Here is a 57,671-nt window from a genome sequence, read left to right as displayed (position 1 = left end):
AATAATCCACTTTCAATTCGTTTAGGTCAGCAAGTAGTTAACTGGGGTGAAAGTACATTAATATCTCACGGTATTAACGTCAATCCAGTTGATATTGACAGATTAAAAGCGCCTGGTGCGGACTTGAAAGAAGCATTTATTCCTGTTGGTATGCTTTGGGCTTCGCTTGGTATTACAGAAAATATCTCTTTTGAAGCTTTCTATCAATATGAATGGCAAGAAACACGTTTACCTGTCGCTGGTACGTATTTTTCAACCAATGATTTCGCTTCTGAAAATGGCTATCAAAATAATGTTCAATTAGGTTTTACATCTAATCCAGATATGGATTTAGCACATGTTACTTCAAGCCTTAATAACTTATATAGTGATTGGGGTTCAGCGCTTCAAGCGCAAGGTGTAGATCCTTCAAGTGCTGAAGCATCAGCAATGCTTGCAAATATGTACCTTGCATACCCTACAAAAGTTGCTTTAAAAGGTAAAGGCTCTAAGGGCATGACTAAACCAAAAGATTCAGGCCAATATGGTATGAAATTTTCTTGGTATGTGCCTGAGCTAAACGAAACAGAGTTTGGTTTTTATCATGTAAACTACCATAGCCGCCGACCATTAATCTCTGCAGTTGCATCTGATTTTACAGCAGCAAGCATAGGCCAAGATCTGGCGTATATTGCTCAGAATGAAATAACTGAAGATAATGTAACTGATTTAGCTGCATTTAGCAGTGGTGCGCTAGTATATCCTGAAGATATTAAACTATATGGTTTAAGTTTTAATACTGTATTAGGCGAAACATCTTTTGCTGGTGAGTTTACTTATCGCGAAGATGAACCATTGCAGATTGATGATGTTGAAATATTATATTCTGTAATGCCAGAGCAATTAGCCGTAGCGGGTATTCGTGAAGACTTTGCTGAAATCTCTCAGTTGGAAACAGTTGCACCAGGTGAAGATGTTCAAGGTTATGTTACCAGCGATACAATGCAATTACAGTTTACTGCGACACATTTGTTCGGTCCTTCTTTAGGTGCGGATAGTTGGGTATTATTAGGTGAAGTAGGTGGTGTAACGATTAATGATATGCCTGATCCTAATGAAGTTAGACTCAATGTTTCTGGTACTGGTCGAACTGGTAAGATGTATGGTGTTGAAGGTAAAGATTACACCTTACTTCATCAAGCACTATCTAATGGACCTGAAACTAATCCATTCCCGTCAGCTTCTGCCTGGGGTTATCGATTAGTCGCTAAAGGTGAATACAATAACCTATTCTCTGGTGTAAATGTTTCACCTCGTATGGTCTTTTCACATGATGTAAATGGTATCACACCAGATCCTATGTACTTATTCATTGAAGATAGAAAATCGTTAGGATTAAACCTTAACTTTAACTATCAAAATGCATGGTCACTTGATATGAGCTACAACAAGTTCTGGGGTGGCGGTCAAACGAACAACTTCTCCGACCGTGATTATGTTTCTCTAAATGTTAAATACTCGATTTAAGGGTAAAATTATGATTAAAAAGCCTACCCTAATAGCAGTTGCACTTTGTGGTGTATTTGCTACAGGCAGTACTTTAGCTAAGACTTCAGCAGAAAATGTTGCTAAGTTAGGTGCTGAGCTGACTCCAATTGGAGCAGAAAAAGCAGGTAATGCAGATGGGTCTATTCCAGCTTGGGACGGTGGTATCACATCAGCTCCTGCAGGATATACACCTGGAATGCATCATCCAGACCCTTTTGCTGCAGATGCAGTAAAATATACCATTGATAAAAGTAACCTAGATAAATACAAAGCGAGCTTATCACCAGGTCAAGTAGCACTGTTTGATACTTATCCTGAGACTTTTAAAATGAATATCTATCCGACACGCAGAAGTGCTTCGTATCCTGATTTTATTTATGACGCGACTAAAAAATATGCTTCTTCTGCTGAATTAATTAAAGATGGTAACGGTATTAAAAATACAGCCATAGGTATTCCATTTCCTGTACCAGAAACAGGTTTGGAAGTTATTTGGAACCATATTTTAAGATATCGTGGATTATCAATATCACGGTTTGGCGGCCAAGCTGCACCTACGGCGGGTGGTTCATTCAATGTTGTTGGCTTTGATGAAAAATTATTAGTTAAATATTCAGAAAAAGATGCTACGCCAGAATCTTTACAAGAATCTAATATCTTGTTTAAATTCAAGCAAAAAGTAACTCAACCTGCGCGTTTAGCTGGTACTGCGTTATTAGTACATGAAACAATGGATCAAATCTTAACGCCACGCCAAGCATGGACATATAACACAGGTCAACGCCGTGTTCGTCGTGCACCTAATGTTGCATATGATGCACCAGGTACAGCGTCTGATAGTTTACGTACAACTGATGATTTCGATATGTTTAACGGTTCTCCGAATCGTTATACTTGGGAATTAAAAGGGAAAACTGAGCTTTATATACCATACAACAGCTACAAGCTACACAGCGATAGCTTAAAGTATGATGATATTTTAAAGGCGGGTCATATTAACCCTGATCATGTTCGCTACGAAAAGCACCGTGTTTGGGTAGTTGAAGCGAATCTAAAAGAAGGTACACGTCATATTTATAAAAAACGTGTTTTCTATATCGATGAAGATAGTTGGCAGATCCATGTAGCCGATATTTACGATAATCGTGATCAACTATATCGCGTTGCAATGGCTCATGGTTTGAACTATTACGATGTTAAAACACATTGGAGTACTTTAGATGTTTATCATGACTTAAACTCACGTCGTTATTTAGCGATTGGCTTAGATAACGAAGAGAAAATGTATGATTTCTCGAAAGCATTCAAAAATGTGGAATTTACCTCAAATGCGCTAAAGCGCGATGGACGTAGATAAACACATATTTATAAGGCCCTTAACGGGCCTTTTTTAACTAACTAATTAACGAAGTCTCTCATGAAATTTTTTATTAATTGCTTGCTATTTACGTGCATTGTTTTATTTACGAATAAGCTCAAAGCTGAGATGAATACACATGCTTTAAAATCACTCAAGCCAGCTGTTATGGCAAAAAAAGCACAAAAAACATTATTAACTGATATTGTTGATAATGGCCAATATCAGGTTGCTGTAGGAAAAAGAGGGATTATTTTATACAGTCAAGATGGCATTCAATGGCAACAATCAAATGTCCCAATGCAAATATTATTAACCAGTGTTTTTTTTATAAATGAAAATATAGGATGGGCAGTAGGGCATGACGCTACCATTATAAATACTAAAGACGGTGGTAAAAATTGGAAAATACAAAACTACCAACCAGAACTCGATAAACCTTTTTTAGATATTTCGTTTACTGACAAATTAAATGGGGTTGCAATCGGGGCATACGGTTTATTTTACCGTACACAAGATGGTGGTAAAACATGGAATAGCGAATTCTTAAGCAGTTTATTGTTTGAAGAGGATGCTGATTACTTGGCTGAGCTAAAATCGGAAGATCCACAAGGTTATGAAATTGAAACCCAATCAATTTTACCGCATTTTAATCAAATTCATTTTTCACAAAATCAAATCATTATGGTTGGTGAACAAGGTTTTCTGGCAACTAGTAATGATAATGGAAAAACTTTTCAAAGGTTAGACGAATTTTACCTTGGTTCTTTCTTTGATATAGCAGTATTAAATGATGGTACTTGGCTCATTGCAGGTTTAAGAGGTAACGCGTTTACTTCAAATAATAATGGCAAACAATGGCATAAATTAAACACAGATACTCAAGCGACGATCAACCATATTTTGAAAACACCAAGTGGTGCTATTTTATCTGCTAATAACGGTGTTGTGCTTACTTACAAGTCAGGAGAAGTAACAAAACAACAACAATCTGATGGGAAGGCTAATTTAGCGTCGGTGATCAGCAATAATAAATTAATATTTGCTTCAGAAGTGGGTATAAAAAGTCAGGAGTTAAATTAGAACAATGAGCAGTATATTAACGCAATTTGAATTAATTATTTTTAGACATCGTCTTGCGGTTATTATCGCATTTTTTGCAACAACGGTATTTTTAGCACTTAGCGCAACAAATATTAAATTAGACGCTTCATTTAATAAAAACATTCCACTAAATCATGATTACATGAAGTTGTACTTAAAACATGAAAAACAATTTGGTGGTGCAAATAGTATTTTAATATCAGTGTGTGATGAAAGTGGTGATATTTTTAATGAAGAGTTTTTTACACAATTAAAGTCAGTTCATGATCAACTTTATTTTATACCTGGTGTAAATCGTTCATTAGTGCAATCAATCTTTTCGCCTAGTGCACGTTTTGTTGAAGTCGTAGAAGATGGTTTTGCGGGCGGTCCAATTATACCTGCCGATTTTAAGCCAGATGAAAGAGGGCTTAATAAAGTAAAAGAAAACATAGAAAAAGCAAATATTGTTGGCCGTCAAATAGCTAACGATTATTCATGTGCTATGGTATCAGCTCAATTGATGGAAATTGATCCGACAACACATGAAAAATTAGATACATTAGCATTTGCTTCAAAATTAGAATCAGAAGTTAGAAAGCCTTTTACCACTGACAATGTATCAATCCATATTATTGGATTTGCAAAAATGGCGGGAGATATTGCAGATGGTGCAAAAGGGGTTGTATTATTTTTCTTAATAGCCATTATTTTTACATTCATTATGGTCTGGCTATTTTGTAAAAGCCTTAAGCTTACTTTACTGCCTATTATATGTTCTTTAATTGCGGTTGTATGGCAACTAGGTTTGTTATCGCAGCTAGGTTTTGGCTTAGATCCTATGTCGATATTGATCCCTTTTCTGGTATTTGCAATAGGTGTAAGCCATGGTATTCAAATGGTCAATGCAATTGGTAAAAAAACTTCAGAAGGACTCAGTTGTAAAATGGCAGCTGAAACATGTTTTAGAAGCTTATTGATCCCAGGTGGCATTGCATTATTATCTGATACTGTAGGCTTTTTAACATTACTTTCTATTGATATTGGTATTATTCGTGAATTGGCTATTACAGCGAGTTTAGGTGTGGCTGTTATCATTTTCACAAATTTGATTCTATTACCAATCGTAGCTTCATACTTAGGCAGTATCCCTACTAAAAACCATCATAAACAAGAAAGTTCATCACGGGTATTTGAAAGATTAATCGATATGTTAGTCAGTGCGACAGATCCTAAAATAGCTAAAAAAATTATGTTTGTAGTCGCTATATTATTTGGATTGAGCTTTTGGCAATCTCAACAAATGCAAATAGGTGATTTGCATCCCGGGGCACCTTCTTTACATGGTGATGCAACCTATAACCAAGATACATTCTTGATTACCGATAAATATAGTATTTCTGTTGATATTCTAAAAGTAATTGTAGAAGGTCCAGCAGAAGCATGTACTTTTCATGATGTGATGTCTCGTATAGATAGATTTCAATGGAACGTAGAAAATGTTACAGGTGTGCAATCGGTTATTTCTTTAACTTCAGTGTCTCAAGCTGTTAATGCGGGATACAACGAAGGTAATTTAAAATGGCAAACTATTCCACGTAATACATCAAGTTTAGTTCAAGCAACGGCACGAGTAGAAACTAGTACTGGCTTGTTAAATGGTAATTGTAGTGTGATGCCTATCATAGTATTTATGGAAGATCATAAAGCACAAACAATAGAACGTGTAATTGCAGCTGTTGAAAAGTTTGCTCAAGCCGAACAAACAGATGAGCTGAAGTTTCATTTAGCGACGGGTCCAGTGGGTGTCATGGCTGCGACTAATCAGACTGTTGATGAAGCGCAATTACCTATGATGCTTTATGTGTATGGCGCAGTAACATTATTATGTCTTATTAGTTTTCGTTCGGTTAGGGCAACAATTGCTGTTGTTTTACCTTTATACATAGTATCAACCATGGCACAAGCGTTAATGGTTTCTCTTGAAATAGGTTTAACGGTATCTACATTACCTGTTATTGCGTTAGGTGTCGGTATAGGTGTCGATTATGGTATTTATATACTATCCTCAATGAGTTCACAGCTTAAAGAAGGCATACAGTTATCACAAGCATATCGTAATGCTTTAATTGAACGAGGTAGTGCTGTTTTATTCACTGGGATCACTTTGGCACTAGGGGTCAGTACTTGGGTATTTTCAGATCTTAAATTCCAAGTAGACATGGGCATATTATTAACCTTCATGTTTTTAGTAAATATGCTTGGTGCAGTTTTATTACTCCCCGCTATCGGTACAATCCTTTGGCCTCAAAAGGAAAAAAATAAAAAAAGTTAAAATAAATGTGAATAATTGTTCTTAAAAATGGCCATAAATGGCCATTTATATCTATATTTTGTGAATAGATGTCCAACCGGTTGAAATTTATACTGCATTGGCATAAAAAAACGGTTCATTTACTAGCTAAAAGAGTTAGAATTCACCTCGACTCCACGCTAATAAAAAGCTGTGCAATAACTACTCGTTCAAAGTAGTAATAGATTAAGGAACACACAATGACACAAAACGATGGTCACACTTCAGTTCTGTTGGATAATGTTTGTAAGTTAATACATCAGAAAGTACATGCAGATAATGTGTCGCTCGTAGAAAAATTTGCCAAAACCTTGTACAGCAATATGTCTAAAGAGGATTTGGCTAATCGTAACGACAGTGATTTATATGGTGCTGCACTGAGTTTATGGAATTCACTTGAAAGTCATATGTCAGATGACATAATGGTTAGAGTTGTAAATCCTGAACTTGCGAAACATGGTTGGCAATCCTCTCACACAATTGTAGAAATAATTGTTAAAGATATGCCTTTCTTAGTTGACTCTGTTCGTATGGCACTTACTCGCGAAAATATCGCATCTCATCTTTTATTACATTCCCCACTTAAAATTCAAAGAAATGATGATAATAAAATATCGGCACTTTCTAATTTAAAGGGTGAACAAGCATCTTCTTCTACTAAAACAGTTTTCTTTATTGAAATTGATCGCCAAACAGATGTTAAAGTAATCGAATCTTTAAAATTAGAGCTTATTTCTGTTTTAAGTGATGTTTCAGTTTCAGTACAAGATTGGTTACCAATAAAAGATAAGCTTAAAGAAATCACAAAATCACTACCTAGTCGCGAAGGCGTAAAAAATAAATCAGAGATCCAAGAAACAGTTGAGTTCTTAGATTGGTTAGGTACTGATAATTTTACACTTATGGGTTACCGTCAGTATGAATTAACTGCTGTTAAAGGTGACTATGAATTAAGAGGTGTTCAAGGCTCTAGTTTAGGTATGATGAAAAATTCAGAAGAAGAGAAAATTAGACTTCTTTCTGACTTACCTGAAATCGCGAGAAAAGAAGCACAAAACGAACATTTATTGATCTTAACAAAAACGAATTCAGTTTCCCGCGTTCACCGTCCAGCGTATATCGATTACATTGGTATTAAACGTTTTGATAAAGATGGAAAGGTAATTGGTGAAGATAGATTTATTGGTTTGTTTTCTTCTAATTTCTACAATAACAGTGCATCTGATATCCCTGTTTTACGTAGTAAAATAGCTAGGATTATGGGTAAATGTGATTTTGCACAAGGCACTCATGCTTATAAAGCAGTGCTAAATGTATTAGAAACGTATCCACGTGATGAATTGTTACAAGCACAAGATAACGAATTACTTGAAGTTGCAATGGGCGTATTACAAATGCAAGAGCGTGATATGTGTCGCTCTTTTGTTCGTAAAGATATTTACGGTCGTTTCTTCTCTTGTATGGTATATGTACCACGTGAACGTTATAACACGGCACTTCGTCGTGAAACGCAGCAAATTCTTGCGAAAGAGTTTGGCTCACAAGATAAAGTTGAATTTACAACTTTCTTCTCAGAATCTATCCTGGCTAGAACACACTATACAGTGCGTGTAGCCGACAACAATATTGAATTTAATGTGAAAGATATAGAAAGAAATCTAATTGAAGCGGCTCGTACATGGGAAGATAAGTTGCAGTCTGTTTTACTAGAACGCGCAGGCGAAGCTACTGGAAATGATTTAAATCGTAAATATAGCCATGCATTTGCTCGTGCATATAAAGATCAAGTTTTACCGAGTGCTGCAGTAGTTGATATTGAAAAACTTGAATTGTTAACTGATGAAAACCAACTTGAGATGTTATTCTATCGTCCTCAAGAAGCAGCTAAAAATGAAGTAAGCTTAAGTTTATATCACAAAGATGAGCCAATTCATTTATCGGCAATTATGCCAATGCTTGAAAACTTTGGTTTACGCGTAATAGGTGAAACACCTTATTCAGTTAAAACATCTGATGGCCAAGTTAATTGGATCATGGATTTCACTATGCTGCTAGGTAATACAGCTGAAGGTGATTTTAGTGCCAGTTCAGAAAGATTCCAAAATGCGTTAACTGATGTATGGTATAACCGTTTAGAAAATGATGGTTTTAACAGATTGATACTGTCAGCGGGTCTTGGTGGCCGTGAAGCATCTATCTTACGTGCTTATGCTAAGTATATCCGTCAAATTGGTGTTACTTTTTCGCAAAGTTACATTGAAAGCACTTTTGAACGTTACCCAGAGCTTGCACAACAGCTAGTTGCTTTATTTGATAAAAAATTCAATCCTAAAGCAAAATACACAGAAAAAGCTTTTGAAAAATTAGTCTCTCAAATTCATGCTGATCTAGATAACGTAGCTAACCTTGATGATGATCGTATTATCCGTATCTACTTAGATATGATCAATGCAACATTAAGAACAAATTACTTCCAGCTTACAGCTGAAAATAAACATAAATCATCTATTTCATTTAAAGTTCAGCCAACGCTTATTCCTGATATGCCGTTACCACGTCCTGCATTTGAAATTTTTGTTTATTCACCAAGAGTAGAAGGTGTTCACCTTCGTTTTGGTAAAGTCGCACGTGGTGGTCTACGTTGGTCTGACCGTCGTGAAGATTTCAGAACTGAAGTACTTGGCTTAGTTAAAGCACAACAAGTTAAAAATACTGTAATTGTACCTGTAGGTTCAAAAGGTGGTTTTGTTTGTAAACAACTACCTAGTGGTAGAGATGAATTTTTTGCAGAAGGCCAAGAGTGTTACCGTATCTTTATCCGCGGTTTACTGGACATTACAGATAACATTGTTTCTGGTGAAGTAGTACCACCGCAAAATGTTGTTCGTCATGATGCTGATGATGCTTACCTTGTTGTTGCAGCTGATAAAGGCACAGCAACATTCTCTGATATCTCAAATGGTATTTCTGAAGAATATGGCTTTTGGTTAGGTGATGCATTTGCATCAGGTGGCTCAGTAGGTTATGACCACAAGAAAATGGGCATAACAGCAAAGGGTGCATGGGAATCTGTTAAACGTCACTTCCGTGAAACAGGCATTGATTGTCAATCTACCGACTTTACGTGTGTTGCAGTTGGCGACATGGCGGGTGATGTATTTGGTAATGGCATGCTTTTATCTAAGCATATCCGTTTACAAGTTGCATTTAACCACATGCATATCTTCATTGATCCAACACCTGATTCAGCTAAAACTTACCCTGAAAGAGCGCGCTTGTTTGAATTGCCACGTTCTAGTTGGGAAGATTATGATAAGTCATTAATCTCTCAAGGTGGTGGCATTTTCTCTCGTGCTGCAAAATCAATTTCTCTTACACCAGAAATCAAAAAAATGCTTGGCACTAAAAAAGCAAGCATGACACCAAATGAATTAATTCGTGCTGTGCTTAAAATGCCTGTAGATTTAATTTGGAATGGTGGTATCGGTACCTACGTTAAAGCTGCAAGTGAAACTGATGCAGATGTAGGTGATCGTGCAAATGATGCTTTACGTATCAATGGTTCAGAATTAAACGCTAAAATATTCGGTGAAGGTGGTAACTTAGGTTGTACACAACTTGGCAGAATTGAGTTTTCTGAAAAAGGCGGCCGTATTAATACCGACTTTATTGATAATGTAGGTGGTGTTGCGTGTTCTGATACTGAAGTAAATATCAAAATTTTACTTAATAGCTTAGTTGCTGAAGGCGACTTAACTAAAAAGCAACGTGATGAATTACTTTACTCTATGACTGATGAAGTGTCAGTTGATGTATTAAATGATTGTTACCGTCAAACGCATACAATCTCAGTAACTCAGTTAAAAGGTACTTCTACTCTTAAAGAGCAGATCCGCTTTATTCATGCGCTTGAAAAAGAAGGTAAGTTAGATCGCGAAATCGAATTTTTACCAAGTGATGAAGAATTAGCTGAAAGACTTGCTGCTGGTCAAGGCCTAACAAGACCTGAACTATCAGTATTAGTTTCATATGCAAAAATGGTATTAAAAGAGTCATTAGTAACGCCAGAGTTAACTGATAACCCTTACTACCGTCAACTATTAGTTAATGCATTCCCTGTACCATTAAGAGAAAGATTTAATGATGCTATGGATAATCATCCGCTAAGAGCTGAAATCATCGCCACTAAATTAGCAAATAACATCATCAATGATATGGGCTTTAATTTTGTAGCGCGTATGATGGAAGAGACAGGTGCACAAGTTGCTGAAGTCGCATTATGTTATTCAATGGCTGCTGAAGTATTTAAAATGTCAGAGACTTGGTCTCAGATTGAAGAATTAGATAATAAAGTACCAGCGATTGTTCAAACAGAGATGTTATACCAATTACGCCGCACAATTCGTCGTGCAACGCGTTGGTTCTTACGTCATCGCAATAAAGCATTAAACATTGAGCAAACTATTGCGTTCTTTGCACCTGCATTTGCTGACTTAAGTGAAAACTTAACAACGTACATGAATGAAGAAGAAGCTAAGACATTAATACTTGAAGCACAATCACTTGAAGCTGAAGGTATAGATGCAAAACTAGCTGCTCGTATTGCACAATTATCAAGTTTATTCTCTGTAATGGATTTAGCACAAGTTGCAGATCACGCACAACGTGATATGGAAATTGTAGCAAATACATACTTTAAACTTGGCGCAAGAATGGGTCTTCATTGGTTCTTAGATCAAATCACTAACCAACCAGTTGCTAACCATTGGCAAGCACTTGCTCGTGCATCATTTAGAGAAGAGCTTGATTGGCAGCAACGTTCAATCTCAGCAGTTGTATTAAATAGTTGTCCAGATACAGAATGTAATGTTGATGCAATTGTTGATACATGGATGGAAGATCATGAAGTGATTTTAGAGCGTTGGTTACATATGCTAGCTGAATTTAAAACTTCACAAAGTCATGATTTTGCAAAATTCTCTGTTGCATTAAGAGAACTGATGCTACTAAGTCATACATGTGATACTTCAAAATAAATAATATAGTCTCATGTTCATAATGAGCATGTGTTTATAGATTATTTGTTATAAAATACCCCAGTTTGGTCAGCATGACCACTGGGGTATTTTTTTAGGAGTAATATATGTTTTATGATTTAGCACGCCGTTTTATGTTTACACAAGATGCAGAATGGGCGCATAATTTTGCATTAAATAATTTAAGACGTTTTGCTCATACCCCGTTGAATACTATGTGGGCACAATCAATAGAAGATAAACCAGTTGAATTTTTGGGTCTTGAGTTTAAAAACCTATTGGGTTTAGCGGCAGGCCTTGATAAAAATGCTGAGTGTATTGATGCATTTTCTCAAATGGGATTTGGTTTTGTAGAAGTAGGAACTGTCACACCAAGGCCACAAGCAGGAAACGACAAGCCAAGAATATTCAGACTCCCAGAATCAAATGCTATTATCAATCGCATGGGTTTCAATAATAAAGGTGTCGATAATTTACTAACAAATGTTAAAGCCTCAAAATATGATGGTATTTTAGGTATTAATATTGGTAAAAATAAAGATACACCAAACGAGCAAGGTAAAGACGATTACATACATTGTATGAGAAAAGTATTTACAAGTGCTTCATATATCACAGTAAATATTTCTTCACCCAATACACCTGGTCTTAGAGATTTACAATATGGTGCCGCACTTGATGACTTATTATCAAGTTTAAAAAATGAACAACTAGATTTAGCATCAAAGCATGGTAAACACGTACCTATGCTTGTTAAAATTGCACCAGATTTAGATCAAGTACAAGTTGAACAAGTAGCGGGATCTTTATTAAGTAATAAAATAGATGGTGTGATCGCAACCAATACCACTTTAGATCGTTCTTTAGTTCAAGGTCAGAAATACTGTGATGAAGCTGGTGGTTTATCAGGTCAACCAGTGAGAGAAAAATCGACACATGTTGTCAGTGAACTAAAGCGTTTAACCGATGGAAAGTTACCTATTATAGGTGTTGGCGGAATAGATAGTGCTGAATCCGCAAAAGAAAAACTGCAAGCGGGAGCTGATTTATTACAAGTTTACACTGGATTTATTTACCAAGGTCCACCGTTAGTTAAAAAGATCTTAACTGGACTTTAGGGATCATTATTTCCTATATAAGGATCGGAAATTAAAAATAATGATCCGTTCAAAAATAATATTAAAAAAAATTCAAATATGAGTTGAATTTATCTATAATCCCCGGAATCAATAGGTTTAGGGGATTTTTTAATGTTACAAGCTTCGCAAAAATGGAATTGGATTGCTTGTGCTAAATCAAATGCGCTTTTGCTCGATATGGGCAATGAGATGATTTTTTGCACCCCATATAAAATTCGAAACCTAACAAATGATGTATTAGGAAATCCTGCCTTTAGTTTAACTGATGCTAATTTCTATGAGCAAGTATCATCTTACTTAGATAGCTTTAATCTTTGGAATGAGGCACAAATCTGCCAAATGGCATTAAACGCTACTGCCGTTAAACATTATTTAAAACCTATGCTAACAAAAAGTTGGTTTTTTGAATTATATCAAGGCACTGAACCAAGTGTAGATGCGATTATTCAATTAAAATCTAAAAAGGAGATGGGACAATTTTTGATAGTCGATCATACAAATGAAGGCTCAGTATGTATCTGTTTAGAAGAATGTTATTCATTAGATGATAATTTTGAATTAAAGCAATTTGAAGTTATAAAAGTTTTAAATGATAGGATTTATCCACTTATTATTAAGTCTGAGCTACAAAAACGTGCGTAAAATTAAACAAGGAGTCCCTTCCTTTGTTTAGCTACTATTCTATTCTATTCTATTCTATTCTATTCTATTCTATTCTTTCTTTCGCATCTTCAGCTAAATGAGCTGATAATTTTGCAATATCAGCTAAGTTTGCTTTTACTGTTTTCTTGGGTAATTTACCAATTAAAAACTCTCCTGTATCCAATGATTTATGCTCTGCTGCAAAGATAAGTAAGTTTTTACCATTACACTGAACTTTATCGAAAATAGTTCTTACTTTTAACTTTTTGTTTTTTAAAAAAGAGCGTAAGCGTGTTTTGTCATTAACAGATACATATTCACATACTCGCATTGAAATATCATCTGCACTGGCTGTTGGTACATTTAAAGTCGCAACTGCAAGTAAGCTAGTTATGATTAAAGTTTTTTTCATTTTTTACCCTTATAAAATTTAAAAATTTTACTCTTTGAACTGTTTCGTACATAAAGCACATATTCAGTGTAGTGTTATGTAACTGAGATTCAACAAATAGTTACCCAAAAACCACTTTTAATTATCAATTGATTAAATTTCATTACAATCTTGTTTGTTTTTTGAGTTGTCACTTTAATTTATATAAAGTCTGCTGTTTTTTAATTAAACATAGCGTATTATTTTTAATCATATATTAGTTGGTTAACTTATGAGTGATTTAGTCAATGGTTGAATATCAGCATATTTGTATACCTCAAGATGGGTCAAAAATTATTGTAGAAGAAGATGGAACTCTAAATGTACCCGATAATCCTATCATTTCATTTATTGAAGGGGATGGAGTTGGTGTCGATATTACACCCGTAATGCTAGCTGTTGTAAACGCATGTGTTAAAAAAGCATATCTAGGTAAACGCCAAATTAAATGGATGGAAGTATTTAATGGTGAAAAAGCGGCACAGATGTATGATGGAGATTGGTTCCCACAAGAAACGCTTGAGGCTATTAGAGAGTTTGCCGTCGCAATAAAGGGACCATTAACAACACCTATCGGGGGCGGGTTTAGATCATTAAATGTTGCTTTAAGACAAGAAATGGATCTTTATGTCAATATGCGACCTATCAAATGGTTCTCAGGTGTGCCATCTCCGCTTAAAGAACCGCATAAAACAAATATGGTTGTATTTAGAGATAATAGCGAAGACATATATTCAGGCATTGAATTTAAAGCAGGATCTAATGATTCAGATAGAGTACTAGAGTTTTTACAATCAGAAATGGGCGTTAGTCGCATTCGTTTCACTGACAATTGTGGAATTGGTATTAAACATATATCGGAACAAGGGTCTAAAAGGTTAATTAGAAAAGCGATTGAATTTGCTTTAAAGAATGATAGAGAGTCAGTCACGCTAGTTCATAAAGGTAATGTTATGAAATTTACCGAAGGCGCATTCAAGCAATGGGGTTATCAAGTTGCCAAAGAGGAATTTTTTGCAACAAAACACGATAATGGTCGATGGATGCAGATTAAAAATCCAAAAACGAATAATACATTAACTATAAAAGATGTCATTGCTGATAGTATGCTTCAACAAATTATACTTTGCCCCGAAGAGTATGATGTTATAGCAACGATGAATCAAAATGGGGACTTTCTATCTGATGCGTTAGCAGCACAAGTTGGCGGTGTTGGGATTGCACCTGCCGCTAATTTAAATGATGAAGTCGCATTTTTTGAACCTACTCATGGTACAGCATCCAGACTCGCAGCTATGGATAAGGTAAACCCAAGTTCAATAATATTATGTGCTCAAATGATGCTTAAACATATTGGGTGGATTGAAGCAGAAAGATTGATTTCAAAGGGGTTAGAAGGGGCGATAAAATCTAAACATGTCACTTACGATTTTGCTTCAAAAATAATAGGTGCGACAGAGGTCAGTTGTTCTCGATTTGGTGAGTTAGTAATAGAAAATATGTAAATAAGAAGCTAATCCATACCCCATATTTTGAGGTATGGATGTTAACAATCAATTTAAGCAACCTGGGCGTGCGGTAAATCAGATTGATTTATTAATCTAATCTTATTACCTAATGTTGGTAATAGTACATTTATGCGCTCTATGAGCTTTTCGTGACACTTACATTGCGGTTCTACAAAAGAAGTATCGTTTGTTAACATTAAAATAAGTGTTGTTACAATCACATGAGGCACTTCACAGCAATGTTCATCTAAAATGATAGTTTCGATTGGTTTATCATTGTATTTAAAAGTGTGTATTTGTAAGTCTTCAGTATCAAGTTTGCGGCAATTTGCGCCAAATTCAATCACTAAAATTGACAGCGTGTCATAAAATGTTTCATTACTAATAGACGATTTAGGAAGTAATTCATCTTCAATAAAATGGCGTAATGGGCTGTCAACGTAAACTTTTGCTCTTAGTTTATAACCTTGATCTGCATTAATTTGTGGTTTCATAATCATTTCTCTCATTGCATTATTTATTTTATTGATTTCGGTTTTAATAAATAAATATTTATAAAACAACTCCTCAACGCTCACTTTCAAATTAGCGTGATTAGTTACATAAATGAAATGGTTGTTTTCAATGTTTGAAATTGATTAAATCAATAAAGGTTCAATTTTACCTATCTTTGATAGTTTTAGAGAATTCTGCTAAGGATCTTCTAAGCCACTGATGGGCTTTAGAATGGTGTAATAAAGGGCTCCAAATCATTTTTATTTCAATTGGCACAATTTGAAAGGGGACTTTGAGTGATACTAAATTTATATTATCTTTATATAGCATTGCATGTCTTCTTGGGATTGTTGCTATGAGATCTGATTGTGCTAATAATAATGGCGTTAGCATATAATGACGTGTAAATACTCTGATATTTCTTGTTTTATCAAACTGCCATAATGCCTCATCCACCCAGCCTAGTTTATGAGAGCCTGATTTATTGGTGACAGCACTCTCTGCTCCCCATCCTGAGCGATTGATCCAAATATGCTCACTGTCAAGGTAAGTATCAAAGTCAGTTTTATTATTATACATACTGTCTTTATGGGTTAAGCAGCAAAAGTTATCGCTCCAAACGCGAGACTGATGAAATGATTTAGGTAAAAAAGTAAAGCGATTGATTGCAAGATCAATTAAACCTTTTTCCATATCCTGTAAGTCGATATCACCGGGAGTTAGGATATCAAAATTGATTTGTGGTGCTTTTTTTAATAAAGATGTGATGAAAGGAGCAAGTAAAGTTGCTTCGACGTAATCATTTGTCATGATCCGAAATGTAATTTGGCTGTGCTCTGGAGAAAAGTCTTTATCTGGCTGTGTGATCTGTTCAGCCATAGATAAAAAGATAACGATCTCAGGTTTTAATTTAATAGCCTTTTCTGTAGGAGTCATGCCTTGAGCTGTTCTAACGAGTAATGGATCATCAAATAATACCCGTAAACGACTTAAAGCATTGCTCATCGCAGGCTGCGTTAAAGCGACTTTATTTGCAGCCTTTGAAACACTCCCTTCCTCAATTAAGACATTTAAATAAACTAATAAATTAAGGTCTATATTTCTGATATTCATAAAATCTATTTTACTTATTCAATTTATAAATTATTTCAATTAAAGCTTGATTGTTAAGGTGAGTAAATGGTTATGTGAAAATAGTCGATATAGGTCAGGATTATAATGCTAGATAAAAAATATAGTGCGAAAACAATGAATGACGTAATCGCAATCAAAATAGCCAGAGCAATTGTAGGTGGATTTGAATCTATGTTTGCAGATTTTTTAAATATTACTTTAGCTGCTCAGTCTCGGTTTGAAAGAGCTGCTTGGCATGAAGTTCAACAAGCCATGAAGTTGCGGCTTAAAGTCTATGAGAGTAAAGCGGATGAAACAGCAAAGGCTATTAAGCAGATTGCTTTTAACGAATATTTAGATAATTTTATTTGGAAAAGTGCAAAGAAGCACTTTGCATTATTGATTATCAATTATGAAAATGCGCTTATTGCACAAACATTCTTTAATTCTGTGTTTGGTAATATAAAAGGAGATCAAAATAAAAGAGAAGTACATTTATTTATTTTACAGCCACAATTTCAACCCTTAAAAAGACCTACCAATGATATATTATGCCAATTAGATAGCTGTACGGGTGTTTTAAATGCATTTGAGCAATTATTAGATTATTTTAAGTTTAGAACCCCATTTGAAAACATCGTTAGAGACATAGGTTATATCAATACAGTGTTAAAAAAATTTGATGGTGACTTATTAAGTATCGAAAATTGCCATGTCGAATTTGGTAAGTCACTATTTTTTAGAAATAAAGCATGTTACATCATTGGAAGGTTGATTGATGATGATGATAAACGCAGTGTGCCTTTTGCCTTACCTATTTTGAATGATGATCAAGCTGGCCTTTACGTAGATGCTTTTATTATTGGAGAAGGCCAGCTTAGTATGCTGTTTGGTTTTGCTCGGGCATATTTTATGGTCGATACAGATCAGCCTGTTCGATATGTCGATTATTTGTGTGAATTATTACCAAATAAACAAAGATTTGAATTGTTTAATGCAATTGGATTTATTAAACATGCAAAAACAGAGTTCTTCAGATATAAAGTTGACTCAACAAAAGAAATGTCTGTAAATGAAAAATATATCAGCGCACCAGGTATTAAAGGCATGGTGATGTTGGTTTTTACCACAGTAAATTCTAAATATGTTTATAAAGTTATAAAGGATAAATTTACACCTCCAAAAGACATTACACGAAATGTGGTAATGGAAAAATATCACTTTGTTAAAAATGCCGACAGAATAGGGCGTTTAGTTGATACTCAAGAGTTTAGATATCTTGCTTTTGACTTATCTCGATTTAGTGATGAGGTATTAATGGAGTTAAAAGCACATGCAAGTGACAGTTTGATAATAAACGGCAATGCCCTCATTCTAAAACATGTTTATGTTGAAAGAAAAATGATACCGCTTAATTTGTATATTAAAAATGCAAGTGATAATCAACTTGAACAAGTCATGATGGAATATGGACAGGCAATTAAACAATTAGCTGCGGCAAATATTTTTCCTGGTGATATGTTAATGAAAAATTTTGGTGTAACCCGTTGGGGTCGCGTTGTATTTTATGATTATGATGAAATTTGTCCTTTAATTGAGTGTGATTTTAAAACGATACCTGAAGCAGATAATGCTTATGATGAATTATCAAACGAACCTTGGTTTGATATCGAACCTAATGATGTATTTCCTGAGCAGTTTCCTGTTTTTTTATCATCTAACATAAAAGCTAAGCGATATTTTGAAAAATATCATAAAGACCTATACCACATTAACTTTTGGCAGAAATTACAACACAATATTAATCAAGGAGATATCGAAAACGTATTTCCATATAAAGAAAAATGGCGTTTTAACGCTAATAGATAGTTTTATGCTTTATAGCACTTTATACTGCTGATTGAACTTGATGAGATAAAAATAAATCTAATCATCAAAGAAGTAGCTATTACCTTTAGGGATCACAATGCCAAATCAACAATCAGATGAACATATTCCAGCAATTGTTTTAGATCAAGAAGATATAAAGTCAAAAAAAATATCAGATAATTCGTCAAATACAACAGAAGTTTCAGATCCTAAAACATCAAAGTCATCTGCATTTCCAGTTATATTAACACTGTGTATGTTTTCAGTGTGTGCTTGGTTTTTATATAAGCAAAATAATTTATTAATTGAAAGTGAAAGTCGTATTATCAGTTTAGAAAATCAATTGTCTGCAACAGGAGAAGAAATGGGCACTTCAGCTGTTGCTATGCAAGTTAAAGTAAAAGATTTATCCGATAAAACAGCAGAATTATGGAAGCAAATGGATAAATTATGGGCTTCTGCTTGGCGTAGAAATCAAAATGAAATTGGAGAAATAAAAGGTGATTTTAATAAGTACAACAAATTACAAACTGAACAACAAGCACTAGTTCATTCAGTACTTACGCAACAAACACAACTCACCGCAAACTTTAATAAACAAAATGCTATTAAGTCAAAAAGCATACAAGAGCTCAAAGAAACCTTATTAGAATTTGAAATGAAAAATGCAGATAGCGAAAATAAAATTTCTAATTTAAATCAACAACTGAGCACGTTATCAAAGCAATACAAACAATTGAGTGCGCAAGTTACTGCTGTTGAAACAAAAACAACTAAAAAAGAGATCCCAACAACACAGCCTTAATATGGATTATCAAATTTTGATAATGTTGCATATGTTTAATTAAAAAATTGAGAGTTCCCGTTGATCATAAACGAACAAGCACTTGTTATAGGTGCAATCTTGCTAGTTATCTTGTCATTTACTGTCGCGATATTATGTTATAGAAAAATAGCACAACTCAAAGACATAAACCTTAGTGCCAGTGAAAAGATACAAGAACTTGAGAAAAGCGAAGTTCAATTAGAACATAATCTGAATAGGTATAAAGAGCAGTACCTTGTCAGTAAAACCAGACTGGAGGCTAAATTTGATGAAAATGAAGCTTTAAATAGCAATGTACGTGTTTTAGAAAATAAACTTGAAATGGTATCTAATGATTTATATGAACATAAATCGCGCATTGCACAACATCAAGAAAAAGTAAAATCCTATACGGATAAAATTAATTTATTAGAAAAATCTGAAATTAGGTTAACACAACAATTTGAAAATATTGCAAATAAGATCTTTAGTGAAAAAACCGCGAGTTTTACCCAACAAAATAAAACAGGTCTAGATGGCCTATTAACCCCTTTAAAAGAGCAGTTATCTAGTTTTAGTAAACAAGTTAATGATGTTTATACAACCGAAGCAAAAGAAAGGCATGCATTAAAATCTGAAATACTAGGTTTAAAAGAACTTAATGTGCAAATGGGCCTTGAAGCAAATGCACTCACAAAAGCACTTAAGGGTGATAATAAAAAACAAGGTACTTGGGGTGAAGTCGTACTTGAACGTGTTTTGCAAAGTTCGGGCCTCAGAGAAGGTCATGAATATGAAACACAATTACATTTAAAAAATCAGGATGGCAAAGCTTATAAACCGGATGTTGTGATCCATTTACCACAAAGTAAAGATGTTGTAGTTGATTCTAAAATGGTATTAGTGGCATATGAGCGCTTCCATAATGCACAAACGGAAGGTGAACAAAGTGCTGCATTAAAATCGCATATCGACGCAATTAAAAATCATGTAAAAGAGTTAAGCGCAAAAGATTATCAAATGCTTCATGGCATAACCAGTTTAGACTATGTGCTTATGTTTATACCGGTAGAGCCAGCCTTTAATGCGGCATTAGAATATGAACCTACCTTAGTACAATTTGCCCTTGAAAAAAATATTATGTTGGTTAGCCCAAATAACCTCATTGTCGCGTTACGTACCATCAATAATATGTGGCGAATGGAATATCAAAATAGAAATGCTCAAGACATTGCTGATAAGGCAGGCTCAATTTATGATAAATTGGTTGGTTTTGTTGATGATATGAAAAAGGTAGGAATTAATCTTGAACGTGCAGAATCAAGCTATGATGATGCAATGAAAAAATTAAGTGAAGGGCGCGGAAATCTGGTTAAAAAAGCAGAAGAAATGAAGTCATTAAATATTAAGGTAAAAAAGTCATTACCTAAAGAAATGATTGAAAAATCAGAAATCAGCATTGCAGATCCAACAGAAATTACATCTAAGCTTCAATAGTCACTAAAATAGTTTGATTGCATTATTAAAGTACTGCAATCTTACCTGTTTTTTGCAATAATGCTTTTAATTAGATTTACATCAAATCAAACCATAATTTAGAGGATATACATTCCATGGCGGAGATTGAAAATCGCCCAAGCAACTTTATTCGTACTATTATCGATAATGATCTTGCTAGTGGGAAACACGCATCAACACATACTCGTTTTCCACCAGAACCAAATGGTTTTTTACACATAGGTCATGCTAAATCAATTTGTTTGAATTTTGGCATCGCAAAAGATTATTCTGGCTTATGTAATTTACGTTTTGATGATACTAATCCAGAAAAAGAAGATGTTGATTACGTAAATGCGATTAAAGATGACGTGCAATGGTTAGGTTTTGAATGGCATGGTGATATCAATTATTCATCAAACTATTTTGATAAACTTCATGGCTATGCTGTTGAGCTTATCGAAAAAGGGTTAGCTTATGTATGTTTTTTAAGCCCAGACCAAGCGAGAGAGTATCGTGGTACTTTAACTGAAGCGGGTAAAAACAGTCCTCACCGTGATACATCTGTAGAAGAAAACTTAGCTTTATTCGCAAAAATGAAAAATGGCGAATTCAAAGAAGGTGAATGTGTTCTTCGTGCCAAGATTGATATGGCAAGTTCATTTATGGTACTTCGCGATCCAATTATTTATCGTATTCGTTTTGTACACCATCACCAAACAGGTGATAAATGGTGTATCTATCCTATGTATGATTTTACACATTGTATCTCTGATGCAATTGAAGGGATCACGCATTCTTTATGTACGTTAGAGTTCCAAGATAACCGTCGTTTATATGACTGGGTACTAGAAAACATTTCAATTGAATGTAAGCCACAGCAAATCGAATTTTCTCGTTTAAATCTTGAATATACTTTAATGTCTAAACGTAAACTAAACGAGCTAGTTGAAAATAATTTAGTTGAAGGTTGGGATGATCCGCGTATGCCAACTATCGCAGGATTACGTCGTCGAGGTTACACGCCTGCTTCAATCAGAGAATTCAGTAGCCGTATCGGTGTTACTAAACAACAAAATACGGTTGAAATGGGTATGTTAGAAGCCTGTATTCGTGAAGACTTAAATGATAATGCGCCACGAGCAATGGCAGTACTTGATCCAATAAAAGTTGTGATTGAAAATTTTGATGAAACGGCTGTTGAAGAACTAAACGCACCAAATCATCCTAATAATGAAGAAATGGGTAAACGTGTATTACCATTTACGCGTGAACTTTATATCGAACGTGAAGATTTTAGAATTGAAGCTAATAAAAAATTCAAACGTTTAGTATTAGATAAAGAAGTACGCCTTCGTAACGCATATGTGATTAAAGCAAATCGTTTTGATGAAGATTCTGAGGGTAATATCACAACAGTTTACTGTAGTTATGATCCAGAGACTTTAGGTAAAAACCCTTCTGATGGCCGTAAAGTTAAAGGCGTAATTCATTGGGTATCTGCAATTAAAGGTATAAAAGCAGAAGTTCGCCTATATGATCGACTATTTAATGTTGCAAATCCTGATGCAGATAGTGAACTTAACCCAGATTCTTTAACGATTGCCCATAACGCAGTGTTAGAACCATCTTTATTAAATGCAGAAAAAGAGCAGGGCTTTCAGTTTGAAAGAACAGGTTACTTCTGTCGCGATAATAAAAATGAAGAATTAGTTTTTAATCAAACTGTTGGTTTAAGAGATTCTTGGGGCAAGGTTGAAGGGAAATAGCTAAGTCTAATAGATGTGGTTAAATGATTTAGCTGCATCTTGAGTCTTGAATGTGTAAATACATTTCAGGACTAGTCATATTAAAATAATAAAAAAGCCTATCATATGATAGGCTTTATTATTTAGTATTTTTTGACAACTAATCTAATGATTTGCGTCTGCGTAATCAGCACATGCTTTAGTATCAGTACATTCACCATATAAATATAGAGAATGATTAGTAAGGCGCATGCCATTTTCATTCGAAATGTCTACTTGGCGTGTTTCAATCATTTCATCATGGAATTCAATTACTTTACCACATTTTAAACACACAAGGTGGTCATGATGCGTTGTACCAGATAATTCAAAAACAGATTTACCGCCTTCAAAATGATGGCGAGATACTATGCCAGCATCATCAAATTGGTTTAAAACACGATATACAGTTGCTAAACCAATTTCTTCGTCTTTGTCTAAAAGAATCTTATAAACATCTTCAGCGCTGATATGTTGATTTTCAGGCAGCTGTAAAATTTCCAAGATTTTAATTCTTGGTAGCGTTACTTTTAGACCTGCTTTTTTTAACTCTAAATTATGATCAGTCATTAATTATTTTCTCAAATATCATTATTATTTACTGTGTTTACAGACACTGTTTATTTTAGCTTAATATACACAGTAAAGCTTGAAATAAAAAGAAATATACCGTTTTCTAATCAGTTAATTCTGCTAAACACATTTCTTCGAAGATTTGTGCACACCATTGCTTAACACGATCATTTGTCAATTCTGGTTGACGGTCTTCGTCAATACCTAAACCTACAAAATGAGAATCATCAGCCATGCCTTTAGATGCTTCAAAATCATATCCCTCTGTAGACCAATGACCAACAACGATCGCACCACGTTCAGTTACAATATCGTTAACCATGCCCATAGCATCTAGGAAGTATTCTGCGTAATCTTCTTGGTCTCCACAACCAAAAATAGCAACTAACTTTTCATTGAAATCGATTTCTTCTAATTCAGGGAAAAAATCATCCCAATCGCATTGTGCTTCACCGTAATACCAAGTTGGAATACCAAACATTATTAAATCGAATTCAGCAATGTCTTCTTTACTGCTTTTTGCAATATCAAAAACATCGATCATTTTTTTGCCAAGTTCTTTTTGAATTAGCTTTGAAACATGCTCTGTATTACCAGTATCACTACCAAAAAATATGCCTACACTTGCCATGATGAAAAAACCTTCTATCAAATTTCGTATTATTCAATTCTAAATGCTAATTTTTCTTGCAGAATTGTTTCAATTAAAGCACTGCGACTGATATTTTGAGCATCAGCCATATCGTTTAGTGCTTCGTAAAGTTCTGCAGAAACTTTAAATTCTACTCGTTTTAATCCACGCGCTTTATCTCGTTTCAACTGGTTTCTTTTATTAACTTTCAGCTGTAATTCACGTGATAGTGGATTTGTTTTAGGTCGACCCGGACGCTTCTCATTTTCAAATAAGTCTATCGTCGTTCTGTCTGTTTGTGCTTTAGCCATATTAACTGACACCTGCACCTTGCCAAAAGACTTGGATCACACCTTTGGCAATAAAACCTGAACACCCTAAAAATAATACTAACCAAACTACAGCGCGACCAAAAAAAGGCACTTGTCCTTTTTTTAGTACATCTTGTATTGCCATTCCTATAAAGAATAATAGGGCTGCAAGGCCAAAATATAACCCTAAGGTTTCAAATTCATTGATTAATTTGCTGACCATTTTTTGACCTATTTAAGATGACCTATGAAATAAACGGCGGCATTATATCACGATATTCACTAATTAATTAGCTAAAATCGTATTAGTCTAAAATAAAATCTGTAATAGATTTATTGACAGCTGTTGGCTTTTCAGCATGAAGCCAATGGCCCGTTCCATGTATCACTTTTGCTTTACATTTCGGGAAGAACTTTAAAAAAACATCTCTCATATTTTCAGTAATATATTCTGAGTTGCTGCCTTTTATAAATAAAGTCTTGCCGGTAAAGGCGGTGCCTGATGGTGCTTGAAGGATATCACAATACTTATTTTGTAAAATTGTTAGGTTAAACTTCCAGTCAAATCCATTTTGCGTTTTAACTAAACTTTTCAGTAGAAACTGTCTTACACCAGGCTCGACTATATATTCACTCATAACTGAATCTGCATCTTGTCTTGAGCTTATATGTGCATTATTAACTGCATTTAAACCTTTAAAAACGTCATCATGTCTTGGCTCATAAGTAACCGGCGCAATATCTAATACCACAAGTTTATCTACTTTCTCAGGGGTATTTAATGCAACTTGCATCGCAACTTTTCCGCCCATAGAGTGACCTACAAAAACAGCTTTTTCAATGTTCAATTGTATCATTAATGCTAACACATCTTGACTCATCGCAGGGTAAGACATGAGTTCATCATGATCTGAACGACCATGATTTCTTAAGTCAATTGCTGTGACTGTAAAATTTTCAGATAAAGGTCGCGCTATCACATTTAGATTTTCAAATGAGCCAAATAATCCATGAATTAAAATTAAATGAGGGCCTTGGCCAGTTTGTTTGTAATGTAATTGCATTGTATTCCTGAGAGGGTATTAATCTAACTTTTATAAATTTTATCATATCTATTTAAAGGCGCATATAAAGTTAATGCGACATAGGCTTAAATTTAAATCAGCTATTTCAACTTATTACTTTGAAAATATATTGCGACTAAAAGTGATATTTGAAAATCGAAACCGTAGAGTATGACGATAAAAAAAGATATAATATTTTCGAGACGCTATTACAAAGCATTTAAGACAGGAAAATCATGAAAAAAATAGAAATAGATGACGAGTTATATCACTACATAGCGAGTAATACTCAAAGCATTGGTGAAAACGCAACTCAGATTTTACGTCGTTTATTAAACTTGTCTCCAGTGTCAGCATCAAATAAGGAGTCAGTTACTCCTATTGAAGAAGCTAAAACGCAGGTAAAAACAAAAATAGAAGACAAAATAGAACCTGATATAATAGAAACAGTACCTGCTGACGTATTTAATGTTTTAAATAAAGAAGAGCTTGCAATGCAAAAAGGTGTTGTAGGCCGTTTCTTATTTATATTAAGTGCGCTGCACAGAACACATAAAGAAGGGTTTACAAAAGTTTTAGATGTCAAAGGCAAGCACAGAATCTATTTTGCTATGAGTAAAGAAGCACTTTTAGATTCAGGTAGTAGCATGAATCCAAAAAATATTCCTGAGTCGGAATATTGGGTTATGACAAATTCAAATACAACACGAAAAAAATCAATGCTTCATGAAGTTGCAATAACACTCAATTATAATGAAACACAAGCAGAAACGCTTAGAGATTATTTGTAATTAATATATTTAACAAAGGAAATTAAATGGCTATTCATGACAACGCAGGTAAGCGCGCATCTCAGAGTGATTTGGTAAATATTCCAAAATTAATGTCGGCTTATTATTTAAATGAGCCTGATATCGAGCAATTTCCAGAACAGAAAGTTGCATTTGGTACATCTGGGCACCGTGGTTGTTCTTATAATACGCAATTTAATGAATCACATATATTAGCTATTACACAAGCAATTTGTGATTATCGTAAAAATAACAATATATTTGGTCCTTTGTTTCTTGGTAAAGATACACATGCATTATCAGAAGCTGCATTTAATTCAGCAATTGAAGTATTAGTTGCCAATGAAGTGCAAGTGATCACACAAGAAAACGGTGATTTTACACCAACACCTGTGATCAGCCATGCAATCGTGTGCCATAATGCTAAAAATCCACATGAATTATCTGATGGTATTGTAGTGACACCTTCACACAATCCTCCTCTGGATGGTGGTTTTAAATATAATCCACCAAATGGTGGACCAGCAGATAAAGATGTCACTGACTGGATTGAAAACAGAGCAAACCAATTATTAATTGAAGATTTAGTACAAGTTGAATTATATCCTTTTGTAAAAGCATCTCGCTCGGGTTTTACAAAATACGTCGATATGATCACGCCTTATGTGGAAGACTTATCAAATATCATTGATTTTAACGCAATTGCTAAATCAGGTATTAAAATTGGTGTTGACCCACTAGGTGGTTCTGGTATTAATTTCTGGCCTGTCATCGAAAAACATTATAATTTAGACATTACAGTAGTAAATAATATTGTAGATCCTGCGTTTGGTTTTATGCCTTTAGATAAAGATGGCAAAATTAGAATGGATTGTTCATCTCCTTATGCCATGGCAAACTTAGTCGCTCTTAAGGATAAATTTGATATTAGTATTGGTAATGATCCTGATTATGACAGACACGGAATTGTTACGCCTGATGGACTGATGAATCCAAATCATTTCTTAGCTGTTTCAATTGATTATCTATGTAATAACCGACCACAATGGCGCAAAGATTTAAAAATTGGTAAAACATTAGTTTCAAGCGGCATGATCGATAAAGTAGCTCAAAAAAATAATCGTGAAGTTTATGAAGTGCCAGTCGGTTTTAAATGGTTTGTAGAAGGCTTAAGCAAAGGTGAATTAGCTTTTGGTGGCGAAGAAAGTGCAGGGGCTGCATTCTTGCGTCTTGATGGCAATGTATGGTGTACTGATAAAGATGGTTTTATCATGGGGTTATTAGCAGCCGAAATGTTAGCTGTAACATCAAAGACACCCTCTACATTATATAAAGAGCTAGAAAGCAATTTTGGTTCTCCACTTTATAAACGCATTGATGCACCGGCATCTAATGAACAAAAAGCCAAGTTATCAAAACTTGAAGCATCTGATGTTCGTGCAACAGAGCTTGCAGGCGAAAAAATATTAGCTAAATTAACACATGCTCCTGGTAATAAGGCTGCAATTGGTGGTCTAAAGGTTGTTACCGAAAACGGTTGGTTTGCTGCAAGACCATCAGGAACTGAAGATATATATAAAATATATCTAGAATCTTTTAAAGGTGAACAGCATTTATCTTTGTTAGAATCAGAAGCGAAAAAGTTAGTTAATTCAGTAATTAAATAACTATCAATATAAAAGAAAAGGCGAATTTATTCGCCTTTTTTTATTTTCGACAACACACATCAACAACACACTATGGGTTTATTAAATTAATGTATATTGAAGCGCTAAAGACAACAGGTGATTTTTTATCAATTAGTCGTGGAAATGAATGGACGTTAGAACCAACATCATTTTCATTATCAAATGGTACTTTAGTTGAAGTATTAAATACGGGTGTAATTCAATTTACACCAAGCACATCAACAAACAAAGATATCGTATTATCTAGCGCCGTACACGGTAATGAAACGGCACCAATTGAAATATGCGATGAACTTATTCAAAAAATAATTAAACAAGAAATTTCTCTAAAACAAAGAGTGTTATTTATTTTTGGTAATCCAGCCTCAATTAATATTGGTAAACGTTTTGTAGAAGAAAATTTAAATAGACTATTTAGTGGTGAGCACTCAAAAGGTGAAGGTTTAATTAATCAAGAGCGTAAACATGCACAAAAATTAGAACAATACGTAAGCCAATTCTTTGAGTCTCAAGAAGCCGGACGTTACAGATGTCATTATGATTTGCATACAGCAATCAGAGGTTCTAAAAATGAAAAGTTTGCAGTATATCCATATTTAAATGGTAAACCTTGGAAAAAGCACCAATTAAGTTTTTTATTAGCCTGTGGTGTTAATACCGTATTGATGATGAAATCTGCTGCAACAACTTTTAGTTACTTTTCATCAAATGGCTTTGATGCTGATGCATTTACGATTGAACTAGGACAAGTGCGCCCGTTTGGTGAAAATAATATGGCAAGCTTTGAAAAAGTGAAAACAACACTAACGTCACTTATCACACAATATGAAGTTGTATATCCTGAATATAATGCCGATGATTTTGAATTATTTGAAGTACATCGCGCTATAAATAGAACACAAGAAGCCTTTTCTTTTCCTTTTGCTGATGATGTTGTTAATTTTACGGGTTTTTCAAAAGGCAGTTTAATGGCAACTGATGGCAACCAAGAATACTTGGCTGAAGTAGAAGGTGAAGCAATTATATTCCCTAATGCACAAGTTGCACTCGGACAGCGTGCGTTGCTAACCGTAGTGCCGCTTAAATCAGAAAATATCGTATAGATAACTTTCCACCTTTTTTCTAATCCCACCTTATAAATCTAGGATATTCATCTAAACTTAGTTGAATATCCCTTTACGTTAACGTAAAGTTAAAACAGCTTTAATTTAATCAAAGCCCTTTTGATGAACAATCTTTACCTGTATTTAAAACTTATTGAATTAAAAATTCCAATAAAGTTTAAGTTTTGAATTATTAATCTTAAATATTAATTGGTAATGATAAAAACGAATCTAGCAGTTCACAAATCAGGCTTTAACAACAAGAGTTGAATGGTTATGAGTAATCCAAATAACGTATCGCAAAATATCAAGCATGGTCTTGAATTTATTGATGGGCACGCCCTTAATATAGCGACACTGAAAGTACTAGATGCAAATGGTGAAATATACCCAGATGCAGTTGAACCAGATATGGCTCAAGACACTGCCTTGCATTTATACCGCACCATGCGATTTATTCGAGCATTGGATGAACGTATGCAAGCTGCTCAGCGACAAGGTCGCGTTAGTTTTTATATGCAATGTCTTGGTGAAGAAGCCGCTATCACAGCAAGTGCTGCTGCGTTAGATATAAATGATATGATCATGGCACAATATCGTGAACAAGCTGCATTACGCTATAGAGGTTTTACTTTAGATCAATTTATGAATCAAATGTTCTCTAATGAATTAGATCCAGCGAAAGGGCGTCAAATGCCTATTCATTACGGTTCTAAAGCATTAAATTACATGACAATCTCATCACCACTTGCCACACAAATCCCGCAAGCAACAGGTTATGCTTACGGCCAAAAAGTTAAGCATGTTGATAAAGATACCAATACTTTATCTAGCCAAATAGATAATATTACAATGTGTTATTTTGGTGAAGGCGCTGCATCAGAAGGTGATTTTCATGCAGGTTTAAACATGGCTGCGGTACTTAAGGCACCGGTTATATTCTTTGCCCGAAATAATGGATATGCAATATCTACTCCTGCGGAGGAACAATTTGCAGGTGACGGTATTGCCAGTCGTGGTGTGGGTTATGGCATAAAAACAATACGCGTTGATGGTACAGATGCATTGGCTGTTTATGCAGCAACTAAAAAAGCACGTGAAATATGTACCATGACAGGAGAGCCTATTCTAATTGAATCTATTGCTTATCGTGTTGGCGCGCATTCAACATCAGATGATCCGTCTGGATACCGTTCAAAACAAGAAGAAGCTGATAATAGTGAAACCTGTCCTATCAAGCGTTTTGAAGCTTGGTTACTTAAAAAGCAGTGGTTAGACCTAGATGCTGAAAATAAACTCGATGAACAAGTAAGAGAAGAAATATTAGAAGCACTTAAAGTAGCTGAAAAAGTAGCGAAACCAGAATTAATTGACTTAATCACTGATGTTTACGATACGCCAATTCCATCACTTACTAGACAGTTTGATGAATTAGAAGCACATATTAAAAAGCACCCACAAGCATATCCGACAACAGCAGGGAGATTGAAATAATGCCTAAAGTTAATATGTTAAAAGCGATTAACTCCGCTTTAGAAATTTCAATGAATGAACACCCAATGGCATGTATATTTGGTGAAGATGTCGGTGTATTTGGTGGTGTTTTTAGAGCAACATCAGGTTTACAAGAACAGTTTGGTAAACACAGAGTATTTAATACACCTTTAACAGAGCAAGGGATCTTAGGTTTTGCTAATGGTTTAGCGGCTTTTGGTGCACCAACCATTGCAGAGATTCAATTTGCGGATTACATATTCCCAGCTTTTGATCAAATTGTTAATGAATCAGCTAAATTTAGATACCGTAGTGGTAATGAATTTGATGTAGGAAACTTAACAATTCGTACACCATACGGTGGCGGTATTGCTGGTGGCTTATATCATTCTCAATCACCAGAAGCTTACTTTGCACATACTCCAGGCTTAAAAATTGTTGTACCAAGAAACCCATATGAAGCTAAGGGTTTATTAAGAGCTGCAATTAAAGATCAAAACCCAGTATTATTTTTTGAACCAAAACGTCTATATCGTGCTTCAGTTGGCGAAGTGCCAGAAGATGATTACATAATTCCATTAGGTAAAGCGCAAGTTGTTAAAGAGGGCGCTGATGTCACTTTATTAGCTTGGGGTGCACAGATGGAGATCATTGAAGATGCAGCTAAAAAAGCAGAAGAAATAGGGATCAGCTGTGAAGTAATTGATTTACGCTCTATTATTCCTTGGGATGTTGAAACAATCGCTAAGTCTGTGACAAAAACAGGCCGTTTAATTGTAAGCCATGAAGCGCCTATTACCAATGGTTTTGGCAGTGAAGTTGCAGCGACCATTGCAGAAGAATGTTTCTTACATTTAGAATCTCCAATTAAGCGAGTTTGTGGGTTAGACACGCCATACCCGCTAGCATTAGAAAAAGAATATATACCAGATGCATTAAAAGTATTTGAAGCAATTAAAGCATCAGTGTCATTTTAACGGATTTAAGTAAGTGTTTAGCAAATTAGTTTTAACAAAAATAAAGATCTTGCTAAACACACTAAAGCTAAATAGATTATTTTCAAGAGGTGATTTTTAATGTCACAAGATTTTATATTACCAGACATCGGTGAAGGCATTGTTGAATGTGAAGTAGTTGAATGGCTGGTTGCAGAAGGTGATACTGTAACTGAAGATCAACCAATCTGCGATGTAATGACCGATAAAGCACTGGTACAAATACCAGCAGTACATAATGGCGTGATCAGCAAACTATATTATGCGAAAGGTGATATTGCTCAAGTTCATGCTCCATTATTTTCTATGAATGTTGATGGTGATATGGCTACAGGTGAAACTTCAGCTGCTACGCATACAGTAGAAGTAGTAGAAGTTGCGCCTGAGACTCAAACTAATACTGGTGAACATCTTGATGATTTTATATTACCAGATATTGGTGAAGGGATTGTAGAGTGTGAAATTGTCGAATGGTTAGTTGAAGAAGGTCAAGAAATAGTAGAAGACCAAGCTGTTTGTGATGTAATGACAGATAAAGCACTCGTACAAATCCCAGCTAAATATTCAGGTAAAGTTGCTAAGTTATATTACCAAAAAGGTGATGTTGCAAAAGTGCATAGCCCATTATTTCAAATGCGTTTAGCAGGTAATTCAGCTTCAGCAGAATCTCCGGCACCAACAGTTATTGCGGCATCTAAATCATTAGAGCTTGAAGAAACAGAACAAAGCATAGGCCTTTCTTCTGTAAATTCAAGTAAAGTTAATAAACCATTGAATAATACTGTTGTTAACGAAAAAGCTGTTGCATCGCCTGCTGTAAGACGTCGTGCTAGAGAAATGGACTTAGATATTAAATGTATACCAGGCTCTGGTAAAAATGGTCGAATTTACAAAGAAGATTTAACGCGATTTATCCAAAATGAATCTAAACCAGCAGTAATTACTGAAGCAAATGAAGTCCTAAGTAATAATACATCAGTGGATCATGTTGAGCCTATTAAGGGTATTAAAGCTGTAATGGCTAAGTTGATGACAGAGTCTGTTACAACTATCCCGCATTTTACTTATAGTGATGAAATTGATTTAACTGAATTAATTGCGCTACGTGGTGATCTAAAAGAAGAATATAAAAAACAGGGTATTAAAGTTACTATGATGCCGTTCTTTATTAAAGCATTATCATTAGCGATCAAAGAGTTCCCTGTGCTTAATTCAAAAGTAAATGAAGATTGTACAGAACTTAAGTATTTTGGTGACCATAATATTGGCATGGCAGTGGACTCTAAAGTTGGTCTACTGGTGCCTAATATTAAACAGTGTCAAACTAAAAATATTGTTGATATTGCAAATGAAGTAACACGTTTATCAGATTCTGCAAGAACGGGGCGTGTATCACCAGAAGACTTAAAAGGTGGCACAATCACGATTTCAAATATTGGCGCGATAGGCGGCACTATTGCGACGCCTATTATTAATAAACCAGAAGTCGCTATCGTTGCATTAGGTAAGTTACAACACTTACCACGGTTTGATGACCAAGGTAACGTTGTCTCACGTGCAATTATGCAAGTAAGTTGGTCTGGCGATCATCGTGTAATCGATGGTGGCACAATCGCTCGCTTTAATAACTTATGGAAAGATTACTTAGAGAATCCTTCTAGAATGATAATGGCGATGAGCTAATAGATCTGCTGCGAATTTCTATTAGAGCCACTGCGTGACTTAAATAAAAACCTGTATAATATTAATTATACAGGTTTTTTTATACTTAATAATTACCACGTACTGGCGGCAATACAGGTGTTAGAGGAATTTCGATTACTCAAAAAAATAATAAACACTATAGCCAACTATAAAGGCGGGTACTGTAGAGTATATAGTTGCTATAAATGCAGCCTTAGGCGCTAATGCGATAGCAGGGAAGAGTGCATCACCATCATTTGATATAGCATTGGCAATCAAAGCAGAAAATGGGATCACACCTTGAATATAAAGCGTTGTTACAACTATTTGCGGACCACAACCTGGTAGCAATCCAATTAACAAGCCGATTAATGGTGCTAGTACTGCATAATTCATAAACCAAGCTTTTAAATCTAAGCCTAAAAATAGCATAGTTAATTCGTATAAAACAAAAGCAGCAACCACCCAAGCAGTGACAAAATGAGTATCTTGCATTACTCGGTTTAATCGAGAGGGTTTATTTTGTAAATCATCTTCAGCTGTTAACTCTTGATAAGTCTCACCTTTAGAAGTAAATGCCCAAAGCGAAACAACAATTAAAGCACAAACAGCACCAAAGAAGATATTTGCTTCATTTAACTGGTATGAAATAGCACTAAAATCAAATTGAAACGCAAGCATTAGTGCAATTATCAAGCTTGGTATGAACACGATGCGCCAAAATACTCTACCGGCATATTTGATCGGGGTATCTTGAATTGTTGGTTGATTTTTTGGTATAGAATCAGCCTCAGGTGCAAGGTAATCGACGTTGTGAATTTTATTTACAATATAGCCAGATATTGAACCAACGATTAAACCGGTGGATAATACTATCATGCCATCAAATGGACGAGTCGCCAGTAGTAAAAATGCTGCATCACCCATAGTCGCGGTTAAAACAGCTACGACAGAACCAAAGCTTGCTTGTCGCTTGGTATATTGTGTAACAACTATAATAGCTCCACCACAACCCGGCAAGGCACCTAATACTGCACTAATAGGTACTTCTAAATTAGGCGCATGTCGGCGTACATAGGTAAGTTCTAATTGAGGGAATTTATCTACGAGGTAATAATATAAAAATAGCGTTCCGGCTACAAAAATTGACACTTGTAAAAAAGCATCTGATAACGATTGTAAAACAATTTCTTGTGTAGCAGGAGTCAATAAAAATGCGAACAATACCAAAGGCAGTAAAGCACGTTTGTTAAATAATATTTTTGAAATATTATAGGTGTTTGAATATAACGTCGAATTAAAAAACATAAAGTACAACCTCATTATAGGAGGTTGTACTTTAAAGTTAATTTAAATGCAAATCAATATCATTTGCATTTATTTTCTTTGGAATTCAGATTTAGTATCCCATTTTGGCCAATCTTTTTGTTCTGATAAATCAAAGCCTACATGATAGAACAATTTCAAATCTTGAACTGCTCCTGATAAATCCCAGCCTTTTCTGTAATGGTCACATGCTTGGTGGTAACAACCACGCAATATTAGACCCATACGTTTTCTGTATGTCGCTGTTGCATCATCAATTGGTAAGGTACCGCCACCAGCGTACATAGCCGGTACACCCATGCTAGCAAAAGCAAAATGATCAGAGCGGTAATAACCACCTGAAGATGGTTTTGGATCACCTCCTATTGTACGGTTTTGCTTAGTTGCAGCAACAGCAAGCATATCGTCTAGTTCAGATTTACCGATACCAACAACACTGACATCTTTTACTCTTCCTAAAAGGTTTAAACTATCCATATTGATGTTAGCGACAGTACTTTTTGGAGAAATAACAGGATTAGCAGCATAGTACTTAGAACCTAATAAACCTTGTTCTTCAGCTGTCACTGCTAAAAATGTGATAGAGCGTTTAGGGTTCTTAGGTAATGAAGCAAACGCTTCAGCTACTTCAATCATGCCAGCTGTACCAGTTGCATTATCATGAGCACCGTTATATATTTTATCGCCTTTTTTAGTTGGATCTGTACCTAAGTGATCCCAATGTGCAGAGTAGATAATATGCTCATCTGCTTTCTCACTACCAGGCAAAGTAGCGATAAAGTTATTAGAGATAGACTTTTTAATTGTATTTTTTACGCTTACACTTGCTGTTAAATCGCCTAAATCAGCATGATGTGAAGATTTTGCTGCAAGTTGCTTTTGTTTAGTGAAGTCTAAACCCGCTTTTTTGAAAATTTCAATGGCGACATCGTTTGTGATCCAGCCTTCAACAGCAACACGGTCCATATTATTATTTTCTTTTTGGAAACCGAATTGCGGGCCTGTCCAAGAGTTTTCAACAACAGACCAAGGGTATGATGCGGGAGCCGTTTCATGCACTATGATTGCACCTGCAGCACCTTGACGACTAGCTTCTTCATATTTATAAGTCCAACGACCATAATATGTCATTGCATCGCCTGTAAATAATTCAGGATCTTTTGTTGCAAAACCAGGATCGTTTACGAGAATAACGACTGTTTTACCTTTAACATCTACATCTTTGTAATCATTCCAGTTATATTCTGGTGCATTTACGCCGTAACCTACAAAAACAAGCTCTGAATTTTCAATTGCTTCAAATTCACTGATACGCGATGAACCCATTACCATTTCTTTTTTATATTGGTATGTTTTATCGCCAATCGTTAAGCCCATTTCAGGTGATGCTTCAAGAGATACTAAAGGGACTTCTTGTAAAAAACTGTCACCATTACCTGGTTGGTAACCTAACTCTTTAAAATGTTTAGTTAGGTAAGCTAAAGTCAGTTTTTCACCTTCAGTTGAAGGACCTCGGCCACCAAATTCATCGGATGCAAAAGCTTTAATGTGCGTTGTTAGCTGTTCGCTATTAATTGTGTTATATGCTGATTCAAAATCAGTTTTATTTAATGCTGTAGTTGCACAGCCAGCCAGTACCAATGTACTTAGTAGGCTTAAACTAAGAAGTTTTTTCATTTTGCTCTCTTATTAAGGTGGAGATTAAAGTAAATCAATGAGTAGATTATCAGAAGTTGACATGAATAAAATCTGATTTTATGTAAATTTGCGTTAAAGTATCAAATATTAAAGACTAAACAAAGATATTTACGCAAACTGATAAGCCTACTTAAATCGAATTTGATTTTGAGTTAAAATAGCCGGCATCAAAGATTAAATATGAGTTAACCGGTGAAGTTAAAGTTTGAACCTAGCAAAGAGTGGAGTGTTGATTTTAAGCAACATGGCCTTTTCAACGATTTAATTGAGTTATTTAAACTTGATCAAAATGACCAATGGCCAGATTGTGATTGGCTAAACTCGCATATTAAAGATTTAATTCTTTCCAGTGGTAAAAATCTAAATTTCATACCCGATCCTCATATTCAAGACGACCCAAGATATTATGAACAAATCATTTATGAGACAGGCAATGTACCAACTCGTATTGATAACTGGCATGACTTATTTGGCGGTTTAATTTGGATTTTATTCCCTAAAACAAAAACGCTATTAAATAAAATGCATATAGAGCAAATCAATGAGCATGGTTTAGTTAAACGTTCTACATCTCGTAATGCGATAACCTTACTTGATGAATGCGGTATTTTGTTTCCTTACAATATTGATAATGCTGTTTCTGAGCAGATAAAAGATAGTTTGAAAAACCATTTATGGGATGATGCTTTTGTTACACACAGATCACAATGGGGTGAAAATATAGCAGCATATATGTTTGGTCATGCCAATTATGAGATGGCAACTAAGCCTTATTTAGGACTCACAGGCAAAGCATTGTTTTTACCAGTTAACAGTGATTTTTACCGCTTATCATTAAAAAATCAATATGAGTTCCTAGATACTGTACTTTATCAACAAATTATAGATAATCAGTTATTAAAAAATAATAAAGCATTATCACCTATGCCATTTTTAGGGATCCCTGATTGGTATGAAGATAATAACAATGTCGAATTTTATAAAAATATTAATTACTTTCGACCAAAACCCCAACCTAAACAAAGGAAAGTTATATGATTGAAGTAGCGGGGCTTAAAAAAAGATTTAAGTTAACCAAAGATCATAAAATAGATAAACAGCAAAGCATAGATCCAAGACAAGAGACCGATTACTTCCACTCAGTAAGGGATGTCAGTTTTCATTGTGAAAAAGGTGAGGTCCTTGGTCTACTTGGACCAAATGGCGCAGGTAAAACAACAACACTTCGTATGTTATCTACTGCACTTTTACCTGATCATGGTCAAATTCAAATTAATGGCGTAGATGTTGTAAAAGATCCACTTTTAGCACGTAAAAAGATTGGATTTTTATCTGGCTCTACAGGTTTATATGGCCGTTTAACTGCAAAAGAAAACATTGAGTACTTTGGTAAGCTGCATGGCATGAATAAAAAAATACTAAAAACTCGCACAGAAGAATTATTTGAAATGCTAGATATGAACAGTTTTGTACATAAAAGGGCAGAGCACCTTTCAACAGGGATGCAACAAAAAACAAATATTGCACGTGCTGTTGTACATTCTCCTGAAGTGGTTGTATTAGATGAACCGACAACTGGTTTAGATATTATGACCACGCAAACAGTAATTAAATTTATCCAAGATTTAAAATCACAAGGCACGCCTGTTATTTTCTCAACCCATCACTTAGATGAAATAGACCTTTTGTGTGAACGTGTATCGGTAATTAATGAAGGTATCAGTTGTTTTAATGGCACATTATCGCAATTTAGAGAAACAGGTAATAGTCAAATTCTCAATGAAGCATTCCTTAATATTTTGCAGGAGCAGTCAAATGTTTGAAGTCTTTAAAAAGGAAGTAAAAGAATTATTAAGAGATAAAAAAACACTTTTATTTGTTGTTGCTTTACCTGTTTTAATATTTCCAATTCTGTTTGGTTTGATGGGCTTTTTAGCGACTCAAGCAAGTTTGGAAGCTGAACAAAAAGTACATATTTATGCAATCACAGGGAGCGAATATGCCCCTGAGTTTTCAGAGAAGATTAAGTTTCATAAAAGCTTTAAATTAAGTGAAGTAAAATATGAAACTGTAGATGAAATGAAGGCTGCTGTTAAAGCGGGTGATTTAGATGTTGGGATTTTAATTCCTAATAATGCCAGAGACACTTTGTCAAAGGGTGAGCAGAGTAATTGGCAAGTTGTTTTTAATGATGCAGCTTCAATTAATTTCATTTATAAACGTGTCAATGATGCTATGAAGTCTTTTAGTGAGATATTACAAGCTGAAAACTTTGAAAAATTAGGAGTTACAAAAGAGCAAAGTATTGCATTATTAAACCCAATAAAAATTGAAAAAATTGATGCTGCTGATAAACGAGAAAATCTCGGTGAGAAAATAGGGGCATTTATACCATATTTACTCATTCCACTGGTTTTAGCAGGCGCAAGCTATCCTGCAATTGATTTAGGTGCAGGTGAAAAAGAACGCGGTACGCTGGAAACTTTATTACTGACACCTGTAACACGCACAGAGTTAGTATTAGGTAAGTTTTTTACTGTGCTAGCATCATCGTTAGCAACTGCATGTATCACCGTCGTAAGTATGGGTTTTTGGGTCAGTGTCGCAGGCAGTTTTTTTGATGCAAAAATTATCACTGAAGTGATGGGCGCAATAGGTGTAGTTGATTTGAGTTTAATATTCCTTATGCTAGTACCGCTTGCAGGCATATTCTCTTCATTAGTGCTAGCCATATCAATTTATGCGCGTACATTTAAAGAAGCGCAAAATTATATGGGTCCATTGTCTATGATCGCATTTATGCCTTTAGTTGTTGCCATGATGCCAAATATGGAATTAACTATGAATACAGCTATGATCCCAATTACTAATGTTGCATTGGCAATTAAAGAGTTAATAAAAGGGACTGTCGATTATTCTATGGTAGGCATGATATTCGCTGCTACGCTAGTATTAGCTGGTGTATTAATGTCGTTCTGTGTGCATTGGTTCAAAAAAGAGTCTGTTTTATTTAGATAGTCTTTTAGTGGAATACGAATCAAAAGGGACATAAACGTCCCTTTTTTAATGAAAAAAATTTAAAAGATTGAACGACCTAGTTTATTGGTCAATAACTCTAAGGCTTCAATACCTGCTAAAGAGTTACCTGAATGATTGAGCTCAGGTGACCAAACACAAATACTCATTTCACCAGGTATCACTGCCACAATACCACCACCTACACCAGATTTCCCAGGCATACCCACACGATAAGCAAAGTCACCAGCTTCATCATATAAACCACAGGTTGCAAGCAATGCATTTATTTGTTTACTCATTTTTTGAGATACAAGCGGTTTATCTTGACCAACAGGAGTTCCTCGGTTGGCTAAAAAGCTGAATGTTTTAGCTAAGTCAATACAGTTCATTTTTATCGAGCAAGCTTGAAAGTAATCTTTTAACACAGACTCAACATTGTTATGAAAATTACCATGATCTTTCATTAAATATGCAATCGCGCTATTACGGGCAGAATGCTTAAATTCTGAACGGGCGACATTTTTGTCAAATTGGATTTTAGTATTACCTGAAAGGTCTCTTACTAATTCCATTAATGAAAATTTTGGCGTAATCAATTTATCTGCCAATAAATCGCTAATTATCAGTGCACCGGCATTGATAAATGGGTTTCTTGGAATACCATGTTCTAGCTCTAGCTGAACTAAAGAATTAAATGCTTGGCCTGAGGGCTCTTTACCTACTCTTCGCCAAATTTCATCTTCTTCATATATCGTTAGGGCTAAAGTTAAACTTAATGCTTTAGAAATACTTTGAATAGAAAATTGCGTTAACGCATCGCCTGTATGATAAACCTCACCATCTAAGGTACAAACTGCAATACCTAATTGTGTGTTATTTACTTTTGCTAAAGCGGGAATATAATCTGCTACTTTACCTTTGCCGATTAAAGGTTTTACATCTTTAAGTATGCTTTTAAGCATTTCATTGGAAATTTTATTCAATTACACTTGTTCCTAGTTCTATAATCGCCAGGTGTTACCCCAGTTAACTTCTGAAACCATCTATAAAATGATCTTGGTTCACAAAAACCTAAGTTGATACTGATATCAACCAAAGGCAAATTTTCTTGATTTAATAGCTGATGTGCGCAATTTAATCTCACTTCATCTAATAAAAATTTAAAAGTAAAATTGAGTGCTTTAAGTTTACGTTGTAACGTTTTGGTGCTTATATTCAAAGTATCAGCGATATCCTGTTGGTGAAATTTACCATTTATTAAATTAACTTCAATCAGTTGTTTAACATTCAGGGCAAAATCTTCCTCTTCAGATAGTTTATCAATCAATTCTACAGCATGATTTTCTAAAGTAGATAGTAAAAGTTTATTACCTTTATTCAGCGGTAAAGCCAATAAAGTTTCATCAAAAATAATAGCGTCTTTAACTTGATTGTATAGCACTTGGCATTTGAAAATATCATGATAAAAAGACTGTTCATCAAGGCTAGGTTTAGAACGCATTAATAATACTTTTTTAGGTAAACTTTGTTGTTTATATTTAGGTTCAACTAGAAATTGAGCAAACGTAAACCAAGAGGCTAGACAGTTATCTACCATATGTCGTTTAACATTAGGGTCCGGAAAAATACAATGCCAGCTGATATATAAGTCTGAGTCTTGTTTTTCTATTTGTGTAGTGCCCATATCACCAACCAATTTTTCAAATGGTTGAATTTTAGTAATTGCTTCACCGAGAGTCTCGCAATTCATTGTAATAAAGCCTAAAACACTATACGAGCCAGGTTGAACAAATTTAGCAGTATGTAAACCGAATAATTGATCTCCAGATAAATTTATCAACTCCAAGATGAGTTCTTGAAAATCTTCACCACTGATATGCTGGTTAGTATCAGATAATTGGGCTTCTGTTATGCGTAATTTCGATAAGATCGGTGTTATTTCTATACCTAGCTCATCTGCTAACTGAAGATATTGCGTTACTGCAGGGATTGATGCCTGACCTAAGTTTAATTTATTTTGATTCTCTACCATAGCGCGACCTATTTATTATTATGTGTCTTTAAAGACATTTACGCATATCGCCATTATTGCGAACATGATAAAAAATGCAATGAATAAAAAGGGGTCGGAGTTATTTAATTTAAATATATAAAATAGAAAAATGAATAAGCTTTTAAATTGCAAGGTTTAATTTAAATGAAAGGTTATGAATTAACTAGGGTCGAAGGTAAATTAACTCCGACCCCTTTATTGTATTATTACTATCTTGGATCTATCCTAAGTGGTTCTATTGTTACTTTTGCGTTAGTGCTTGCACCATAATAATTTGAGTAATGGGTATCTTCAAATAATGTGTAAAATACATCAAGATAATCATCATCATTAGTGAACCAATCATCTGGCATAGCTTTTAATAATTCATTGGTTAATTTAGGAATTATTGCATAGCCTTGCACCTCAGGATCAGGAATTGTTTTCATAACTTGTTCAGCTATTTCTAATAGTTTAGAAGCAAGGGTTTTATAATTAGTATTATCATCTTGTTCCATTAATATCATATCAGCAGCTTGCCAGCGATATCTTTCCCAATGAATTATAATTTGATTAGGGTGATAATCTTTATTATCAGTATCTAAATAAGGCATATCTAGGATATCTAATACGGGTTCATCACGTGAAGGGTTAACACCTGTTACTATGCCATAAACTTCAGCATTACCTGATATCCATGGCTCTTCATCGTCATTGAGTCTAATTTTTTTAAGCACACTTGTTGATATAGGCTGATCTTGTGAAGTGCTATTAAGAGTTTTAAGGTTTGCAGATTGAGACTTTAAAATTGATCTCATGACACTTAACCCAGCTTTTAGGGTTTTATTTGTATCAAGCTCTACAATAAATGTTGGATGAGTTGGAAGTGCTACAACATCTAAAGTATGTAGATTTCCCTGCATATCAAATGCTTCTATTTCTTTCCAATATTTATCATTTCCTGCAGGTTCAAAAGCAAATAACGGCTCTTTACCTTTATTGAGTGCGTCTATCATTAAATTATCAGCAAGTCTTAGTTGCACAAGATTAGATTGAGCTAACTTAAAGCCTTTTAATACACTAATGGAATTATTGCGCTCTTTTAATTGTAATCTTTTTGATAGAGCAGAAGATTGGAGTAAATCACTGCTAATAGTTAAATTGTTATAAGAAATATTGTCCTTAAATATTTCTGATTGTATTGAATAGTTCACCGCAATTTCTTTTGCTATTTGTCGCTTTATATTAGTAACAGAAGTTTGTTGTATCTGGTTACTTGTTATCTTTGTTTTATCTATTTGTGTTGCACTTATATTTGTAGCAAGCAAAACGGTGAAAGACAAAAGTAAATTTTTTGTAACTGTATTCATATTATCTCCTAATATATGTACCTCTTTAGTTGACAGTAATTAGAGTGTTTATTCAATTGTATTTTTTTAATTTACTAAATTACAATGTTTAACAATATTATTAAACTCTAACTAATTGAAATAAGATATATAAAAATCAAAAGGAAGAGTTATGAAAAATAAAACCACAACAAAAATTAAATATGGTTTACCTGGGGATGGCTATTATCAGGGGAAATTATACCCATCTGTTGATGTTATTAATCCAAGTTTGGGCTTAGATACACCTGAGAAATTGATAAAACATTTTACATTAAGCTCGTTAAAAACTGATTATATAGAAATAGGGTAAAATCCTCTAAAAGTAACATAAGATAATGGAAAGTACTTTATCTAATTCGATTGTGATGAAAATAATATAGCTAAAGGGCAAGGTTTTCAAAAATGCACCAATTGTTTATGAACAAAGAGCATGCTGGGCAGGCAATTAAAGGTGTTGAGTTTTGTAAAGCAACTCCAGGAGCCTGGAATCCAATGGCAGGGTTTCCTGTTAATAGCAATAAAAGTGATGGTAAATCAAAATGGGAAATGTATTTACCATTAGGAATGCCAATTTCAAGACAAAAGTCAGTGACTTTATTACATTACCCTCCATATGTAGCAATGCAAACTGCTGACTATTTGAAAACATGACATTAAATCGTTGGCAACAAATTTTAGAGTGTGTGGGTATAAATGAATCTGAAATTGATCTTTATAAGCCCTGATTAGATGTCAATCCAATTGCTGCGCCAGGGTAGGGTGAAAGTGAGTATGAAAATGACTATTTTCCTGTGATGTTATCTTTATTATTATTTGATAACGAAGAGAAATCTAATTATATGATCCGCAAGCACCTGCATGGTTTAGAGTAAATTTTAAAGATCAACTACCAGTTAATAAAGATGGCGTACCTCAAGTTACTATTTTGCAAGCGGGTCCTATTAAATTTTTTGAACACAGTGAAAAAGAAACTCTATATATGATAGCAAATCATATGATTGCAGCTGGTGTTACAGGAGAATGTAGTAACAACCCTGCAACAATTCCTGATATAAGAAAATATGAAGCACAAGATTTAGCTGCAGCCAGCTTCTTAACAAACTATGGTGATAATCCCGATATCACACCTGAAGAAGCAAAAGCACAAGCTTGTAAGAGATGGTTTAATAATGAAACCGCAGAAGGCGCACCTGATCCGCAAACAGTTGAAGATCAGCTAACTATATGTGCTTTAGCTCAAATGGATTTATTTTTTGATAGCAAAAATATAAAACCAGTTTAAATATGGGAGCAAGCTAAGGAAAGCTGTAACACTGTAGATAATGGTGATAATCCATGTAAATGTCCGATAGCACCTTAATTCTAAAATTTAGGATGAACCTGACTTTTATTCTGTTAAATTGATTTCGGTTTGAAGTGCCTCTAGTTGATCTATTATTTTAATAAATTTATTGCCAAAATTTGTTACTTTATATTCCACTCTAGGTGGCACTTCGTTATAAGCAATACGCTCTAAAATGCCAAACTCTACATTTTTTTTTAAACATGCATTAAGTACTTTTGTTGTGAGTCCTTCAACATTAGAAACCATTTCACCGGGCCTGTTTATATCATTTAGCAATAGGTGATAAACAGTTACCGACCATTTACAACCGATAATTGTCTCTACCATACGTGCCGATTGTGCTGGTGGCGATTTTCTAGAAAATAATTTTTCTTTATTATTCATTAAGATGTACCAATAAGTGCTTAGGTGACCAAAATGTACCTACTTTTTTTATGATCATATTTTAATTTAATATTACTTCATCAACCAAGTACAAATTACAAATAAAGATTAATTGGAGAAGATGATGGATTTTAATAAATCAGGTATTGCACTTATTGTTGGCGGTTCAAGTGGAATGGGTAAAACAGTAGCAAAGCAATTACTAAAAAATAATGTTGAAGTAGTTATTGTAGGGCGTGATCCAGACAAATTAGATAATACACTATCAGAGCTTAGTGTATTTGGAAAAATAACGGCGATAAAAGCTGATTTGTATACACAAGAAGGTATAACATCAGTTAAAGAATATATTGAAAATCAAAAAAATCAGATAGGTTATTTGGTTAATGCTGCGGGATACTTTAGCCCAAAACCATTTATTGAGCATAATGCTGATGATTACGAAATTTACATGGCATTAAATAAAGCGACATTTATCATTTCTCAAGCTGTTGCAAAAAATATGATAATCCATAACGGTGGTAATATTGTGAATATTGGTTCTATGTGGGCTAAGCAAGCAGTAAAAGCAACACCATCTTCAGCATATTCTATGGCAAAAGCGGGTTTACATGCCTTAACACAACATATGGCAATGGAGTTATCTGAGCATAACATAAGAGTAAATGCAGTATCACCTGCAGTGGTAAAAACACCCATATACAATTCTTTTATCAATGAAAATGAAATAGACGAAGCCCTTGAAGGATTTAATGATTTCCACCCGATCGGACGTATTGGTACATCAGAAGATATTGCTAATTCAATAAGCTTTTTATTATCAGAAGAATCTAGTTGGGTAACAGGTGCTATTTGGGATATTGATGGTGGTGTGATGGCAGGGCGTAACTAATTTTTATTCTAAATTACGCCAGTTTATATTCTGGCGTATAAATAACTGTATAAAGTAATGGAGTAGATAATGCTGAATTTAGATTTTACAAAAAGAGTAGTCATAAATACGAATAACCAAGAATGGCTTAAAAGCCCAAGTAAAGGTGTATACAGAAAGTTATTAGCCAGAGAAGATAAAGAGCGTGGGCATGCAACGAGTATTGTAAAGTTTGAACCAGGTTCTAAGTTTTCAAGCCATGATCATCCATTAGGGGAAGAAATATTAGTATTAGAAGGTGTATTTTCAGACGAGACAGGTGATTATCATGCTGGTGCATATTTTAGAAATCCAGAAGGATTTATTCATAGTCCATACAGTGTACAAGGCTGTACTTTACTCGTTAAGCTACACCAATTTAAACCAAATGATAACAAACATATCAATATTGATACAAATACGGCTTCATGGTTACAAGGTAATGGTAATTTGAAGGTTATGCCTCTGCATGAGTTTGAAGGAGAATCAACAGCATTAGTGCAATGGCCAAAAGGAGAGCGCTTTGTGCCTCATGCACATTTTGGCGGAGAAGAAATATATGTAATAAGCGGTGAGTTTATGGATGAAAAAGGTCGCTATCCTGCAGGTACTTGGATCAGAAGCCCGCATATGAGCGTTCATAATCCTTATGTTGAACAAGATACAATTATTTTAGTAAAAGTAGGGCATTTATAAATTAAAAGCACATTTGTTCATTTTTACTGAATAATTTAAATCCGCTAGGTGTTAATTGATAATAATTTAAAGCATTATGTTGTATTGGTAGTTGTCTAATAAGTTTTTCATTAACTAAAAATTGAATGATTTGATTGTGAAAATTAAGCTGTTCAGCTGTTGCGACTACATCTTTATTAATATCACTAAAAGCAATCGTTTTGCTAAAAGGATAAGCAATGCTTAGCTCAATTAAGATTGATTTACAAAAAGTATTAAAGTCTAAGTTGTCCATTAAGGGCTAATTATTCCTTTAGTAATAAAAACGATATTAAGAAGTAGGGCAAGTAATTAACAGAAATTCTTACATAGTGAGTTGCTAACTTGCTCGAATCCTATAATAATCATGAACTCTAAAAATAACAAAGAAAATTATTATGTTAATAGCAATGTTTATGATGGTACTACTGACGTTTATTGTAGGGATAATAACAGTAACAGTTAGAATTAAAAATGTTAAAAAAGGCAAGATGAGTCGTAAGTACTTTAGACTTATGCAAGGAGAAGATTTACCAGACTTAGTGACTAAGACAACCCGTAATTTCAATAATCAATTTGAATTACCATTATTATTTTATGTAGTATGTACGTTATTTATATCGTTAAGCATACAAAGTGAATTTGCGCTATATGCCGCAATTGTTTTTGTAATATCTCGTTATCTTCATGCAGTAATTCATATTAGTTATAATAATGTGATGCATCGTATGATAAGTTTTTTTATCGGTTTTATTTGTATATTAGCCATGTGGGTTAATCTATTAATTATACAAAGTTAGATTGTCAGACCAAGTAATACCATTTGATATATCCATTACACCACTTGCTTTAACACCGTTATCGGCGTCATAAAGCAAGTAAGGTGTTTTGGTCAAATCTACACCGTCTAAATAATAAAAATGGCAATAAGAATGAAACGTTCTTGCTTGATGAATAAATACTTTATAACCAGCTTCTTGAGAGCTTTGGAAATAAGAACTTGTTACACTCGTACTATTGCTGCTTCCGCCCGTTGCGTTCCATCGATATGTGATATTAGGTAATGTATCTGTACTTACTAAATCTTGCAATGTTGAATAACATTGTCTTGCGTTGGAGATAGCTCTACTATTTCTTGATGTTGAAACTGGATAACATGAGGCTGAAAAGCTTGATTCTATTCCATCGATATTGAAATTATTACTTGCAGTGCTTCTATCTTCATATATATCCCTACCGCGAGCTAAGCAAGTTCCTTTATAAACATCTATGGTAGTTTGAGCATTAGAAAATATTCCACTACCTACAGAAGTTGCTGCATCAGAGTTCAGGTTTATAAATTTCGGTAAGGCTGTAATTGCTAATACAGCTAAAATCACAATAACAATGATAAGTTCTACTAAAGTAAAACCTGAAAGCTTAGTTGTTTTAATGGTGTATGAACATCTAAATTTTATAGCTTATAATAAAATAGGATGAAATTTTAAAGTGTAATTAATAGTAATCACCACAGTTTTTTTATTAATTATATTGAGCTAAAAAATATCAGCAAGCTAATCGCAAAAAAACATATCCAAGAAAAATGTTTTCCCTTGCTAAAGCAAACTGATATTAAGCCACTCACAAAAAAAACAATACTGGTTGTATATAACAATAAATTACTGGGCTGATTTTCAAAAGCAAGTAATATGGCAATGCCAAACCAAGCGAATGTAGTAATATGCCAAGCAAATCTTAAGGTATTTTTTGTGAAATCATCACTGCCATAAAGGTGGGGAATATTTGTTCTTTTAAACAGTCTGATTAAAATATATTTTTCACCTAAATATGAATGTGCAATGCCTAAAAGTAATAAGATGATGGCAGCAAAGTCTAAAAGCACGAAATAAGTCCTTGTTGTTTAGTGGTTGTTAACAGACAAAATAACTGCACTTGATACCGAGTTTGAAAAATACTTTTCTTTTACTTTCAAATAATCAGGATGAGAGAAAAAGTTTTCCATAGCCTCTTCATCTTTGAAATAAATAGTAAAAACACGGTTTATATCTTTATTCTCTGAAGGTAATAATGTTTCACTGACTTTAAAGTCACATTTAAACCCGCCATCGTACTGTATTAAAATAGGCTTCATGGCCGCACGATATTCTTGATACATCTCATCGTTTGTAACATGTAAACCAACTAACATTTCATAAGACATGATTAATCCTTAATTACTGGCCAAATGGATGAACTTTTGAGAGTGCTACAAGTTGTTCTCGTACTGGCTTTAAAGTATTAGCATATATTTCTAATGCCTTTAAACCAGTTGCAATCCGGGATTGTACTTGTGACATACGATCTTGATTATCTGGTGTCCAAGGTAATGCTATAAAATCTTCTACATTATGGACTATGGCATGTAATGGTAACCAAGTTAAGTGAGTATTTTTAGCGGCATAAGCCTTAAGTAACGAAATGGGGTTACTGCCACCAGCAGATGTAGATAACCCAATTGCAAAAGCTGGTTTATGGCCAAGCGGTAAACCAGACGCACTGCCATTAGCACATAATAATAATAAGTTAACAAGTGCTGGTGGGATCATACCTCCCCATTCAGGCACAACAATAACCACAGCATCACACGCATATAATTGACTTAAAACAGTGTCCTTATCGTCTTGTAGTTGGGCATTATTGTCGCGGCCGCAGCCATAATGGTCTAATAAAAAAGGGTATTGTGATATATCTAAAATACTTGATGTTAAATTTGATTGGCCATCAAATACATTAATTTTGATGGATTCTGACAATTTAAAACTATTGGAGTCATCTCTTTGACTAGCACTAATTATAAGTATATTCATTTGACTGCTGTTATTGTGTTTTTACTAGAGTTTAAATGTTTTTTGAATATTTTATAACAAGTGTTTTGTAACAATTTCCGTTAAAGATTCAGATTAAAATTTAATATTGTGAATATGATTCGTCATCTCTGAGTTGTTTTATCGGAGAGCTTTTTTGAATCAGTTTATAGATTATAAAAGATAGATTCCCGATAAAAGACTTAGGGAATGACATCGGCAGTATTTCGGGGATGTTATGAAAATTCAGTTTTAATTTATATTAAAATTTATAAGATTGTCACCTCCGAGTTGTTTTTATAAGAGATCTTGTTGGTTTTTCACGGAAAAAAACTAGAACCAAAAAAGTATATATGGAATGACGAGAGGAAAATTTTAGGGTATATCGAATTGAGTGTTTAGTATGGGATAGTGGAAGTGTGCTTAGAAAAAGTATCTAAGCACATACATTATTTTAGAGTTTAAGTTACTTAAATTTATCAGCAAGTAAACCAATAGTCAGTGCGTAACTATTAGCACAGTTGTAACGTAAAATTGTGCGGTAGTTATCATATGTTAAGAATGCTTGGCCTTTTTCGCCATCGGGTAAAATAAGCGTCGCTTTTAAGTTCACATCCGGTAAATCTTTCAGGTTTAAACGGCGTATACCGTAATCATTCCACTCTTTAAGAGATAGTTTGTCTGTATGGGTTCTTAAAGCGCGACAGCCTTTTTCTGGCTTATCTGCTTTTACAGTATTTAACCAAGTACTTGCATTATCAGGTAAAGTAACCTCTCTGCCCCAAGTTTGATTATCGTTCCAACCAAAGTGTTTTAAGTAATTGGCGATAGATGCAAATACATCAGCATGGTTACCCCAAATATCTTTTTTACCATCACCATCAAAATCTTGTGCAAAGCGTAGGAAGCTAGATGGCATAAATTGACCTTGACCCATAGCACCACTCCAAGAGCCTTTCATATCTTTAAGTGCGATATGGCCTTCATCTAAAATGATTAAGGCATTAAATAGCTCTTTTCTGAAATAGGCAGCGCGACGTTTATCGTAGGCTAAGGTAGCAAGTGAACGAATAATGTCGTTCTTACCCATGTAATTACCGTAGTTAGTTTCTAATCCCCAAAATGACAAAATAAAACGCGGTTGAACACCATAAGCTTCGCCAACTTCTTTAAGTAATGCGCCATGCTCTTTTTGCATTTTAGCGCCGGTTTTTAGTCGCCATTGAGATAAACGCTTTTCGCTATAATTTTTAAATGTGCGTTTAAATTCAGGTTGTGCACGGTCACTTTTAATGGCTTTAGGGTAAAGTTTTAAATCGGTTAATGCCGCTTCAATCGTTTTATCTGTAATGCCTTTTTGCTTGGCTTCTGCTCGTAATTCAACTAACCATTGATCAAATGGTGGTACAGGGTCTTTTGCGCTTGCATCAAAATTGATGGCTGTATTTATCGATAGTGACAACAATCCCATCGAAAGAATTTTAGAAATTTTCATAAAAAATGCCTTAAAAGTTAAATCAAATGACAATTGGCAATTATCATTTTATAAGAATAATACCAATTGTATTAAGTAAGTTCCCACTCAGAGCCTTTGGGGGTTTTCAATTCTAGGCATGTTATCGCAGTAATGGTCATTCCCTTAAAAGAATAACATAACAACGAAGTGTAAATCCCCAGAGGCTCCTGTAAGGCGGGTTTAAAAGCGATTTATACTGCGTTAAATAATTTTGAAATAGAATAACTATGACTTCAATTATTTGCCTTGTCTAAAGCGCTTTTAACTCCCGCTGAATGGGAAGTTAATTAATACAATTGGTATAAATTACTGGCCTAATAGCAAAGCTTCAGCTTGCTGGGTTGTTAACTTGAGATGTTGCCAAAGTTTCTCTACTCTGGCTAATCTTTTGCGTTCAACGGGGGCGGCCATCCAAAAACTGCGTATTATATTAATATCATTTTCTAATACAGGCAGTAATTTTTCTGATTTAGATGCTAAAAAGCACGGTAAAATTGCTAAACCTAGGCCATTTTCTACTGCTTTATATTGCGCGATGACACTGGTACTTCTAAAAACCGGTTTTACCTTTTCTAAGTATCTGTCTAAATAACACAGTTGATCACTAAATATTAAGTCATCAACATATCCTATCATTGCATGATTTGAAAGTTGAGATAAACAGCTCATACCACCGTGTTGCGCTAAGTATTCTTTACTGGCATACATTTTTAAGCGGTAGTCACAGAGTTTAGTCACAACAAGAGATTTATTTTCGGGCTTTTCTACGGTAACGGCCAAATCTGCTTCATATTGCGTTAGTTTAACCAAACGCTGTAAAGGAAGTAGGTCTATTGATATTTGTTTATGTTGAAGATGAAAAGATGTCAATTGCTCAGTAATAAAGTAGCTACCAAAAGCATCTGTGGTGCCAATTCTGATACTACCTTTATCTTCAAGGTTTTTGCCTTGCAAAATATCAAGGGTCGCCACCGTTTTTTTCTCAATATCTAATGCTGTGGTTAGTAATTCGTGACCGTGCTCAGTTAATTGATGGCCTGTTACACTGCGATCAAAAAGTTGTGTGCCTAATTCATTTTCTAATTTATGAATTCGCCTTGAAACCGTAGACGGGTCAATATTTAACCGCTTTGAGGCCATGGTTAAAGTTTCACTTCTAGCAACTTCCAAAAAGACTTTTAGATCATCCCAATTCATATTTTTATTTATATAGTTTAGTTCTTTGCATATATGCAAGGCTGCCTTGCACTGAGGTCTCTTGTCAAGGATATTCAGACACTCTATGCTATTTAAAATCGTTTTTTACAATTTATTAATAAATTATAAAAAAAATAGAGATAAAGATAAGGAAAGACCATGTCTATACGCCGCGTTCCGATGATCCTAAATGGTGAAAAAATTGAATCTACTTCAGGTAACTGGGTAGATGTTTTAAATCCAGCTACACAAGAAGTTGTTGCACAAGTACCTTTTGCAACACTTGATGAAGTTGATGCTGCGATTGAAAATGCACATGAAGCATTTCAAACGTGGAAATTGGTACCTATGGGCCAACGTATGCGTATAATGCTTAAACTTCAAAACTTGATTCGCGAAAATACAACTAAGCTTGCTGAAATGATCACTTTAGAGCATGGTAAAACATTACCAGATGCTGAAGGTGAAGTTGCACGTGGTTTAGAAGTGGTTGAGCATGCTTGTTCAATTACATCACTTCAATTAGGCGAAATGGCAAATAATGTTGCAGGTAATGTAGATGTTCATACATTACAAAAACCACTAGGTGTAGGTGCAGGTATCACTGCATTTAACTTCCCAATCATGCTTCCTTGTTTTATGTTTCCTTTGGCATTAGCAACAGGTAATACATTTGTATTAAAACCTTCTGAGCAAGATCCTTCTTCTTCTGTATTTTTAGTTGAGCTTGCATTAGAAGCCGGTATTCCACCAGGCGTACTTAATGTAGTACACGGTGGCCCTGAAGTTGCAAATCGTTTATGTGATCATCCATTAATTAAAGCAGTATCATTTATCGGCTCTACTCATGTTGGTAAACATGTATATGAACGTGCAAGTGCACACGGTAAACGTGCACAATCTATGGTTGGTGCAAAAAACCATGCTATCGTAATGCCTGATTGTGATAAAGACCAAGCAATCAATAATATTTTAGGGGCTGCATACGGTGCGGCAGGCCAACGTTGTATGGCAAACTCTGTTGTAATTTTAGTTGGTGAAACACGTAACTGGATTGACGAAATTGCAACTAGAAGTCATGAAATGAAAATTGGTCCAGGATCAGACCGCTCTGCTGACTTAGGTCCAGTAGTAAATCCTCAAGCTAAACAACGTATTGTTAATCTTATTACATCTGGTGTAGAGCAAGGTGCAACACTATTAGTTGATGGTCGTGATTGTGTTGTAGAAGGTTACGAAAAAGGTAACTTTGTCGGCCCAACTATGTTCACTGATGTAACAACTGATATGGATATTTATACTCAAGAGATTTTTGGTCCTGCATTATTAATATTACAGGCAGATACATTTGAAGATGCTGTTAAGTTTATTAATGATAATCCATTTGGTAATGGTGCTTCTATTTTTACAAATTCAGGATACTACGCACGTCGCTTTGAAAATGAAGCAGATGCAGGTCAGTTAGGTATCAATTTACCAATACCTGTTCCAGTAGCATACTTTAGTTTTACGGGATCTCGTGGTTCTAAATTAGGTGATTTAGGCCCAAATGGTAAACAAGCGATCTCTTTCTGGACACAAACTAAAACAGTATCTACACGTTGGTTCGCGCCGGATCACCAAGCAGGCGAAGTTAATACGACGATTTCGATGAAATAAATTATTGTTCTACTCAATAAAAAAACCGCTTATAAGCGGTTTTTTATTTTAAGAGTTATAAGCTTTGTTTGTTATATTCTTATCAACTATTTGGTGTTGACCTAAAGGTTTAAACTTAATTATGAGCAAAGGTAATAAAGTCAGGTTAGCAACTAATGCAAACAGCATTGAAAAACCAGTTAATAATCCAAAATAAATAGATGGCATAAAATTAGACAATATTAATATTGAGAAACCTAAAGTGATGGTAATAGAGGTATAATACATAGCGCGACCTATACTACTGTGACTTTTAATCATAGCTTGCTCATAATCTCCGCATGCTTGATATTCTATCTTAAACCTATGTACATAATGTATTGAGTTATCAACGGCTATGCCTACACAAATTGATGCAATGGTAATCGTCATCATATCTAAAGGAATACTAAACCAACCCATAATACTTAACACCATGCTTGCAGCAACAAGGTTGGGTACTAAAGTTATTAAAGATAAAGTTAAGTTTTTATATAACAATATAAACATGATCAATATGCTAAAAAATACCATACCTAATGTTTGTATTTGAGAACTAAATAAACTTTTTAACATATTATTATATAAAACAAGCATGCCAGTAAACTTAATCTGCTCTTCGTTTAAATCAAACTTGCTCATTAAACCTTGCTTAATATTGTTAAGTAATTCGTCTCTTTTTAATGTTTTATCAGATTCAAATACCCGAATACTAAAGCGGATCTGTTTACCATCGTCTGATAAATAAGGGTCAAATAAAACAGACTTTACAGAATCAGGTAATTTAGAATATATAAGTGATAACTTAAAATTATCAGTTTTGGTTTCTGGCTCTAAATCATTAATTAACGTCATTCCTGATGCTAATGACAGGATTTTTCCTGTTTGAGGCAGATTATCTAAAAATTCATGATATTGTGCTATTTCGGCTAACATAACAGGATTAAACCAATAACTGGCGGTGATCCCCGTAGGTTTGTCTTGTGCTAAATCATTAAATTCGTCTTCTTCGAAGCCAAGTTCATCAAAAAAATCATCCTCAATTTCTGTTTCAGTTGTGGTTAGCTTATTCTCAACAAATAACTCTACGGGGGCATTGATCACAACATCTAAAGGTGTTGTACCTCCTAATTTATTATCAATTAAAGACATACCTTTATGGATTTCAGTTGAAGGTTTAAAGTAATCAATAAATCTGTTTTCAACAGATAAATATTTAAAACCTAAAATACTAAAAGCGATGATAAACAAATATAAAATAAGCACAGGAACTTGAATTTTAACTAATTTTTTTGCAGCACTGAGTGTGATTTGCTCTGTTAAGTTTTTTTGGTTAACTGCCTTACCAGGTTTTAGTAACATCAAAGACGCTGGAAATAAGGTAAAAGCCATCAAAAAAGCGATAGAGACACCAATGGTCATCATCCAACCAAAATCAATGACAGGTCTAATATCACTCACAATCAAAGAACCAAAAGCCACTATGGTTGTGGCTGTAGTAAATAAACATGGTACAAACTTTTTCTTCATGGTTTTTGATACTAAAGTAATTTGCGGCGCTTGTGGGAATTTCCAATGGAGTTCTTGATACCTCACTATCAGATGTATCGTTAAAGATAAGGTTAAAATTAACATCAATGATATAAAGTTTGACGACACAACAGTAACTGGCCAATCCACTAAGCCTAAAAAACCTACCATATTTACACCAGATACAATACAGCACAATAATGGTAGTACTACCCAACGCACTCTAGCAAATGCTATTGCTAAGGTAACTAAGATAAATAATACGACAATAAAACCAAAGTTAATTAAATCATGACGGATAAATGCAATTGAATCAGAGGTGATCATAGGAACACCGCCTAAATGAAGTTGTGCGTTATCGTTGTGAGAAGACATTACATTACGTACATCAGTTATTAATTGCGCTTGTTGATTTTGCATAGATTTTAAATGAGCGGAGTAGAGTGTATTGATATTCGTTAATTGCTTTTTAGCAACTTTATTTGTTGGCTCTGACAGTATTGTTTGTTTTAGAGCATTACGTTTTTGTTGTAGCAGTTGATGGTCGGTATCAGGTTTAATATAAAGCAGTAAAGCAGTTGTTTTACTATCACTACTGATCAGTAAGTTTTTAAATAAAGGGCTTAATAGCAACTCTTTTTTAGCTAAATTTCTATTAATATTAGGGTCTACCAGTGTAGGAATATGATCAACTAGTGATTTTAAAGTAACTGGTGGGCTGTTAATTAAAGGCACATTTAAAATACTGATAATAGACTCTAATTGATTAATTTCACTCAGTTGTTCTGACATGAGCACTAAGTTATCGATTGTTGTTTGATCAAATAAATCATTTTTTGGGGTATAGGTCATAATGAGAAAATCATCAGAGCCATATTGTTGTTTTATTTCACGATAAAATTTAAGCGCATTATCATTTTCAAGCACCAAAGTATCGCCTGAAGCATCTAACCTGAAGTCTGGAATATGTGACGCGAAAAAAGTAGTCATCAATAATATGATAAAACAAACCAATTTAGGTTTATTTAAAATTGAATTTTTATAAATACTGGCTAAGTCAAAAAACATCACTATCCCTAATATTGCTTTCATTAACTTGAGTATGACAGTAAATTAAAAAAGGGCGTAATTTGTAATTTAAAAAAACAAAAAAACCTGAACTTTTGGCTCAGGTTTTTGTTTTAAATAAATTTTAATGTAATTTATATGATGTCTATTGTGATTTCACTAAAGCGATATAACTTACCACCAAATTCTTTGCTAAAAGCATTCGCATCTGCTTGTTGGCTAAAACTTGCAATTGTTTCACCCATAGCACCATTTTTACTTGAACCTATGATAAACCAAGCATCTTTAGCATTAATAAAAAATTCATCAGTGGGTTTTTGCCAAGGTGTTTTACTCATATCATGAACATACACTTCTTTAACTTGGCGAACATTTTCTGGTTGTAATAAAAACCCAAATAAATCCCTAGTAGAGCAAAACTTATGAGATATATCAGATGTTTTATTAAATAGCTGTCCTTTAGGACCAGGAAATCCTTCTATTATCATGCCACATAAATGGCAGCCATCAGATTTTTCTATTGCAACAGCTTGTTTAATTACTTGTTCTGTTGAGTCTTCATTACATGCTGTTAATGAAAGGCTTGAAAGTAAAAGTGCTAAAATTGAGAGTTTTTTATTGATTTTTATCATAATGTTTTCTTCTTAAAAATAATGCTAGCAATAAATAAAGGCGCTAAAATCCATGCCATCATTGAGATAAATAATTGTGTTGTTGAAGTGCCACTATTAATGGCAACTGATAAAACGCCATTTACATCGTTTGTATCTAGTGCACTTAAATTGATTAGTCTAAATAAGTCAGCAGGGTTGAGCATCATAATTTGTACAAGTTGGTTTTGTGATAAACTATCTTCCATACCAACCAGTGATCCTAATAAGGCGAGATCAAAAACCAATACAAAGAAAAACCAAATAATTAATGCGATACCAGCCGCTCTTGATTTTTCATTAACGGCTAGGCTAATAACATATGCGATAGCGGTAAATGATAGCCCTAGTAATGTCGCTGTCAGTATAAATAAGCCAAATGATGAGAATATATTGTCAACATCACTGGTTATTGCCAGTAAAACAGCTGCACTGCCAAAACCTAAACATGTTGCTAATGTGATGATTGCACCTTGCCCTAAAAATTTACCTATTAATAATTGTTGATGGCTTAATGGATAAGTTAAAAGCAATAAAAGTGTGCCAGACTCTTGTTCTCCAACAAAACTATCATAACTAAGTAGCAAGGCGATTAAAGGGATCAAGAATACTGCTAGGCTAGATAAACTCGCAATGGTAGATGATATTGAAAATGTACCTATCTGTCCTGATGCAACTGTGCCGTAATAGCTTAAACCCAAAGATAAAACTGCAAATATTAGGGTAATAGAAATCAACCATCTATTACGTAAACCATCTTGAAATTCTTTTAAAGCAACAGCGAAAATTGGCGGGATCATAATTGCGCTCCTTTTTTAGATGTCATCTGGTTATCAGATAGATAATGCTGATAAAGCTTCTCTAGAGAAGGGGATTCAACGTGAACATTAGTGATATGGTCATAGCTTAATAATTGTCTTAATACGGCAAGTTTTTGCTTTTCAGCTACTTCAAGTTTGTTTTGGTTATCACATCGATTAACAAGGTATATATTAAGCGAAGGGTCGTTATAAACTGAGCCATTTAAACCTTGGGCATGAATTGTAATGGGTAAAGCCGCTTGTGCTCTTAATTGCTCAAGGGTGCCTAAAGCTTTCATTTTTCCGCCTGATAATATCATCGCCCGATCAATATGTTGCTCAACACCAGGTAAGACATGAGAGCATAGTATGATACTTGCGCCGCTCATTTTAAGGTTATCAACACTGGTATAAAACTCATTGGTTGCAATTGGATCTAAGCCAACTGTAGGCTCATCTAATAACAATAATTTAGGCTTTCCTAAAAATGCTTGCGCTAGCCCTAATCTTTGTCGCATGCCTTTTGAATACGTTTTAACCTGTCGTTTTTGTGCGTGACTTAAACCTACTTGTTCAAGTAGCTCTAATACTTGTACCT

General features: G+C 34.5%; 53 protein-coding genes (2 of these 53 only partly in view). 28 read left to right on the top strand and 25 right to left on the bottom strand.

Annotation, left to right across the window (positions count from 1 at the left end; translation table 11 throughout):
* From KO527_RS03845 to KO527_RS03815, 7 genes are all read left to right on the top strand, one after another.
* Positions 1–1,506, top strand: the 3' portion of a protein-coding gene (locus KO527_RS03845) for a DUF1302 domain-containing protein (protein ID WP_216039057.1). The gene continues 576 nt to the left of window position 1, outside the view; the window shows 1,506 of its 2,082 coding nt (coding positions 577–2,082); the start codon falls outside the window, past its left edge; it ends in the stop codon at positions 1,504–1,506.
* A 10-nt stretch (positions 1,507–1,516) separates the two neighbouring features.
* Positions 1,517–2,884, top strand: coding sequence for a DUF1329 domain-containing protein (locus tag KO527_RS03840; RefSeq protein WP_216039056.1), 1,368 nt, complete (start codon positions 1,517–1,519; stop codon positions 2,882–2,884).
* Between the two features lie 60 nt (positions 2,885–2,944).
* A complete protein-coding gene (locus tag KO527_RS03835) occupies positions 2,945–3,967 on the top strand; it encodes a YCF48-related protein (RefSeq protein ID WP_216039055.1) in 1,023 nt (340 codons plus the stop codon).
* A gap of 4 nt (positions 3,968–3,971) precedes the next feature.
* On the top strand, positions 3,972–6,302 hold the full coding sequence (locus KO527_RS03830; protein WP_216039054.1) for an MMPL family transporter: 2,331 nt from the start codon (positions 3,972–3,974) through the stop codon (positions 6,300–6,302).
* A 218-nt stretch (positions 6,303–6,520) separates the two neighbouring features.
* Complete coding sequence (locus KO527_RS03825) at positions 6,521–11,356, top strand: NAD-glutamate dehydrogenase (protein WP_216039053.1); 4,836 nt, start codon at positions 6,521–6,523, stop codon at positions 11,354–11,356.
* Between the two features lie 107 nt (positions 11,357–11,463).
* Entirely contained in the window at positions 11,464–12,474 is a 1,011-nt protein-coding gene (gene pyrD, locus KO527_RS03820; protein WP_216039052.1) for a quinone-dependent dihydroorotate dehydrogenase, read from the top strand.
* Positions 12,475–12,606: 132 nt separating this feature from the next.
* Complete coding sequence (locus KO527_RS03815; protein WP_216039051.1) at positions 12,607–13,137, top strand: cell division protein ZapC domain-containing protein; 531 nt, start codon at positions 12,607–12,609, stop codon at positions 13,135–13,137.
* A 64-nt stretch (positions 13,138–13,201) separates the two neighbouring features.
* Here KO527_RS03815 and KO527_RS03810 read toward each other — a convergent pair whose 3' ends face one another.
* On the bottom strand, positions 13,202–13,549 hold the full coding sequence (locus KO527_RS03810) for a DUF3718 domain-containing protein (protein ID WP_216039050.1): 348 nt from the start codon (positions 13,547–13,549) through the stop codon (positions 13,202–13,204).
* Between the two features lie 266 nt (positions 13,550–13,815).
* On the opposite strand from KO527_RS03810, the gene icd reads away from it, so the two are divergent.
* Positions 13,816–15,072: an NADP-dependent isocitrate dehydrogenase gene (gene icd / locus KO527_RS03805; protein WP_216039049.1), complete on the top strand. Its 1,257-nt coding sequence runs from the start codon at positions 13,816–13,818 to the stop codon at positions 15,070–15,072.
* A 53-nt stretch (positions 15,073–15,125) separates the two neighbouring features.
* On the opposite strand, the gene KO527_RS03800 is transcribed toward icd, so the two are convergent.
* Both KO527_RS03800 and KO527_RS03795 read right to left on the bottom strand, forming a co-directional pair.
* Positions 15,126–15,569, bottom strand: coding sequence for a hypothetical protein (locus KO527_RS03800; RefSeq protein ID WP_216039048.1), 444 nt, complete (start codon positions 15,567–15,569; stop codon positions 15,126–15,128).
* Positions 15,570–15,735: 166 nt separating this feature from the next.
* Positions 15,736–16,683, bottom strand: coding sequence for a LysR family transcriptional regulator (locus KO527_RS03795; protein WP_216039047.1), 948 nt, complete (start codon positions 16,681–16,683; stop codon positions 15,736–15,738).
* 105 nt (positions 16,684–16,788) lie between these two features.
* Here KO527_RS03795 and aceK point away from each other — a divergent pair, with 105 nt between their 5' ends.
* The 4 genes from aceK to glnS all read left to right on the top strand — a co-directional run bounded on the left by aceK (position 16,789) and on the right by glnS (position 22,623).
* Entirely contained in the window at positions 16,789–18,552 is a 1,764-nt protein-coding gene (aceK, locus tag KO527_RS03790; RefSeq protein WP_216039046.1) for a bifunctional isocitrate dehydrogenase kinase/phosphatase, read from the top strand.
* 97 nt (positions 18,553–18,649) lie between these two features.
* Positions 18,650–19,357: a hypothetical protein gene (locus tag KO527_RS03785; protein WP_216039045.1), complete on the top strand. Its 708-nt coding sequence runs from the start codon at positions 18,650–18,652 to the stop codon at positions 19,355–19,357.
* Between the two features lie 60 nt (positions 19,358–19,417).
* Complete coding sequence (gene rmuC / locus KO527_RS03780; RefSeq protein ID WP_252733389.1) at positions 19,418–20,854, top strand: DNA recombination protein RmuC; 1,437 nt, start codon at positions 19,418–19,420, stop codon at positions 20,852–20,854.
* Positions 20,855–20,970: 116 nt separating this feature from the next.
* Positions 20,971–22,623: a glutamine--tRNA ligase gene (gene glnS, locus KO527_RS03775; protein WP_216039044.1), complete on the top strand. Its 1,653-nt coding sequence runs from the start codon at positions 20,971–20,973 to the stop codon at positions 22,621–22,623.
* A gap of 144 nt (positions 22,624–22,767) precedes the next feature.
* Here glnS and fur read toward each other — a convergent pair whose 3' ends face one another.
* The 5 genes from fur to KO527_RS03750 all read right to left on the bottom strand — a co-directional run bounded on the left by fur (position 22,768) and on the right by KO527_RS03750 (position 25,220).
* On the bottom strand, positions 22,768–23,211 hold the full coding sequence (gene fur, locus KO527_RS03770) for a ferric iron uptake transcriptional regulator (RefSeq protein ID WP_216039043.1): 444 nt from the start codon (positions 23,209–23,211) through the stop codon (positions 22,768–22,770).
* Positions 23,212–23,317: 106 nt separating this feature from the next.
* On the bottom strand, positions 23,318–23,845 hold the full coding sequence (fldA, locus tag KO527_RS03765; protein WP_216039042.1) for a flavodoxin FldA: 528 nt from the start codon (positions 23,843–23,845) through the stop codon (positions 23,318–23,320).
* Positions 23,846–23,874: 29 nt separating this feature from the next.
* The gene (gene ybfE / locus KO527_RS03760) at positions 23,875–24,156 is read right to left on the bottom strand and encodes a LexA regulated protein (RefSeq protein ID WP_216039041.1); all 282 of its coding nucleotides are present in this window, start codon (positions 24,154–24,156) and stop codon (positions 23,875–23,877) included.
* Between the two features lies 1 nt (position 24,157).
* Complete coding sequence (locus KO527_RS03755; protein ID WP_042144278.1) at positions 24,158–24,379, bottom strand: DUF2788 domain-containing protein; 222 nt, start codon at positions 24,377–24,379, stop codon at positions 24,158–24,160.
* Between the two features lie 82 nt (positions 24,380–24,461).
* The gene (locus KO527_RS03750) at positions 24,462–25,220 is read right to left on the bottom strand and encodes an alpha/beta fold hydrolase (protein ID WP_216039040.1); all 759 of its coding nucleotides are present in this window, start codon (positions 25,218–25,220) and stop codon (positions 24,462–24,464) included.
* A 236-nt stretch (positions 25,221–25,456) separates the two neighbouring features.
* Here KO527_RS03750 and seqA point away from each other — a divergent pair, with 236 nt between their 5' ends.
* The 6 genes from seqA to KO527_RS03720 all read left to right on the top strand — a co-directional run bounded on the left by seqA (position 25,457) and on the right by KO527_RS03720 (position 32,974).
* On the top strand, positions 25,457–26,011 hold the full coding sequence (seqA, locus tag KO527_RS03745) for a replication initiation negative regulator SeqA (RefSeq protein WP_216039039.1): 555 nt from the start codon (positions 25,457–25,459) through the stop codon (positions 26,009–26,011).
* Positions 26,012–26,037: 26 nt separating this feature from the next.
* Positions 26,038–27,678 (top strand): phosphoglucomutase (alpha-D-glucose-1,6-bisphosphate-dependent), encoded by a 1,641-nt coding sequence (gene pgm, locus KO527_RS03740; RefSeq protein ID WP_216039038.1) that lies wholly within the window; start codon positions 26,038–26,040, stop codon positions 27,676–27,678.
* A gap of 89 nt (positions 27,679–27,767) precedes the next feature.
* Positions 27,768–28,802 (top strand): succinylglutamate desuccinylase, encoded by a 1,035-nt coding sequence (gene astE, locus KO527_RS03735; RefSeq protein WP_216039037.1) that lies wholly within the window; start codon positions 27,768–27,770, stop codon positions 28,800–28,802.
* Positions 28,803–29,078: 276 nt separating this feature from the next.
* Positions 29,079–30,296 carry a thiamine pyrophosphate-dependent dehydrogenase E1 component subunit alpha gene (locus tag KO527_RS03730; RefSeq protein WP_216039036.1) on the top strand — a complete coding sequence of 406 codons (1,218 nt, stop codon included), beginning with the start codon at positions 29,079–29,081 and terminating at the stop codon, positions 30,294–30,296.
* Entirely contained in the window at positions 30,296–31,273 is a 978-nt protein-coding gene (locus tag KO527_RS03725) for a transketolase C-terminal domain-containing protein (protein WP_042144283.1), read from the top strand. Before KO527_RS03730 ends, KO527_RS03725 begins: the two co-directional genes overlap by 1 nt.
* A gap of 99 nt (positions 31,274–31,372) precedes the next feature.
* On the top strand, positions 31,373–32,974 hold the full coding sequence (locus KO527_RS03720; protein WP_216039035.1) for a dihydrolipoyllysine-residue acetyltransferase: 1,602 nt from the start codon (positions 31,373–31,375) through the stop codon (positions 32,972–32,974).
* A gap of 135 nt (positions 32,975–33,109) precedes the next feature.
* On the opposite strand, the gene KO527_RS03715 is transcribed toward KO527_RS03720, so the two are convergent.
* Together KO527_RS03715 and KO527_RS03710 are read right to left on the bottom strand one after the other, a co-directional pair.
* Positions 33,110–34,282, bottom strand: a complete 1,173-nt coding sequence (locus KO527_RS03715; protein WP_216039034.1) for a putative manganese transporter — start codon at positions 34,280–34,282, stop codon at positions 33,110–33,112.
* A gap of 69 nt (positions 34,283–34,351) precedes the next feature.
* Positions 34,352–35,977 (bottom strand): M28 family metallopeptidase, encoded by a 1,626-nt coding sequence (locus KO527_RS03710; protein ID WP_216039033.1) that lies wholly within the window; start codon positions 35,975–35,977, stop codon positions 34,352–34,354.
* A 213-nt stretch (positions 35,978–36,190) separates the two neighbouring features.
* Between KO527_RS03710 and KO527_RS03705 the strand changes: the two genes are divergently transcribed.
* The 3 genes from KO527_RS03705 to KO527_RS03695 are packed head-to-tail and all read left to right on the top strand — an operon-like array spanning position 36,191 to position 39,016.
* On the top strand, positions 36,191–37,036 hold the full coding sequence (locus KO527_RS03705) for a DUF3025 domain-containing protein (RefSeq protein WP_216039032.1): 846 nt from the start codon (positions 36,191–36,193) through the stop codon (positions 37,034–37,036).
* The gene (locus KO527_RS03700) at positions 37,033–37,821 is read left to right on the top strand and encodes an ATP-binding cassette domain-containing protein (RefSeq protein WP_216039031.1); all 789 of its coding nucleotides are present in this window, start codon (positions 37,033–37,035) and stop codon (positions 37,819–37,821) included. Before KO527_RS03705 ends, KO527_RS03700 begins: the two co-directional genes overlap by 4 nt.
* Entirely contained in the window at positions 37,814–39,016 is a 1,203-nt protein-coding gene (locus KO527_RS03695) for an ABC transporter permease (protein ID WP_216039030.1), read from the top strand. Before KO527_RS03700 ends, KO527_RS03695 begins: the two co-directional genes overlap by 8 nt.
* A 59-nt stretch (positions 39,017–39,075) precedes the next feature.
* On the opposite strand, the gene glsB is transcribed toward KO527_RS03695, so the two are convergent.
* The 3 genes from glsB to KO527_RS03680 form a co-directional block, all read right to left on the bottom strand.
* Entirely contained in the window at positions 39,076–39,990 is a 915-nt protein-coding gene (gene glsB, locus KO527_RS03690) for a glutaminase B (protein WP_354668602.1), read from the bottom strand.
* 5 nt (positions 39,991–39,995) lie between these two features.
* Positions 39,996–41,048, bottom strand: a complete 1,053-nt coding sequence (locus tag KO527_RS03685) for an AraC family transcriptional regulator (protein ID WP_216039029.1) — start codon at positions 41,046–41,048, stop codon at positions 39,996–39,998.
* Positions 41,049–41,278: 230 nt separating this feature from the next.
* Entirely contained in the window at positions 41,279–42,418 is a 1,140-nt protein-coding gene (locus tag KO527_RS03680; RefSeq protein WP_216039028.1) for a DUF3103 family protein, read from the bottom strand.
* Between the two features lie 151 nt (positions 42,419–42,569).
* Between KO527_RS03680 and KO527_RS03675 the strand changes: the two genes are divergently transcribed.
* From KO527_RS03675 to KO527_RS03665, 3 genes are all read left to right on the top strand, one after another.
* Positions 42,570–42,749, top strand: a complete 180-nt coding sequence (locus KO527_RS03675) for a hypothetical protein (protein ID WP_216039027.1) — start codon at positions 42,570–42,572, stop codon at positions 42,747–42,749.
* 92 nt (positions 42,750–42,841) lie between these two features.
* On the top strand, positions 42,842–43,090 hold the full coding sequence (locus KO527_RS03670; protein WP_216039026.1) for a hypothetical protein: 249 nt from the start codon (positions 42,842–42,844) through the stop codon (positions 43,088–43,090).
* Between the two features lie 328 nt (positions 43,091–43,418).
* Entirely contained in the window at positions 43,419–43,721 is a 303-nt protein-coding gene (locus KO527_RS03665; protein WP_216039025.1) for a hypothetical protein, read from the top strand.
* Between the two features lie 105 nt (positions 43,722–43,826).
* Here KO527_RS03665 and KO527_RS03660 read toward each other — a convergent pair whose 3' ends face one another.
* Complete coding sequence (locus KO527_RS03660) at positions 43,827–44,168, bottom strand: helix-turn-helix domain-containing protein (RefSeq protein WP_216039024.1); 342 nt, start codon at positions 44,166–44,168, stop codon at positions 43,827–43,829.
* 124 nt (positions 44,169–44,292) lie between these two features.
* On the opposite strand from KO527_RS03660, the gene KO527_RS03655 reads away from it, so the two are divergent.
* Both KO527_RS03655 and KO527_RS03650 read left to right on the top strand, forming a co-directional pair.
* Positions 44,293–45,060, top strand: a complete 768-nt coding sequence (locus tag KO527_RS03655) for an SDR family oxidoreductase (protein WP_216039023.1) — start codon at positions 44,293–44,295, stop codon at positions 45,058–45,060.
* 69 nt (positions 45,061–45,129) lie between these two features.
* Positions 45,130–45,774, top strand: a complete 645-nt coding sequence (locus tag KO527_RS03650) for a cupin domain-containing protein (RefSeq protein WP_216039022.1) — start codon at positions 45,130–45,132, stop codon at positions 45,772–45,774.
* Position 45,775: 1 nt separating this feature from the next.
* On the opposite strand, the gene KO527_RS03645 is transcribed toward KO527_RS03650, so the two are convergent.
* Positions 45,776–46,048 (bottom strand): hypothetical protein, encoded by a 273-nt coding sequence (locus tag KO527_RS03645; RefSeq protein WP_216039021.1) that lies wholly within the window; start codon positions 46,046–46,048, stop codon positions 45,776–45,778.
* A gap of 142 nt (positions 46,049–46,190) precedes the next feature.
* Between KO527_RS03645 and KO527_RS03640 the strand changes: the two genes are divergently transcribed.
* Positions 46,191–46,592: an MAPEG family protein gene (locus KO527_RS03640; RefSeq protein ID WP_216039020.1), complete on the top strand. Its 402-nt coding sequence runs from the start codon at positions 46,191–46,193 to the stop codon at positions 46,590–46,592.
* On the opposite strand, the gene KO527_RS26225 is transcribed toward KO527_RS03640, so the two are convergent.
* The 6 genes from KO527_RS26225 to KO527_RS03610 form a co-directional block, all read right to left on the bottom strand.
* Positions 46,575–47,225: a prepilin-type N-terminal cleavage/methylation domain-containing protein gene (locus KO527_RS26225; RefSeq protein WP_216039187.1), complete on the bottom strand. Its 651-nt coding sequence runs from the start codon at positions 47,223–47,225 to the stop codon at positions 46,575–46,577. The genes KO527_RS03640 and KO527_RS26225 overlap by 18 nt on opposite strands.
* Positions 47,226–47,317: 92 nt before the next feature.
* On the bottom strand, positions 47,318–47,674 hold the full coding sequence (locus KO527_RS03630) for a hypothetical protein (protein ID WP_216039019.1): 357 nt from the start codon (positions 47,672–47,674) through the stop codon (positions 47,318–47,320).
* A gap of 18 nt (positions 47,675–47,692) precedes the next feature.
* The gene (locus tag KO527_RS03625) at positions 47,693–47,992 is read right to left on the bottom strand and encodes a DUF1330 domain-containing protein (protein WP_216039018.1); all 300 of its coding nucleotides are present in this window, start codon (positions 47,990–47,992) and stop codon (positions 47,693–47,695) included.
* Between the two features lie 13 nt (positions 47,993–48,005).
* Positions 48,006–48,638 (bottom strand): NAD(P)H-dependent oxidoreductase, encoded by a 633-nt coding sequence (locus KO527_RS03620; RefSeq protein WP_216039017.1) that lies wholly within the window; start codon positions 48,636–48,638, stop codon positions 48,006–48,008.
* 463 nt (positions 48,639–49,101) lie between these two features.
* Positions 49,102–50,130, bottom strand: coding sequence for a lytic murein transglycosylase (locus tag KO527_RS03615; RefSeq protein WP_216039016.1), 1,029 nt, complete (start codon positions 50,128–50,130; stop codon positions 49,102–49,104).
* Between the two features lie 327 nt (positions 50,131–50,457).
* On the bottom strand, positions 50,458–51,348 hold the full coding sequence (locus KO527_RS03610; protein WP_216039015.1) for a LysR family transcriptional regulator: 891 nt from the start codon (positions 51,346–51,348) through the stop codon (positions 50,458–50,460).
* A gap of 165 nt (positions 51,349–51,513) precedes the next feature.
* On the opposite strand from KO527_RS03610, the gene KO527_RS03605 reads away from it, so the two are divergent.
* The gene (locus tag KO527_RS03605) at positions 51,514–53,007 is read left to right on the top strand and encodes a CoA-acylating methylmalonate-semialdehyde dehydrogenase (protein ID WP_354668601.1); all 1,494 of its coding nucleotides are present in this window, start codon (positions 51,514–51,516) and stop codon (positions 53,005–53,007) included.
* Between the two features lie 48 nt (positions 53,008–53,055).
* Here KO527_RS03605 and KO527_RS03600 read toward each other — a convergent pair whose 3' ends face one another.
* The 4 genes from KO527_RS03600 to KO527_RS03585 form a co-directional block, all read right to left on the bottom strand.
* Entirely contained in the window at positions 53,056–55,623 is a 2,568-nt protein-coding gene (locus KO527_RS03600) for an MMPL family transporter (protein ID WP_216039013.1), read from the bottom strand.
* Between the two features lie 134 nt (positions 55,624–55,757).
* Positions 55,758–56,255 (bottom strand): nitrous oxide reductase accessory protein NosL, encoded by a 498-nt coding sequence (locus tag KO527_RS03595; protein ID WP_216039012.1) that lies wholly within the window; start codon positions 56,253–56,255, stop codon positions 55,758–55,760.
* Positions 56,252–57,070: an ABC transporter permease subunit gene (locus KO527_RS03590; RefSeq protein ID WP_216039186.1), complete on the bottom strand. Its 819-nt coding sequence runs from the start codon at positions 57,068–57,070 to the stop codon at positions 56,252–56,254. The genes KO527_RS03595 and KO527_RS03590 overlap by 4 nt, the downstream gene beginning before the upstream one ends.
* Positions 57,070–57,671, bottom strand: the 3' portion of a protein-coding gene (locus KO527_RS03585; RefSeq protein ID WP_216039011.1) for an ABC transporter ATP-binding protein. It continues 331 nt past the right edge of the window; 602 of the gene's 933 nt are visible here — the last part of the coding sequence; the start codon falls outside the window, past its right edge; the stop codon is at positions 57,070–57,072. The genes KO527_RS03590 and KO527_RS03585 overlap by 1 nt, the downstream gene beginning before the upstream one ends.

It is taken from the genome of Pseudoalteromonas sp. C2R02 (genome assembly GCF_018860845.1).
Classification (GTDB): Bacteria; Pseudomonadota; Gammaproteobacteria; order Enterobacterales; family Alteromonadaceae; genus Pseudoalteromonas.
This window is presented reverse-complemented; position numbering and strand designations above follow the sequence as displayed.

Coding starts and splice junctions, on each gene's coding strand:
- KO527_RS03840 (WP_216039056.1), top strand. CDS start 1,517: ATGATTAAAAAGCCTACCCTAATAGCAGTTGCACTTTGTGGTGTATTT.
- KO527_RS03835 (WP_216039055.1), top strand. CDS start 2,945: ATGAAATTTTTTATTAATTGCTTGCTATTTACGTGCATTGTTTTATTT.
- KO527_RS03830 (WP_216039054.1), top strand. CDS start 3,972: ATGAGCAGTATATTAACGCAATTTGAATTAATTATTTTTAGACATCGT.
- KO527_RS03825 (WP_216039053.1), top strand. CDS start 6,521: ATGACACAAAACGATGGTCACACTTCAGTTCTGTTGGATAATGTTTGT.
- pyrD (WP_216039052.1), top strand. CDS start 11,464: ATGTTTTATGATTTAGCACGCCGTTTTATGTTTACACAAGATGCAGAA.
- KO527_RS03815 (WP_216039051.1), top strand. CDS start 12,607: ATGTTACAAGCTTCGCAAAAATGGAATTGGATTGCTTGTGCTAAATCA.
- KO527_RS03810 (WP_216039050.1), bottom strand. CDS start 13,549: ATGAAAAAAACTTTAATCATAACTAGCTTACTTGCAGTTGCGACTTTA.
- icd (WP_216039049.1), top strand. CDS start 13,816: ATGGTTGAATATCAGCATATTTGTATACCTCAAGATGGGTCAAAAATT.
- KO527_RS03800 (WP_216039048.1), bottom strand. CDS start 15,569: ATGAAACCACAAATTAATGCAGATCAAGGTTATAAACTAAGAGCAAAA.
- KO527_RS03795 (WP_216039047.1), bottom strand. CDS start 16,683: ATGAATATCAGAAATATAGACCTTAATTTATTAGTTTATTTAAATGTC.
- aceK (WP_216039046.1), top strand. CDS start 16,789: ATGCTAGATAAAAAATATAGTGCGAAAACAATGAATGACGTAATCGCA.
- KO527_RS03785 (WP_216039045.1), top strand. CDS start 18,650: ATGCCAAATCAACAATCAGATGAACATATTCCAGCAATTGTTTTAGAT.
- glnS (WP_216039044.1), top strand. CDS start 20,971: ATGGCGGAGATTGAAAATCGCCCAAGCAACTTTATTCGTACTATTATC.
- fur (WP_216039043.1), bottom strand. CDS start 23,211: ATGACTGATCATAATTTAGAGTTAAAAAAAGCAGGTCTAAAAGTAACG.
- fldA (WP_216039042.1), bottom strand. CDS start 23,845: ATGGCAAGTGTAGGCATATTTTTTGGTAGTGATACTGGTAATACAGAG.
- ybfE (WP_216039041.1), bottom strand. CDS start 24,156: ATGGCTAAAGCACAAACAGACAGAACGACGATAGACTTATTTGAAAAT.
- KO527_RS03755 (WP_042144278.1), bottom strand. CDS start 24,379: ATGGTCAGCAAATTAATCAATGAATTTGAAACCTTAGGGTTATATTTT.
- KO527_RS03750 (WP_216039040.1), bottom strand. CDS start 25,220: ATGCAATTACATTACAAACAAACTGGCCAAGGCCCTCATTTAATTTTA.
- seqA (WP_216039039.1), top strand. CDS start 25,457: ATGAAAAAAATAGAAATAGATGACGAGTTATATCACTACATAGCGAGT.
- pgm (WP_216039038.1), top strand. CDS start 26,038: ATGGCTATTCATGACAACGCAGGTAAGCGCGCATCTCAGAGTGATTTG.
- astE (WP_216039037.1), top strand. CDS start 27,768: ATGTATATTGAAGCGCTAAAGACAACAGGTGATTTTTTATCAATTAGT.
- KO527_RS03730 (WP_216039036.1), top strand. CDS start 29,079: ATGAGTAATCCAAATAACGTATCGCAAAATATCAAGCATGGTCTTGAA.
- KO527_RS03725 (WP_042144283.1), top strand. CDS start 30,296: ATGCCTAAAGTTAATATGTTAAAAGCGATTAACTCCGCTTTAGAAATT.
- KO527_RS03720 (WP_216039035.1), top strand. CDS start 31,373: ATGTCACAAGATTTTATATTACCAGACATCGGTGAAGGCATTGTTGAA.
- KO527_RS03715 (WP_216039034.1), bottom strand. CDS start 34,282: ATGTTTTTTAATTCGACGTTATATTCAAACACCTATAATATTTCAAAA.
- KO527_RS03710 (WP_216039033.1), bottom strand. CDS start 35,977: ATGAAAAAACTTCTTAGTTTAAGCCTACTAAGTACATTGGTACTGGCT.
- KO527_RS03700 (WP_216039031.1), top strand. CDS start 37,033: ATGATTGAAGTAGCGGGGCTTAAAAAAAGATTTAAGTTAACCAAAGAT.
- KO527_RS03695 (WP_216039030.1), top strand. CDS start 37,814: ATGTTTGAAGTCTTTAAAAAGGAAGTAAAAGAATTATTAAGAGATAAA.
- KO527_RS03685 (WP_216039029.1), bottom strand. CDS start 41,048: ATGGTAGAGAATCAAAATAAATTAAACTTAGGTCAGGCATCAATCCCT.
- KO527_RS03680 (WP_216039028.1), bottom strand. CDS start 42,418: ATGAATACAGTTACAAAAAATTTACTTTTGTCTTTCACCGTTTTGCTT.
- KO527_RS03675 (WP_216039027.1), top strand. CDS start 42,570: ATGAAAAATAAAACCACAACAAAAATTAAATATGGTTTACCTGGGGAT.
- KO527_RS03670 (WP_216039026.1), top strand. CDS start 42,842: ATGCACCAATTGTTTATGAACAAAGAGCATGCTGGGCAGGCAATTAAA.
- KO527_RS03665 (WP_216039025.1), top strand. CDS start 43,419: ATGATAGCAAATCATATGATTGCAGCTGGTGTTACAGGAGAATGTAGT.
- KO527_RS03660 (WP_216039024.1), bottom strand. CDS start 44,168: ATGAATAATAAAGAAAAATTATTTTCTAGAAAATCGCCACCAGCACAA.
- KO527_RS03655 (WP_216039023.1), top strand. CDS start 44,293: ATGGATTTTAATAAATCAGGTATTGCACTTATTGTTGGCGGTTCAAGT.
- KO527_RS03650 (WP_216039022.1), top strand. CDS start 45,130: ATGCTGAATTTAGATTTTACAAAAAGAGTAGTCATAAATACGAATAAC.
- KO527_RS03645 (WP_216039021.1), bottom strand. CDS start 46,048: ATGGACAACTTAGACTTTAATACTTTTTGTAAATCAATCTTAATTGAG.
- KO527_RS03640 (WP_216039020.1), top strand. CDS start 46,191: ATGTTAATAGCAATGTTTATGATGGTACTACTGACGTTTATTGTAGGG.
- KO527_RS03625 (WP_216039018.1), bottom strand. CDS start 47,992: ATGTCTTATGAAATGTTAGTTGGTTTACATGTTACAAACGATGAGATG.
- KO527_RS03620 (WP_216039017.1), bottom strand. CDS start 48,638: ATGAATATACTTATAATTAGTGCTAGTCAAAGAGATGACTCCAATAGT.
- KO527_RS03615 (WP_216039016.1), bottom strand. CDS start 50,130: ATGAAAATTTCTAAAATTCTTTCGATGGGATTGTTGTCACTATCGATA.
- KO527_RS03610 (WP_216039015.1), bottom strand. CDS start 51,348: ATGAATTGGGATGATCTAAAAGTCTTTTTGGAAGTTGCTAGAAGTGAA.
- KO527_RS03600 (WP_216039013.1), bottom strand. CDS start 55,623: ATGTTTTTTGACTTAGCCAGTATTTATAAAAATTCAATTTTAAATAAA.
- KO527_RS03595 (WP_216039012.1), bottom strand. CDS start 56,255: ATGATAAAAATCAATAAAAAACTCTCAATTTTAGCACTTTTACTTTCA.